This is a genomic window from bacterium (assembly GCA_026708015.1).
Classification (GTDB): Bacteria; Actinomycetota; Acidimicrobiia; order Acidimicrobiales; family Bin134; genus Poriferisocius.
This window is the reverse complement of sequence record JAPOVT010000029.1, coordinates 1-57,671: the sequence shown is the minus strand read 5'-3', so window position 1 is coordinate 57,671 and position 57,671 is coordinate 1. Positions and strand designations below refer to the sequence as shown.

Annotated in this window: 57 protein-coding genes (1 of these 57 running past the window's edge); 33 read left to right on the top strand and 24 right to left on the bottom strand. The window is 61.6% G+C overall.

The features are described 5' to 3' along the window. Positions 1-369: the end of a molybdopterin-dependent oxidoreductase gene (locus OXG30_06465; protein ID MCY4134542.1), read on the top strand. It extends 1,620 nt beyond the left edge of the window; only the last 369 of its 1,989 coding nucleotides appear in the window; the start codon falls outside the window, past its left edge; the stop codon is at positions 367-369. 4 nt (positions 370-373) lie between these two features. Next, positions 374-718: an AbrB/MazE/SpoVT family DNA-binding domain-containing protein gene (locus tag OXG30_06460; protein MCY4134541.1), complete on the top strand. Its 345-nt coding sequence runs from the start codon at positions 374-376 to the stop codon at positions 716-718. Positions 719-790: 72 nt separating this feature from the next. Here OXG30_06460 and OXG30_06455 read toward each other — a convergent pair whose 3' ends face one another. From OXG30_06455 to OXG30_06435, 5 genes are read right to left on the bottom strand one after another with little or no spacing between them, the layout of a single operon-like run. Continuing rightward, positions 791-1,990, bottom strand: a complete 1,200-nt coding sequence (locus OXG30_06455) for an MFS transporter (GenBank protein MCY4134540.1) — start codon at positions 1,988-1,990, stop codon at positions 791-793. Positions 1,991-2,024: 34 nt separating this feature from the next. Beyond that, positions 2,025-2,981: an ABC transporter permease gene (locus OXG30_06450; protein ID MCY4134539.1), complete on the bottom strand. Its 957-nt coding sequence runs from the start codon at positions 2,979-2,981 to the stop codon at positions 2,025-2,027. After that, on the bottom strand, positions 2,981-4,105 hold the full coding sequence (locus OXG30_06445) for an ABC transporter permease (protein MCY4134538.1): 1,125 nt from the start codon (positions 4,103-4,105) through the stop codon (positions 2,981-2,983). The genes OXG30_06450 and OXG30_06445 overlap by 1 nt, the downstream gene beginning before the upstream one ends. Further along, entirely contained in the window at positions 4,102-5,619 is a 1,518-nt protein-coding gene (locus OXG30_06440) for an ABC transporter ATP-binding protein (protein MCY4134537.1), read from the bottom strand. Before OXG30_06440 ends, OXG30_06445 begins: the two co-directional genes overlap by 4 nt. A gap of 29 nt (positions 5,620-5,648) precedes the next feature. After that, positions 5,649-6,857: a BMP family ABC transporter substrate-binding protein gene (locus tag OXG30_06435; protein ID MCY4134536.1), complete on the bottom strand. Its 1,209-nt coding sequence runs from the start codon at positions 6,855-6,857 to the stop codon at positions 5,649-5,651. A gap of 118 nt (positions 6,858-6,975) precedes the next feature. Between OXG30_06435 and OXG30_06430 the strand changes: the two genes are divergently transcribed. From OXG30_06430 to OXG30_06420, 3 genes are read left to right on the top strand one after another with little or no spacing between them, the layout of a single operon-like run. Continuing rightward, positions 6,976-8,469, top strand: a complete 1,494-nt coding sequence (locus OXG30_06430) for a pyridoxal-phosphate dependent enzyme (protein ID MCY4134535.1) — start codon at positions 6,976-6,978, stop codon at positions 8,467-8,469. A gap of 55 nt (positions 8,470-8,524) precedes the next feature. Further along, positions 8,525-9,730, top strand: coding sequence for a PLP-dependent lyase/thiolase (locus OXG30_06425; GenBank protein MCY4134534.1), 1,206 nt, complete (start codon positions 8,525-8,527; stop codon positions 9,728-9,730). Further along, on the top strand, positions 9,727-11,025 hold the full coding sequence (locus tag OXG30_06420; GenBank protein MCY4134533.1) for an 8-oxoguanine deaminase: 1,299 nt from the start codon (positions 9,727-9,729) through the stop codon (positions 11,023-11,025). Before OXG30_06425 ends, OXG30_06420 begins: the two co-directional genes overlap by 4 nt. Before the next feature lie 94 nt (positions 11,026-11,119). Here the strand turns inward: OXG30_06420 and OXG30_06415 are convergent, their stop codons facing one another. The 8 genes from OXG30_06415 to OXG30_06380 form a co-directional block, all read right to left on the bottom strand. Next, positions 11,120-12,418, bottom strand: coding sequence for a hypothetical protein (locus OXG30_06415; protein ID MCY4134532.1), 1,299 nt, complete (start codon positions 12,416-12,418; stop codon positions 11,120-11,122). Between the two features lie 138 nt (positions 12,419-12,556). Next, entirely contained in the window at positions 12,557-14,017 is a 1,461-nt protein-coding gene (locus OXG30_06410) for an acetyl-CoA carboxylase carboxyltransferase subunit (protein ID MCY4134531.1), read from the bottom strand. A gap of 56 nt (positions 14,018-14,073) precedes the next feature. Next, complete coding sequence (locus tag OXG30_06405; protein MCY4134530.1) at positions 14,074-15,075, bottom strand: LLM class flavin-dependent oxidoreductase; 1,002 nt, start codon at positions 15,073-15,075, stop codon at positions 14,074-14,076. Further along, positions 15,072-16,124 carry an amidohydrolase family protein gene (locus OXG30_06400; GenBank protein MCY4134529.1) on the bottom strand — a complete coding sequence of 351 codons (1,053 nt, stop codon included), beginning with the start codon at positions 16,122-16,124 and terminating at the stop codon, positions 15,072-15,074. Before OXG30_06400 ends, OXG30_06405 begins: the two co-directional genes overlap by 4 nt. Positions 16,125-16,166: 42 nt before the next feature. After that, positions 16,167-18,722 carry a molybdopterin-dependent oxidoreductase gene (locus OXG30_06395; protein MCY4134528.1) on the bottom strand — a complete coding sequence of 852 codons (2,556 nt, stop codon included), beginning with the start codon at positions 18,720-18,722 and terminating at the stop codon, positions 16,167-16,169. A gap of 27 nt (positions 18,723-18,749) precedes the next feature. Continuing rightward, positions 18,750-19,796 carry an N-carbamoyl-D-amino-acid hydrolase gene (locus OXG30_06390; GenBank protein ID MCY4134527.1) on the bottom strand — a complete coding sequence of 349 codons (1,047 nt, stop codon included), beginning with the start codon at positions 19,794-19,796 and terminating at the stop codon, positions 18,750-18,752. Continuing rightward, positions 19,793-21,070: a Zn-dependent hydrolase gene (locus OXG30_06385; protein MCY4134526.1), complete on the bottom strand. Its 1,278-nt coding sequence runs from the start codon at positions 21,068-21,070 to the stop codon at positions 19,793-19,795. The genes OXG30_06390 and OXG30_06385 overlap by 4 nt, the downstream gene beginning before the upstream one ends. A 104-nt stretch (positions 21,071-21,174) precedes the next feature. Continuing rightward, positions 21,175-21,807, bottom strand: a complete 633-nt coding sequence (locus tag OXG30_06380; protein MCY4134525.1) for an NYN domain-containing protein — start codon at positions 21,805-21,807, stop codon at positions 21,175-21,177. Between the two features lie 534 nt (positions 21,808-22,341). On the opposite strand from OXG30_06380, the gene OXG30_06375 reads away from it, so the two are divergent. The 8 genes from OXG30_06375 to OXG30_06340 all read left to right on the top strand — a co-directional run bounded on the left by OXG30_06375 (position 22,342) and on the right by OXG30_06340 (position 33,481). Then, complete coding sequence (locus tag OXG30_06375; GenBank protein ID MCY4134524.1) at positions 22,342-22,662, top strand: putative addiction module antidote protein; 321 nt, start codon at positions 22,342-22,344, stop codon at positions 22,660-22,662. After that, positions 22,659-23,525 carry an FAD binding domain-containing protein gene (locus OXG30_06370; protein MCY4134523.1) on the top strand — a complete coding sequence of 289 codons (867 nt, stop codon included), beginning with the start codon at positions 22,659-22,661 and terminating at the stop codon, positions 23,523-23,525. Before OXG30_06375 ends, OXG30_06370 begins: the two co-directional genes overlap by 4 nt. Further along, positions 23,518-24,000: a (2Fe-2S)-binding protein gene (locus OXG30_06365; GenBank protein ID MCY4134522.1), complete on the top strand. Its 483-nt coding sequence runs from the start codon at positions 23,518-23,520 to the stop codon at positions 23,998-24,000. Before OXG30_06370 ends, OXG30_06365 begins: the two co-directional genes overlap by 8 nt. Then, a complete protein-coding gene (gene pucD, locus OXG30_06360; protein MCY4134521.1) occupies positions 23,997-26,333 on the top strand; it encodes a xanthine dehydrogenase subunit D in 2,337 nt (778 codons plus the stop codon). The genes OXG30_06365 and pucD overlap by 4 nt, the downstream gene beginning before the upstream one ends. 252 nt (positions 26,334-26,585) lie before the next feature. Continuing rightward, positions 26,586-28,493 carry a hypothetical protein gene (locus OXG30_06355; GenBank protein MCY4134520.1) on the top strand — a complete coding sequence of 636 codons (1,908 nt, stop codon included), beginning with the start codon at positions 26,586-26,588 and terminating at the stop codon, positions 28,491-28,493. A gap of 281 nt (positions 28,494-28,774) precedes the next feature. Then, on the top strand, positions 28,775-30,643 hold the full coding sequence (locus OXG30_06350) for a DEAD/DEAH box helicase family protein (GenBank protein ID MCY4134519.1): 1,869 nt from the start codon (positions 28,775-28,777) through the stop codon (positions 30,641-30,643). A 205-nt stretch (positions 30,644-30,848) separates the two neighbouring features. Continuing rightward, positions 30,849-32,993, top strand: a complete 2,145-nt coding sequence (locus OXG30_06345; GenBank protein ID MCY4134518.1) for an AAA family ATPase — start codon at positions 30,849-30,851, stop codon at positions 32,991-32,993. Between the two features lie 65 nt (positions 32,994-33,058). Beyond that, positions 33,059-33,481: a hypothetical protein gene (locus tag OXG30_06340; protein ID MCY4134517.1), complete on the top strand. Its 423-nt coding sequence runs from the start codon at positions 33,059-33,061 to the stop codon at positions 33,479-33,481. On the opposite strand, the gene OXG30_06335 is transcribed toward OXG30_06340, so the two are convergent. Continuing rightward, positions 33,447-34,928 carry a DNA phosphorothioation-associated putative methyltransferase gene (locus OXG30_06335; protein MCY4134516.1) on the bottom strand — a complete coding sequence of 494 codons (1,482 nt, stop codon included), beginning with the start codon at positions 34,926-34,928 and terminating at the stop codon, positions 33,447-33,449. The genes OXG30_06340 and OXG30_06335 overlap by 35 nt on opposite strands. Continuing rightward, entirely contained in the window at positions 34,925-36,058 is a 1,134-nt protein-coding gene (locus tag OXG30_06330; GenBank protein ID MCY4134515.1) for an aminotransferase class V-fold PLP-dependent enzyme, read from the bottom strand. The genes OXG30_06335 and OXG30_06330 overlap by 4 nt, the downstream gene beginning before the upstream one ends. Positions 36,059-36,175: 117 nt before the next feature. Here OXG30_06330 and dndC point away from each other — a divergent pair, with 117 nt between their 5' ends. The 5 genes from dndC (at position 36,176) to OXG30_06305 (ending at position 42,884) form a co-directional block, all read left to right on the top strand. Beyond that, positions 36,176-37,729, top strand: coding sequence for a DNA phosphorothioation system sulfurtransferase DndC (gene dndC, locus OXG30_06325; GenBank protein MCY4134514.1), 1,554 nt, complete (start codon positions 36,176-36,178; stop codon positions 37,727-37,729). Continuing rightward, the gene (dndD, locus tag OXG30_06320; GenBank protein MCY4134513.1) at positions 37,729-39,702 is read left to right on the top strand and encodes a DNA sulfur modification protein DndD; all 1,974 of its coding nucleotides are present in this window, start codon (positions 37,729-37,731) and stop codon (positions 39,700-39,702) included. The genes dndC and dndD overlap by 1 nt, the downstream gene beginning before the upstream one ends. Continuing rightward, positions 39,695-40,087, top strand: a complete 393-nt coding sequence (gene dndE / locus OXG30_06315; GenBank protein ID MCY4134512.1) for a DNA sulfur modification protein DndE — start codon at positions 39,695-39,697, stop codon at positions 40,085-40,087. The genes dndD and dndE overlap by 8 nt, the downstream gene beginning before the upstream one ends. A 250-nt stretch (positions 40,088-40,337) precedes the next feature. Next, entirely contained in the window at positions 40,338-40,988 is a 651-nt protein-coding gene (locus OXG30_06310; GenBank protein MCY4134511.1) for a hypothetical protein, read from the top strand. Between the two features lie 180 nt (positions 40,989-41,168). After that, positions 41,169-42,884 (top strand): ATP-binding protein, encoded by a 1,716-nt coding sequence (locus tag OXG30_06305; protein ID MCY4134510.1) that lies wholly within the window; start codon positions 41,169-41,171, stop codon positions 42,882-42,884. A gap of 62 nt (positions 42,885-42,946) precedes the next feature. Here OXG30_06305 and OXG30_06300 read toward each other — a convergent pair whose 3' ends face one another. From OXG30_06300 to OXG30_06290, 3 genes are all read right to left on the bottom strand, one after another. After that, a complete protein-coding gene (locus tag OXG30_06300; protein ID MCY4134509.1) occupies positions 42,947-44,068 on the bottom strand; it encodes a hypothetical protein in 1,122 nt (373 codons plus the stop codon). Between the two features lie 123 nt (positions 44,069-44,191). Further along, positions 44,192-44,983 (bottom strand): maleylpyruvate isomerase family mycothiol-dependent enzyme, encoded by a 792-nt coding sequence (locus OXG30_06295; GenBank protein ID MCY4134508.1) that lies wholly within the window; start codon positions 44,981-44,983, stop codon positions 44,192-44,194. A 2-nt stretch (positions 44,984-44,985) separates the two neighbouring features. Continuing rightward, positions 44,986-45,129 carry a hypothetical protein gene (locus OXG30_06290; protein ID MCY4134507.1) on the bottom strand — a complete coding sequence of 48 codons (144 nt, stop codon included), beginning with the start codon at positions 45,127-45,129 and terminating at the stop codon, positions 44,986-44,988. A gap of 346 nt (positions 45,130-45,475) precedes the next feature. Between OXG30_06290 and OXG30_06285 the strand changes: the two genes are divergently transcribed. From OXG30_06285 to OXG30_06270, 4 genes are all read left to right on the top strand, one after another. After that, complete coding sequence (locus OXG30_06285) at positions 45,476-46,297, top strand: DUF3800 domain-containing protein (protein MCY4134506.1); 822 nt, start codon at positions 45,476-45,478, stop codon at positions 46,295-46,297. A gap of 738 nt (positions 46,298-47,035) precedes the next feature. Then, positions 47,036-47,689, top strand: coding sequence for a DUF4065 domain-containing protein (locus OXG30_06280; GenBank protein MCY4134505.1), 654 nt, complete (start codon positions 47,036-47,038; stop codon positions 47,687-47,689). 26 nt (positions 47,690-47,715) lie between these two features. After that, a complete protein-coding gene (locus tag OXG30_06275; GenBank protein MCY4134504.1) occupies positions 47,716-48,078 on the top strand; it encodes a type II toxin-antitoxin system PemK/MazF family toxin in 363 nt (120 codons plus the stop codon). Positions 48,079-48,124: 46 nt separating this feature from the next. Continuing rightward, complete coding sequence (locus OXG30_06270; GenBank protein ID MCY4134503.1) at positions 48,125-48,721, top strand: hypothetical protein; 597 nt, start codon at positions 48,125-48,127, stop codon at positions 48,719-48,721. Between the two features lie 15 nt (positions 48,722-48,736). Here OXG30_06270 and OXG30_06265 read toward each other — a convergent pair whose 3' ends face one another. Beyond that, positions 48,737-48,904 carry a hypothetical protein gene (locus OXG30_06265; GenBank protein ID MCY4134502.1) on the bottom strand — a complete coding sequence of 56 codons (168 nt, stop codon included), beginning with the start codon at positions 48,902-48,904 and terminating at the stop codon, positions 48,737-48,739. 162 nt (positions 48,905-49,066) lie between these two features. Between OXG30_06265 and OXG30_06260 the strand changes: the two genes are divergently transcribed. The 3 genes from OXG30_06260 (at position 49,067) to OXG30_06250 (ending at position 49,955) form a co-directional block, all read left to right on the top strand. Then, positions 49,067-49,279 (top strand): MbcA/ParS/Xre antitoxin family protein, encoded by a 213-nt coding sequence (locus OXG30_06260; protein ID MCY4134501.1) that lies wholly within the window; start codon positions 49,067-49,069, stop codon positions 49,277-49,279. A 29-nt stretch (positions 49,280-49,308) separates the two neighbouring features. Then, a complete protein-coding gene (locus OXG30_06255) occupies positions 49,309-49,551 on the top strand; it encodes a hypothetical protein (GenBank protein MCY4134500.1) in 243 nt (80 codons plus the stop codon). 104 nt (positions 49,552-49,655) lie between these two features. After that, positions 49,656-49,955: a DUF2442 domain-containing protein gene (locus tag OXG30_06250; GenBank protein ID MCY4134499.1), complete on the top strand. Its 300-nt coding sequence runs from the start codon at positions 49,656-49,658 to the stop codon at positions 49,953-49,955. A gap of 16 nt (positions 49,956-49,971) precedes the next feature. Here OXG30_06250 and OXG30_06245 read toward each other — a convergent pair whose 3' ends face one another. Further along, a complete protein-coding gene (locus OXG30_06245; protein ID MCY4134498.1) occupies positions 49,972-50,298 on the bottom strand; it encodes a HigA family addiction module antitoxin in 327 nt (108 codons plus the stop codon). Positions 50,299-50,485: 187 nt separating this feature from the next. Then, entirely contained in the window at positions 50,486-51,067 is a 582-nt protein-coding gene (locus OXG30_06240; protein ID MCY4134497.1) for a type IV toxin-antitoxin system AbiEi family antitoxin domain-containing protein, read from the bottom strand. A 227-nt stretch (positions 51,068-51,294) separates the two neighbouring features. Between OXG30_06240 and OXG30_06235 the strand changes: the two genes are divergently transcribed. From OXG30_06235 to OXG30_06220, 4 genes are all read left to right on the top strand, one after another. Then, entirely contained in the window at positions 51,295-51,504 is a 210-nt protein-coding gene (locus OXG30_06235; protein ID MCY4134496.1) for a hypothetical protein, read from the top strand. A gap of 68 nt (positions 51,505-51,572) precedes the next feature. Beyond that, a complete protein-coding gene (locus tag OXG30_06230) occupies positions 51,573-51,809 on the top strand; it encodes a type II toxin-antitoxin system Phd/YefM family antitoxin (GenBank protein MCY4134495.1) in 237 nt (78 codons plus the stop codon). A gap of 6 nt (positions 51,810-51,815) precedes the next feature. After that, positions 51,816-52,058: a type II toxin-antitoxin system RelE/ParE family toxin gene (locus tag OXG30_06225; GenBank protein ID MCY4134494.1), complete on the top strand. Its 243-nt coding sequence runs from the start codon at positions 51,816-51,818 to the stop codon at positions 52,056-52,058. Between the two features lie 21 nt (positions 52,059-52,079). Further along, positions 52,080-52,235 (top strand): hypothetical protein, encoded by a 156-nt coding sequence (locus OXG30_06220; protein MCY4134493.1) that lies wholly within the window; start codon positions 52,080-52,082, stop codon positions 52,233-52,235. Positions 52,236-52,257: 22 nt separating this feature from the next. Here OXG30_06220 and OXG30_06215 read toward each other — a convergent pair whose 3' ends face one another. After that, positions 52,258-52,956: an NYN domain-containing protein gene (locus tag OXG30_06215; GenBank protein MCY4134492.1), complete on the bottom strand. Its 699-nt coding sequence runs from the start codon at positions 52,954-52,956 to the stop codon at positions 52,258-52,260. A gap of 182 nt (positions 52,957-53,138) precedes the next feature. On the opposite strand from OXG30_06215, the gene OXG30_06210 reads away from it, so the two are divergent. From OXG30_06210 to OXG30_06200, 3 genes are all read left to right on the top strand, one after another. Then, positions 53,139-53,936 (top strand): LLM class flavin-dependent oxidoreductase, encoded by a 798-nt coding sequence (locus OXG30_06210; GenBank protein ID MCY4134491.1) that lies wholly within the window; start codon positions 53,139-53,141, stop codon positions 53,934-53,936. A 398-nt stretch (positions 53,937-54,334) separates the two neighbouring features. Further along, complete coding sequence (locus OXG30_06205; protein MCY4134490.1) at positions 54,335-54,862, top strand: AAA family ATPase; 528 nt, start codon at positions 54,335-54,337, stop codon at positions 54,860-54,862. Continuing rightward, on the top strand, positions 54,855-55,097 hold the full coding sequence (locus OXG30_06200; protein ID MCY4134489.1) for a hypothetical protein: 243 nt from the start codon (positions 54,855-54,857) through the stop codon (positions 55,095-55,097). The genes OXG30_06205 and OXG30_06200 overlap by 8 nt, the downstream gene beginning before the upstream one ends. 69 nt (positions 55,098-55,166) lie before the next feature. Here the strand turns inward: OXG30_06200 and OXG30_06195 are convergent, their stop codons facing one another. Together OXG30_06195 and OXG30_06190 are read right to left on the bottom strand one after the other, a co-directional pair. Continuing rightward, positions 55,167-55,595: a type II toxin-antitoxin system VapC family toxin gene (locus OXG30_06195; protein ID MCY4134488.1), complete on the bottom strand. Its 429-nt coding sequence runs from the start codon at positions 55,593-55,595 to the stop codon at positions 55,167-55,169. Beyond that, positions 55,592-55,906, bottom strand: coding sequence for a type II toxin-antitoxin system prevent-host-death family antitoxin (locus tag OXG30_06190; protein MCY4134487.1), 315 nt, complete (start codon positions 55,904-55,906; stop codon positions 55,592-55,594). The genes OXG30_06195 and OXG30_06190 overlap by 4 nt, the downstream gene beginning before the upstream one ends. Positions 55,907-56,413: 507 nt before the next feature. On the opposite strand from OXG30_06190, the gene OXG30_06185 reads away from it, so the two are divergent. Beyond that, positions 56,414-57,610 (top strand): DUF4143 domain-containing protein, encoded by a 1,197-nt coding sequence (locus tag OXG30_06185; GenBank protein ID MCY4134486.1) that lies wholly within the window; start codon positions 56,414-56,416, stop codon positions 57,608-57,610. Positions 57,611-57,671: the final 61 nt, after the last annotated feature.

The window sequence follows — 57,671 nt, the reverse complement described above, 5'->3', positions numbered from 1 at the left end:
TTGGCCCCCGAGCCACTGGTGGAGCAATTGGCCGACCTTAAAGACCCGGCGCCGGTGGTGCTGCTGCCCCGCCGCCAGATGCGGACCATGAACGGGCAGCTCCGCGACCTGGGCGACGTGGGCCCCGAGGTGTTGATCCATCCCGACCACGGCATCGCCGACGGCCAGCCGGTACGGGTGCAAAGCGCCCACGGCGATCTGGTGGGCACCGCCCGCACCAGCGAAGAGATCGCACCCGGGGCAGTGTCCATCCCCCACGGCTGGGCCGACCCCAACGTCTGCACCCTCACCACCGCCGAGGTAGACGTCGACCCACTCACCGGCATGGTCTGGCAGTCGGGCTTGCCGGTGCAGCTCAGCCCGGCGTGATCCCTTGAAAGCGCCCAGTATCTTACTTGGCGTGCAGACTGTGGTTTCGTCAAAGGGCCAGATCGTCTTGCCAGCTGAATTGCGCCAGCAAGACGGCATACAGCCTGGTCAGACCTTCAAGGTTGAGAGGGTTGCACAGGGCGAATACCGCTTGGTGGCCGCTGATCCGCCAAGAAATCAAGGTCTGGTGGACAAGTTGCTGGACTGCCCAGCCCAGGGCTGGTTTATGCCCAACAAAGACAGCTTCATTGCCGCAACTGCCCTCGCTCATGCAATTCCCCTCGCCACCCTCAACCGCCGCGACTTTGAGCCCTGCGGGATCGACTTGATCGATCCACGCCTCGACTGACCTCGCCACACAGATGCCAACCGGCACCCGGCTCGCGACGACCCCCGGGAACCCTGAAGGGGAAGCTACCCGCTATTGGTCGGTTGCCGCAGACACCTGGGGATCGAGCCTCGGCGACCCCATAAGTTCGCCTCCCAGCGCAACCGCCCCAGCCATTGCCACCACCATGATGATCGACGAGCCAGTGAATAACGCCTCAGGACCCAAAACGTCATAAGCCCATCCGGCGGCAAACGCGGCCGACCCCGAGACAACTAAGCCGATAGCTCCATACACCCCCTGGGCCGCGGCAGCATGCTCGGTGGGCGCCGACATGGCCACCGCTAGTTGCCCTGCGGGCATGGTGAAGGCATCGAACATGGCGTGAGCCGCTGACACCGCGATAAGCACCCACACGAACTCCACATAGCCGTAGACCATCATGCAGGCAACCGCCCCCATGATGGTGAATGCCATAACCCGAATGGGACCCCGCCGCTGGGCATACTTGCCGCCAAAGGGCGCCAACGGGATCATCGGCAGGGCGAACAAGCTGATCGATAGAGCAATGAGAATCGTGCTGGCACCCAAGTCGTCGAGCAGCACCGCCCATGAGGCTTCAAACACGCCGATGGTGGTGTAGAAGGCGATGCCGGCCAGGATCCCGGCCCAAACCGATTGGCTGGTCAGTATTCGCCACATTGGAATCTGAACCCGGTTCTCGTCTCCTGCCGACAAATCCAGGCCCAAGGTCCACACGTAGACCACCACAAAAAGAGCCGCTAGGAATAGGAAGGGGGCTCGCAGGTTTATGAGCTCCGCAAACGCCGCCGCTGCCACCGGACCGAGCACAAAGCCGCTGACATCAAATGCCCCCATAGCACCGAGGTTGCCGCCCATATTGGACGGATCACGGGTGATAAGAATGCGGCGAATGGCAGGAGCTACCGCTCCAGTTCCGGCACCAAGGAAGAACCGGGCCGCCATGAACTGCCAGGCCTGATCGGCCGCGGCCATGCTCAGCATGGAAATGATGGCCACGACCATCCCGATGTGAATCAGAGATCGGACGTGACCCCGATCGGCTAGCCAGGCCAGCCCGACTTGAGCCATGAACCCGGCAAAGAACCCCACCCCGGCAATGAACCCCAACTCGGTCTCACTGAACCCGAATTTCTCCCGGAACTCGGCCAACAGGGTGAACACCGAGCCGTAGCCCATGGACAGCGCGCCGGTGACCACGAAATACGGCATGAACTGGCGCGCCGCGCCCAGGGTGGTGCTCACAGCCATCGGGGAACCCTACTCCCCGCCGGAGGCGATTGACTCAGCGCTCTTCTCGGCGATAGGCGATGCCCAAGGCTGCGGGCGCCACCGAGGGGCGGTGGCGAGCGCGCCAGCTGATGATGATCAATACCACCACGGTGAGCACGAAGGGAAGAATGCCCAGCAGCGCCGGCGAAATGCTGTTCAGCTCCACTCCCAGTATTTCGATGTCGAAAGTCTGCAACCGGGGTTGCAAGGCCAGCGTGAACCCGAACAGCAGTGCCCCCAGAGCCAGCCGCCCCGGCCGCCACGCCCCGAAGATCACCAAGGCCACCGCGATCCATCCCCGACCGGCCACCATGCCCTCGGTCCAACCCGGGGCCATATAGAGCGACAGGAACGATCCGGCCGCCCCCGCGAACGCTCCGCCGACCATGACCGCCCCCGACCGCAGCGCCATCACCGAATGGCCCACCGCATCGGTAGTGGGCGCCGACTCACCCACCGCCCGCAGGGCAAGCCCGAGCCGGGTGCGGGCCAGCACGAACCAAACCGCCAACCCCAGCAACACGGCCAGATATACCACGGGGGGCTGGTTGAAGAAGATGTCGCCGAACCAGCGGATGTCGGCCAGCCCGGCAATGCCCAGATCGGTGAACAACGTCTCGGGACGCTCTCCCACTACGTTTCGACCCACATACGCGGCCAAGCCCAAACCACCGATGGTGAGAGCCAAACCCGATACCACTTGATCGGCGCCCAGCACCACGCTCACCAGGGCGTGGAATCCGCCCACCAGAGCGCCGACTGCGGCGGCGACAAAGAACGCCGCCCACGGGCTGCCGGTTTCCAAACCGACCATGAACCCGCTCACCGCGCCCATAGCCATCATGCCCTCGACCCCGAGGTTGAGCACGCCGGCCCGCTCCGCGATCAACTCGCCCAGCGCCGCCAAGAACACCAGCGTGGCGAACTGCACAGTGGCCACAAACAACCCGACCAGGGCCGCCTCAGACATCAGGCGCCGTCCGTGGCCAAGGCGTCGCCGCCAGCCTCGGCCTTGTCATCGTCTGATGATGCCTGTCCCGTCGGCCCTGTCCAGCGGATTCGATAGTTGAAGAAGACTGCGGCCACCAGTGCCCCGAACAGGATCATGGCCTGCAAGATGTCGGAGATGGCCGAGCTCACTCCTAGGGTCTGGATGCTCTGCCCGCCCACTTGCACGGCTCCGAACACAAATGCCACCACCGCCACCCCCGAGGGGCGCATGAGGGCCAGTGCGGCCACGATGATTCCGGCGAAGCCGTAGCCGTTGGACAACCCTGATTCCAGCCGGGTGGCCGAGCCGGTGAGCTGCACCGCCCCGGCCAATCCAGCGATGCCGCCCGACAGCAGCAGCGCAGTCAGCACCTTGCGGCGCAAGGAGATCCCGGCATAGCGGGCCGTGTTGGGCGAAGATCCGGCCAAGCGCAGCTCATAGCCCCACGCGGTGCGGGAAACCGCCAGCGAGAACACCAGCAGCAATCCCAATGCGATGAGCGTTCCGATATGGGCCCGGCCGAACAACCCCGGAAGCGACGCCTGCTCTGGCACCGGCTCGATCACTGCGAACCCGGAGGCCTCGGGATCTTTCCACGGACCGGTTTCCAGCCACTCCACCACCCGGATGGCCACATAAACCAGCATCAGCGTGGTGATTATCTCGCTCACCCCCAAATGCGAGCGGGCCAACGCCGGACCGAGCATCAGCACCATGCCTCCGGCAACGCCGCACACCACCATCAACCCGATCAGTAATGGGCCGGGCAGTCCGTCAGCCCCCATGGCCACGCCCGCGGCGATGGTGGCACCGGCCATCATCTGGCCTTCGGCTCCGATATTCCACAGGCCCATCGAACCGGCCATCGCTACTGCCAGACCGGTCAGGGCCAGTGGCGTAGCCCTCTCCAAGGTCCGCGCCAGCGAATCGGTGCCCATGAACGCGGCGTCAAACATGCGCTCGTACACCTCGGCCGGATTGTGGCCAGATGTCCACAGCAGAATCAGTCCCAGCAACAATGCCGCGGCAATGCCGACCACAAAGGCCACTGCCTGGGTTGCAGGCACCACCCGGTCGCGTCGAACCAAGACCGGTCGCATCATGTCGGCGGATTCCCAGCCATAGCCGAACCCAAGATCGTCCGCGGAGTGACGTCTGGGGGGTATTCGCCCACCACTCGGCCCTCGTACATCACCAACAGAACGTCGGACAGAGCCTGCAACTCGTCGAGGTCCTCTGAGATCAACAACACTCCCACCCCGTTCGCCCGCTGCTCCACCAAGTGGCTCTGGATGGCGGCCACCCCCTGCACATCCAAACCGCGAGTGGGCTGGGCCGCAATCAGGACCGCGGGCTGCTCGGCAAGCTCGCGGCCGAGCAGCAGCCGCTGGAGATTCCCGCCCGAGAGTCCGGCTATCGGATCATTCAGCCGGCCTACCCGCACTCCGAACCGCTCCACCAAGGCTTGACAGAACTTCACGCATCGGTCCATTACCAGCATGAGTCCCCGCCGCTGGGACTTGTACGACCGAACCACCGAGTTGTCCACCACCGACATCTTGGGCGCCAACCCCACTCCGAGACGGTCTTCGGGCACATAGGCCAGCCCCAAGCGATAGCGGTCTCCGGGCGACGCCCGGGTGACGTCTTGCTCATTGAGCGCAACCCGGCCCTCCGTGGGCCGACGCAATCCGGTGATGACCTCGGCCAGCTCCTTCTGGCCATTGCCCGACACCCCGACGATGCCCACAATCTCACCAGAGTGAACGGTCATGTTGATGTCGGCCAGCGCTGGCAGCCCGCGGTCGTTGAGGGCGCTGACGTTCTGCAAGGACAGAACCTCGGGGCCTCTGTCCCGGGGGGGAGGGCGATCCACATATCCGCCCCCAGATGTGCCCACCATCATCTCGGCCAATTCGGTCAAGTCGACATCTTGCAGGTTGTCGACGGTGGCCGCGGTCGTGCCCTGGCGCAATACGGTGGCCTCATCGCAGAAGGCCACCACCTGATCGAGCTTGTGGCTGATGTAGATGACCGAGCGGCCCTCCTCGGCCATGGCCCGAAGGGTGGCCCCCAGCTCAGCCGCCTCGCCAGGGGTCAACACCGCGGTGGGCTCGTCCATCACCAGCACCGAGGCGTTCCGCCATAACGACTTGAGGATCTCCACCCGCTGGCGCTCTCCCATGGAGAGCTGCCACACCGGTCGGGTGGGATCGGCAGCCATGCCGTAGGCCGACGACAGCTCGGACACCCGATCCTCGATCTCATTGGTCCGAAGCAGGCCTGGGGCAGAGCCAAGCACGATGTTCTCAGCCACGGTCAGGTTGGGGACGAGCCGGAACTCTTGGTAGACCATGCCCACCCCGGCAGCAATGGCATCGGCCGGCGATTGGAAGAAGCGCTGCTGTCCGTTCACCCACACCTCGCCGGCGTCAGGCCGGTACACCCCGGCCAGCACGTTGACCATGGTGGTCTTGCCCGCGCCGTTCTCACCCAATAGAGCGTGAATGGTGCCGGGGCGAACCCGCAGGTCGGCCCCGGCACAGGCGATCACTCCGGGGAATTGCTTCTCAATTCCCCGGAGCCAGACCGCGTGGTCGGCACCAGAAGATGCCACAGTTGAAACCGGGTTGCGCCCGGCTTAGATCACGGTGAGGCGTTGCCGACGACACCTTCGACGAAGTAGCCCATGCCCAGCATGGCGCCATCGTCGAGCGTCTCGCCCGCGGCCACCACCACGTTGCCGTCCTGGTCCCGGATCTCCCCGGTGAACACGTCCCAGTCACCTGATTCAATTTGCTGCCATACACCGATGATTTCGTCTATCACCTCGACAGGGACGTCGGGGGCTGGATCGGCCAGAGTGACTATCCCGTCGCCCATGCCACCCCAGTAGGCGCCAGGGGTGTAGGTGCCCGTAGCTACCGCTTCGATGATCCGGGCGTAGTAAGGGCCCCAGTCCCATATCGGCGCAGTGATAAACGCATCGGGAGCGAAGGCGCTCATATCGGAGTTGTAGGACACCCAGCGGGCCCCGGCCTCCTGAGCGGCGATACCGGGTGCGGTGGAGTCCTGGTGCATGGCGATCACGTCGGCCCCGGCCTCCAACAGCGCGGTGGCGGCATCGCCCTCAATGGCCGGATCGAACCAGGTAAAGGTCCAGTTGACGTGAACCTCCACATCGGGGTTGGTGCGCTGCGCCCCCAGGGTGAAGGCGTTGATGCCGCGCAGCACCTCGGGAATCGGGAAGGCGGCCACATAGCCGATCTGGTCTGTCTCGGTCATCGCCCCCGCGGCCATGCCCGACAGATAGCGGGGCTGGTACATGCGCCCGAAGTAGTTGCCGAAATTGGTGTCGTTCATCTTGTACCCGCTGGCGTGCTCGAACACCACGTTGGGGTATTCGCCCGCCAACTCCTCCATCGGGTCCATGTAGCCGAAGGAGGTGGCGAAGATGACGTCGGCCCCCTCGTTCTCGATGAAGTCCACCACCACGGCGCGGAAGTCCTCAGGAACCTCTGGGATGTTCTCCACGAACAGGGTGGTGGCCCCGGTTTGCGCCTCGGCGTAGCGACGACCCTGATCGTGGGCCCATGTCCAGCCTGCGTCTCCCACAGGCCCCACAAAGACGAAGGCAGCGACAACCTCGTCGTCCATGGGCTCGTCGTCCATCGGCTCTTCCGCCATGGGCTCGTCGTCCATCGGCTCATCGTCCATGGGCTCTTCCGCCGACGCGGGCGCCTGCGTGGGAGCTGGCTGTGGTGCCGCATCATCGTCGTCGTTGCCGCACCCCACAGCAACCAACGTGATCGTCGCCACCACTACCAGCAGCTTCAGCAAAAACTTCTTGGCCATGTTTCCCTCCTTGGAACGGCTCTACTAGCCAACCCAAAGAGAGTAGCCTGTAACGCTCAGGCGGTCGCGAGAAACTTGACTGCCGCTTTGTGACGATTTCGAATCAGCAGGTTTGCCGGTGACCACATTCGACAGCATCCCCGAGGGCTTCGGCCTCGAAACCGAGGTAATCAACACCACTGCACGCGACCGTGCGGTAGAGCGATGCCGCGAGGTGGGCATTCGCTTGCCGACCTTCGCCGAGCTGGCCGATCCGCCCGCGGGCGATGCTGCCTGGGCGGGAGTTGACCCCGATGCCGCCGATGCCGCCAATTTGTGGCGGGTGAACTGGTTCAACGACGCCTCCCGGGCAGGCCGGGCCGCGGTGCCCGAGCACGTGGTGATCCCGCCTGCGCTGTCGGGGGTGGAGTCGCCCATCGTCATGCTGCTGGGCAACCGGTTTCCCATGATCGGCGCCCACAAGGTGCTGGCCGCCTATAGCTGTCTGGCCCCAAGGCTGGTGACCGGGCAGTTCGACCCCGCCGAGAACCGGGCGGTGTGGCCGTCCACCGGCAACTACGCCCGAGGGGGCATTGCCATCTCCAAGATCATGGGCTGTCGAGGGGTGGCTGTGCTGCCCGAGGGCATGTCGGCTGAGCGCTTCGAGTGGCTGGACCGGTGGACCTCCGACCCCTCCGATGTGATCCGCACTCCGGGCTCGGAGAGCAACGTGAAGGAGATCTACGACGCCTGTGCCGCCCTGGCCCAAGACGAGGCCAACGTGATCCTCAACCAATTCTGCGAGTACGGCAACCACCTGGGCCACGTGACCGCCACCGCCGCGGCGGTGGAGCGGGTGTTCGAGCACTACACCGCGGGGCACTCCTCGGCCCGGCTGGCCGGGTTCGTGGCCGCCTCGGGCTCGGCTGGAACGCTGGGAGCGGGCGATCCCCTCAAGGAACGCCACGGATCGGCCACCGCGGTGGTGGAGGCGCTGGAGTGCCCCACGCTGCTGTACAACGGCTACGGCGAGCACAACATCCAGGGCATCGGCGACAAGCACGTCCCGCTGATCCACAACGTGACCAACACCGATGTGGTGGTGGCGGTGTCGGATCAGGCCACCGACGAGCTGGGGGTGCTGTTCTCGTCGCCTGAGGGTCGGGCGCTGCTGGCCCAGCGGGGGGTGGGCGACGACGTGATCGCCCATCTGGACAACCTGGGGCTTTCGTCCATCTGCAACATGCTGGCCTCGGCCAAGATGGCCGCTGCTTTGGACTGCGGCCCCGACGATGTGATCGTGACCGTGGCCACCGACGGGGCGGCTCTCTATGGCTCGGAGCGGGCCAAGACCATCGAGACTGCCTTCAAGGGCAGCTTCGGAGCGGCAGAGGCCGACGTGGTGGCCGGTCGATGGCTCAATGGCGTGGACACCGACCATCTGCTGAAGCTCAGCGACCGAGATCGTGATCGGGTCTTCAACCTTGGGTACTTCACCTGGGTGGAGCAGCAGGGCGTCGACCTCGCCCACTTCGACGCCCGTCGGGATCAGTCGTTCTGGGTGGCGTTGCGGGATTTGGTGCCAGTTTGGGACGAGCTGATCGCCGACTTCAACGCCCGTACTGGAGTTTGATGCTCTCTCCCCCTTCCGGTCGGGCCGTGGCAGGGTCCGGGCTGGGGGGACTCCGATGACCCCACCGCCGCTGATCTGCTCTTGCGGTGCTGTCGCCACGGGCGGCTCGTGGGCGTGTGAAAGGAGGGGGGGTGACGACCAGGACCACGTACTGGCGCTGCCGGTGCCGGAGTGGTCGGTAGACCCCTCGAGCCAGCAACCGTTCGTGCGCTACCGGCGGATGCTGCGGTCGTGGGCTGAGGCCGAGGACGATACCTGGTTTGTGGATCGGGTGGGCCAGCTTGATGCCGCGGTGGAGGGGGTAGATGGCCACGGGTTCGAGGTCACTCCGTGCTCAAGCGCTCTCATCAGCGACAGGAGCGTGACCATAAAAGACGAGACCGACAATGTGTCGGGGTCGCACAAGGCCCGTCATACCTTCGGATTGATGCTGCATTTGCTGGTGCGGGAGCGTCGGGGCGGGGGTGCTGCTGAACGGCCTCCGCTGGCAATTGCCTCTTGCGGCAATGCCGCGGTGGCGGCTGCGGTGGTGGCCGCTGCCGAGCAGTGGCCGATCACCGTGTATGTGCCCGTTGTTGCGGAAGAAGCGGTGGTTGACCGTTTGCGGGAATTGGGCGCGACGGTGGAGTTCTGTCCTCGGGTTGACGGTGAAGAGGGCGATCCCTCCTATCACCGTTTTCGGGAGGCGGTCGGTGCTGGTGCGGTTCCCTTCGGCTGTCAGGGACCGGACAACGGTTACACCATCGACGGGGGCCGCACCCTAGGGTACGAGTTGGCCGAACAGGCCCCGGACATCGACCGGGTGTACGTCCAAGTAGGCGGGGGGGCGCTGGCCGCGTCGGTGGCCCAAGGGTTGGCCATCGGTGGATCGTCAGCGGCGCTGATTGCGGTGCAGACCGAGGGGTGCGCTCCGCTGGCCCGGGCGTGGGAGAGAACGACCGAACTAGGTGGGCTGGATGAGGCTCGTCGCCAGCGCGCCGCCGTCATGTGGCCGTGGACGCCGACCCCGGCCTCGGCCGCCACCGGCATCCTCGACGACGAGACCTACGACTGGGCCGCGGTCACCGAAGCCATGGTGGCCACCGGCGGCCACCCGGCGGTGGTGCCCGAGCCGGTGGTGACCGAAGCCTGCGAGGTCGGCCGCTCGGCCACCGGCATCAATGTGAGTCCCACTGGTTCGGCTGGCTTGGCTGGGCTGCTGTGCGATGACCCACCCACTAACTCTTCCCCGGCGGTGCTCTTCACCGGGGCGCAGCGATGACCTCCCGCACGGTGCTTCGGGGCGCCCGCTGGCCCGGCGACATCGCCATCGCCGACGGGGTCATCGCCAAAGTGGGCGTTGTCGAGCCCCAGACCGACGACGTGGTGGTGGATGTGGACGGCGACATCGTCACCGCCGGGCTGGCCAACACCCACCATCACCTATATCAGTGGATGACCCGGGGTCGGGCGGTGGGCTGCGACCTGTTCGGCTGGCTGGTGGAGCTGTATCCGGTGTGGGGGCGACTGTCGGTGGACGACGTGGCCGCCGCGGCGCTGGTCGGTTTGGGCGAGCTGGCCGCCACCGGATGCACCTCGGCGTCCGACCACCACTACCTGGTTCCCCACGGCGACGACGCCGTGTTCGACGCCATCGTCGAGGCCGCCGCCGCGGTGGGCATCCGCCTCCATCTCAGCCGGGGGTCGATGGACTTGGGCGAGTCTCAGGGCGGGCTTCCTCCCGACCATGTGGTGGAAGACCTCGACTCCATCATGGCCTCCACCGAGCGGATCATCGCCCAACACCACGACGGCGACATGGTCCATGTGGTGGTGGCGCCATGCAGCCCGTTCTCAGTCAGCTCTGATCTGATGGAGGCGTCAGCCGCTGTGGCCCGACAGCACGGCCTGCGGCTCCACACCCACCTGTGCGAGACCATCGACGAGCAGGAGCACTGCCTGGAGCGGTTCGGCCGCCGGCCGGTAGAGCAGCTCGACGACTGGGGCTGGGTGGGCGACGACGTGTGGCTGGCCCACGGCATCTGGATCAACGACGAGGAGATCGTGAGGCTGGGCTCAGCCGGAGTGGGGGTGGCCCACTGTCCGTCGTCAAACGCCCGGCTGGCCGCGGGCACCTGCCGGGTAACCGACCTGGAAGCCGCCGGCGTCCCGGTGGGCCTCGGCGTGGACGGGGTGGCATCCAACGAGGTGGGCGGCCTGTTTCCCGAACTGCGCCAATCGCTGTACGCCGCTCGGCTGCGGGCCATGGACGCCGGTGCCTTCATGCCCGCCGACGCCCTCCGGCTGGGCACCACCGGCGGGGCCAAGTGTCTCGGCGTGGCCGACCGGTTGGGAAGCCTCGAGATGGGAATGGCCGCCGATCTAGCCGTGTGGCCCGGCGACGACATCGCCGACGTGGTCGATCCCCTGGCTGGGCTGGTGCTCGGCCCCGACCGCCGAGTCCGCCACCTCTACGTCGGTGGCAACCCCGTGGTACAAGACGGCGAGCTCCTGGGCTGCGACCTCACCGCCGCCCATGCCGACCTCGCCCACCGAGCCCGACGCCTCTGGGACTAGCCGAATCCATATTCTCTCCGCTAGAGAACATTTTGCAGTATGGATTGAGTGTTTTTTGCTGTATGGGTGGGGCATACTCCTCGGCCCGTAGCGGTTACTCCAATATTGCCTCGACTGCGTCGAGCACCCGCTGCCAGCGTTCCTGTGGCGTCCCGGTGAGGCGGTTCACTCGAGCTTTGAGCCTGGAGATAGTGAACCCACCGGGTTCGCCATTCAGGGTCCGCAGCGCCTTCTGCCAGTTCCTCAAGGCACGCTCGTTGCCAGTCACATCGCGGTGGCGCACGATCATGTCCTCAACCAGCTTCACCACCGCCGGGTCGGCCACCGCCGGGTCGGCCACCGCCGGGTCGGCCTCCGCCGCCGCCGATGATCCTGCGGATTGTCCGGCCCTCGGCGGATCACCGTCGTCGTCCGCTGCGGATTGTCCGGCCCTCGGCTCCCCACTGCTTCCACTATCCCCACTGCTTCCACTATCCCCACTGCTTCCACTATCCCCACTGCTTCCGCTATCCACGATGGTGAAGGCCGCTGTGCCCGAGGATTCAGCACCGCCGCCGAGACCCGTCGTCATGAGGGCGCCAAAGCCCACCGTCACCGTTTCGCCCGCGCCCTCGTTTACCGAATCCACGGTGGCAGCAAGATTTACTGTCGCCGATGGCGCCGACGGACCGGTGAAGGTAACGGTTGGAACGCCGGGACCCGCGAGATTGGTGTAACTCACCCCCTGCGGGGACAGGCTCGGGGCCGAGAGCGTGTAGTCACCCCCAAAGGCTGCCGCGCCGCCGAAAGCAAGCGGTATCTCCAGCACCTCGCCAGCGACCAGCGCGCGGCCGAGCGTTACTGTCAGGGCTCTGTCGCCCGAGCCCTCGGCTAGGTCGCCCGCCGGTGCCGAGAGCGTCACCGCGGTGGGATCGTCGTCGATGAACTCCCAAGTGGCGCTGGTACTTGGACCTGTGGTGTAGCCATCTCCCGCCTGGAGGGTCACCGTCAGTGAGCCGTTGGGCTCGTCGATCTTGTCATTCACCGTTGCAAAAACCGAAAGAAAACTCCTGACCCCCTTGAAATCCCGTTCCAAGATACCGCTGTTGGTCGCCTCGAAGGACGTGCGGAAGCTCTCAGGGAAACGGGGATCCAAGTACAGGAACTCGCCCGTCTGCGTCACCTGATACGTGAACGGCAGGGCTGTCCCTACGAGTTCTGAGATATTCGCCCCAAAATGAAAGCTCTCGCCCTCCGATATCCTGCCGCTTTTCATGGGCGGGTGTGCAGATATATTGGGCAGCGTCTGCGCCTGAACCCCGACGGCAAGTCCCGCGACCAGTGACAGGCAAAGCAGCAGCGCTAGCAGGGCGCGTAGCTTGCCGTTCTCTCCAATTATGATTTTGTCGTCCATGTTCGGAAGCATATACCCACGAGTGAGCTCACCCCGACTGCGCAATAAAGACGCAGTTTGGGTCGGCTACAGGCAGACCATCCCAAGAAAAGCCCAGAATGAGGACGAACTGCTCGGCATCCGCTGGCGATTGCTCGACTAGCGATTCTCGGCCAGGGTGAGAGCGCCGAGGATGGCGTTGCGCATGTCTCGGGGGTCGATCACGTCGTCGCTGCCGAGGCGATTGGCTAGGCGGTAGGGGCCGGAGCGCTGGTCGTGCTCCACTTGGGCCTGGGTCTCGGGGTCGAGCTTGGCTGAGCGGCCGCCGGGCTCGGCGGGCATGGCGGCCATGTTCACGCTGGGCAAGGAGAACGACTGGGTCTGATTGTCGAACGGGTTCTGGGCCATCACCACTGAGCCGAAGCCGAATGCCTTGCGCATGGTGATCTCGATCTTGGGGTTGGCGAGGCGGCGCTCGGCTCTGTACATCTTGCCGCCCCACTTCAAGATGCCCTCCTGCTCGGCCTTGGTGCCAGCCATCACCCCGGGGTTGTCGGCCAAAAACACCACCGGGTGGTCGTAGTTGCCGATCACCTCCAAGAAGTCGGTGGCCTTGATGGCGGCGGCGGCGTCCACCGAGCCGGCCAGATAGGCGGGGTTGTTGGCCACGATGGCGCTGGGCCGGCCTCCGAAGCGGGCCAAACCGACGACGATGGCCGGGCCGTAGGCGGGCTGGATCTCGAAGAAGCTGCCGTCGTCCACGATCAGATCGATCACCTGGTGCATGTTGTAAGGCCGGCGGTCGTTGGGGGGGATCACGTCCAGCAGCTCATCCACCGTTCGAGGCTCGGTGTCGGGCCCGCTGCTGAGAGGCGAGGGCTGGCCGGCCCGTGACGGGAAGTACGACAGGTAGAGCCGGGCCATGTCGATGGCCGCCTCATCGTCGGGGGCCTCGTTGTGGGCCGAACCGGCGATGCGGATGCACACGTCGGCGCCGCCCAGCTCCTCTTTGGTCACGTCCTCGCCGGTGGCCGCCTTCACCAGCGGCGGCCCCCCGGTGAACATGGAGGCGTACGACGTCATGATCACGAAGTCGCTCAGGGGGGCGGCCAGCGCGCCGTGGCCGGCCGAGGCCCCCATCACCAAGCACACCATGGGAACCTGCCCGTTCAGATCGGCGTAGGCCTGGAGGTCGCCGGGTGCCCGGCTGCCCCCGGTGTCGGTGAGTCGGTGGCCGGCCCCCTCCAGCATGGTGACCAGCGGCAGGCCCTCTTGGGCGGCCAGCTCGGCCACCCGGTAGCGCTTGGCGGTGTTGCCCGGGCCGATCGATCCGCCCAGCACGGTGAAGTCCTCGGCGCCGGCCAGCACCGTTCGGGCGTCGATCCGGCCGTAGCCTGCCACAAACCCGTCGGAGGGGATGTCCTCCATGGTGCCCACCAGCGAGCCGATCTCCCGGAATGTTCCGGGATCGAACAGCCGGTTTATGCGCTGGCGCACGTCCAGCTTGCCCCGGGAGTGCATGTACTTCTCCACCCGCTCGGGGCCGCCCATGGCGGCGCCCTCAGTGCGCCGACGGTCCAGCTCCTCCAACCACGGCTTCCACTCCTCGCGGTTACTCACGCACCAACTCTTTCACCCGAGGTAGCTGGCACTGTGATCGCGCTCGAAGCGGTTCCTCATGCCGGGCCGAAGACGTCGATCATGGCCCGCACGTCGGGACCCAGGGGGTAGAGGATGGGGCAGGTGGCCCCGTTGGCCACGTACTCGTCCACCTTGGCCCGGCACTCCTCGGCGGTGCCGGCCGCGCACAGCATCTGCACGATCTCGTCGGGAACCAGCTTGGAGGCCGCCTCCACCTGCTCCAGGGTGGCGGGCCAGGTGAGCACGGCGTTGACCTGATCCAGCAGCGAGTCGGGCACGCCGGAGGCGGCCATGATGTGGGGCTGCTGGCCCAGGTACTGGGTCACCAGCAGACGGGCGGCGTCCAGCGCCTCGGCCCGGTCTTCGGCCAGCGAGCACACCACGAGTTGCGGGCGGTCGAGGTCGTCCACCGTTCGCCCCGCCCGGGCCGCGCCCTCGGCTAGGGCGTCCATGGCCCGGCGGTTGTAGTCGGGCGACACCAGGTAGTTGAGCACCACGCCATCGGCGATCTCGCCAGTCAAAGCCATCATCTTCATGCCGGTGGCCCCGATGTAGATGGGCACGTCCTTGGGACGGCGAGGCTGATGCACGTAGTCGAGCTCCACGTCTTCGAGATGCACGTAGTCGCCGTCGAAGGTCACGTTCTCGTCGGCCAACAGCGCCCGCACCACGGTGACCACCTCGCGCATGGCCCCCAGCGGGCGGCGGCGGTCCACCCCCACCTTGCTGGCCAGCGGGTCCCACCACGCCCCAAGCCCGCACAGGATGCGGCCCGGGGCCAGGTCATCGAGGGTGGAGAACGTGGCGGCCAGCCGGGCCGGGTTGCGGGTCCACATGTCGAGCACCCCGCTGCCCACCTTGATGGTGTCGGTGGAGGCGGCGAAGGCGGCCATGGGCACCGTGGCCTCCCGCACCAGCCGGGAGTCGGCTTGCCAGACAGCGTCAAAGCCTTTCTGCTCGGCGTAGCGCACGTACTCGATGGCCTCGGCCACCGAGTGGGCGTCTTGCAGGTAGAGGGCTACCGGGTATGAGGTCATGGGTCGATCTCCTCCAATTGGGCGAACAGTCGGTTGGCGGCTTCGGCGGCTTTGGCCCGGATCTCGTCGGGGTCCACCCGGGTGGCCACCCCGTCGGCCAGCAGCGTCTCCCCGTCGACCATCACGTCGACGGCCCGCACGCCGGGGGTGAAGGCCAGCCGCCACGGGTCGATCGGGTCATACGACCAGCGGACGATATCGGAGCGGGCCTCGGGGAACAGTTCCCAGCCTTGGGCCAGCCATTCCCAGGCCGAGTCGGGGGTGGCGGTCACGTCGTCCTCCCGGTGGCGGACGTAGGCCACCCGGAACTCCTCGAGCATGTCGGCCCCGATGCCGTCGGTGCCCAGCGCCACCGGGTTGGCGAACCGGGTGGGGCGGGCGTAGCCCACCGCGTTGTTCATGTTGGACCGGGGGTTGTGTACCAGGGTGCCGGCCAGCTTGTGGTCGTCGGGCAGATGCACCCCGTGGATCAGCAGCCACTCGTCGGTGCTCCACCGTTCCAGCCGCTCGGCAGCGGGGGCGTCCACCGGGCCTTCGGCCACATGGATGTGGACCCCGGTGCCCAAGTCGGCGGCCAAACCGGCGGCCGCTTCCAGCGTGTCGTCGGAGCAGGTGAAGGCGGCGTGGACCCCGACCATGCCTCGGCCCCCAGCCCGCAGGAACCGCTCGTTCTCGGCCAATCCCCGTTGAGCGCCCTCGGTGCCGTGGCGGTCGGTCACCCCGTAGGCGCAGCTGATCCGCACCCCCACCTCGGCGCAGGCATCGGCGATCACCTGAAGCGAGCCCTCGATGGCGTTGGGCGACTCGTGGTGGTCGACGATGGCGGTGCAGCCCGCCTCCAAGGCCTCAAGCGCCCCTAGCTTGGCCGACCACTCGATGGTGTCGAGGTCGAGCGCCCGGTCGAGGCGCCACCAGATCAGCTTGAGGATGTCGGTGAACCCGGTGGGAACCCCGGGTGGGGCGGGCATCCCCCGGGCCAGGGCGGAATACAGGTGATGGTGGGCGCAGACCAGCCCGGGGGTGGTGCTGGAGTGGTGGCCAGTGTCCATATTAAGAGTGAAGAATAAGCCGCTCGGCCCCGACGGTCTCGCTCACTCCCCCATGGGAAGGCTGCTGTGCCATGTTCCGCTGTGGGCCCGCAGCGCGGCGGCCACCGCTCCGGCGGTGGGCACCAGGCCGATCTCCCCCACGCCCTTGATGCCGTAGGGGGCACCGGGCTGGGGCGACTCCACCAGGATCACGTCCACCGGGGGCATGTCCTTGGGCCGCAGGATTCCCAGCGACTTGAGGGTCATGTTGGTGGGCCAGCCGTTCTCGTCGGCGGGGAAGTCCTCGGTGAGGGCGTAGCCCAGGCCCATGTGGACCGCCCCCTCGATCTGGCCCTCGCACAGCAGCGGGTTGACCGCCTTGCCCACGTCGTGGGCGGCCACCACCTTCTCCACGGCGCCCTCGTCGTTTAGCACCACCATCTGGGCGGCGTAGCCGAAGGTGGAGTGGATGATGGGGTTCTCCACGCCATCCGACAGCTTGTTGGTCCAGTCCACCCGGTACTCGCCGAAGTAGTCCACGCCGGGCTGGCACCCGTCGGCCAGGGCGGCCTGGCAGGCATCGGCCACCGACCCGGCGCCCATCAGGGTGCCTCGGCTGCCGGTGGTCTGGCCCGCGCCCAGCTCATACGTGGTGTCCACCACCACCCGCACCCGATCGGCGCTCACTCCCAGCTCGGTCACCGCCACCTGCTGGGCCACGGTGTGGATCCCCTGGCCCATCTCGGTCCAGCAGTGGCGCACCTCCACGCCGCCGCCCTCGTGGTAGTCGTCGTCGAAGCGCACCACAGCCTTGGCGATCTCCTTGAAGCCGTTGCCCAGACCGGAGTTCTTGAGGCCGAGCCCTAAGCCGACCGACTTGCCGGCCGCCCGAGCCTCGTCCCAGGCCGGTTTGACCGCCTCCAGGCAGGCCCGGGCCCCCAGCGAGCCGTCGTCCATGATCTGTCCCGGTCCCCAGATGGCGCCGGGGGCCACCGCGTTGCGCGACCGCATCTCCCAGCCGTCGATGCCCACCGCCTCGGCCAGGCGGTCCATGACACCCTCCATGGCGAACTGGGCCTGGTTGGCCCCAAAGCCCCTAAAGGCCCCGCACACCGGGTTGTTGGTGCGGGCGGCCACCGCCTCCACGTCGATGTTGGGCAGCGTATAGGGGCCGCTGGCGTGGCCCGCGGCCCGCTCCAGCACCTTCATGCCCACCGAGGCATAGGGGCCGGAGTCGCCCACCATCCGGGCCCGCAGCGCGGTGAGGTGGCCCTCGGCGTCGCAGCCGGCCCACATCTCGATGCGGATGGGATGGCGCTTGGGATGCATCCGCAGCGACTCCTCGCGCGAAACCGTGCACAGCACCGGGCGGCCCAGCAGCCAGGCGGCCAGCGCGGTCTGGGCCTGGTTGGCCATGTCCTCTTTGCCGCCGAAGGCCCCGCCGTTGCTCACCAGTTCCACGGTGATCTGCTGGGGATCGATGGCCAGCACCGAGGCCATCTGGTCGCGGTCGTCCCACACCCCCTGGCCGCCGGAGTAAACGTGCATGGTGCCGTCGCCGTGGGGCACCGCCAGGGTGGACTCCGGCTCCAAGAAGGCGTGCTCGATGCGCTGGGTTTGGAACACCTCGTGGACGGTGTGGGCGCTGGCCGCCAAAGCGGCGTCCACGTCGCCCCGGGCGTACACCGAGCGAGACAGCACGTTGCCGTCGAGCTCCCACACCGCGTCCTCACAGCCGTTGGTCACTGCGGCCACCGGGTCGGTGATCGGGGGGTGAACCTCATAGGTCACCGCCACGGCCTCGGCGGCCTGTCGGGCGGTGGCCCGGGTGTCGGCTACCACGATGGCCAGCACGTCGCCCACATAGGAGGTGCGGCCCCCCTCGGGGATGAACACCGGCCAGTCGGTGTGGATGATCCCCACCCGCAGCTCGCCGGGCACATCCGCAGCGGTGAACACCGCCTCCACGCCATCCATGGCCTCAGCCGCGGAGGTGTCGATGCGCACGATGTCGGCCCGGGCGTGCTCCGACAGGTGAAGCGCCGCGTGCAAAAGCCCCTCGGGGCGCAGGTCGTCGATGTAGTCGCGGTCGCCCAGGGCCAGCTCCCGGGCCTCGTACTTGATGCCCCGGCTGCCCACGCCTCCGGGAACCTCGGCTTCGGGCATCTCGCCTTGGGCCAGCGCCTCCACCGCATCGAGGATCTTGGTGTAGCCGGTGCAGCGGCACAGGTGGCCGCCCAGGTGCCGGGAGGCCTCCTCGCGGGTCAGCTCCGAGCCCTTGCGGTCGACCAGCGACTTGGTGCGGATCAAGATGCCCGGGGTGCAGAACCCGCACTGGAGGGCGCCGCAGGCTGCGAACACGTCGGCCATGCGGTTGCGCTCCTCGTCCGACACCCCTTCCAGGGTCAGCACCTCGCAGCCGGCCGAGCGCTCCAGCGAGGTTTGGCACGCCACCCGGGCGCGCCCGTCCACCAGCACCGCGCAGCAGCCGCACTGGCCGCTGGGCGAGCACCCGTCCTTGGGCGACATGATGCCCAGCTCGTCGCGCAGGGCGGCCAGCAGGTGCTCGTGGTCGCCCTGAATGGTCACCTCTTGACCGTTGATTGTCAGCGTCGTCATGGCTTTCCCCCCTGGATTCCCCTGGGATTAGGGCGCTTCCCCAATGATAGGCGCACCCTCTACGTACGGCTTCTCAAAGACGAGCGGCATCTCCTCGGCGATCGACTTGTACATCTCCGGGCGGCGATAGCGGCTGAAGTCGTACAGCGTGTTCTTGTAGGCCGCGCACCAGTTGAGGTTGCAGGCGGCCACCACCAGCTCGTCGCCGTCGGTGGCCGCCTGGGCCAGCACCTCGCCGGATGGGCCGATGATGCAGCTCTCGGCCAGGCTCTCCACCCCCTCCTCTTCGCCCCCTTTGGCCACACCGACCACGAACGTGCCGTTCTGGTAGGCCCCGGCCTGCATGACCAGGCGGCTGTGGAATCCGGCCAAAAAGTCCTGGGACGGATCGGGGTAGTAGTGGATTGGGGTGTTGTAGCCGATCAGGATCATCTCCACGTCGGCCAGGCCCATCACCCGGTAGGTCTCGGGCCAGCGCCGGTCGTTGCACAGGGCCAGGCCGATCTCGCCCCGAAAGGCGGTCCAGGTGCGGAACGTTTCGGAGGCGGGCTCGAAGTAGGCCCGCTCCAGGTGCTGGAACGGGCGCTGGGGCTCGTAGGTCTCGTGGCCGGGGATGTGGACCTTGCGGAACTTGGCCACCTCGTTGCCCTCGCCGTCCACCAGCAGATAGGTGTTGTAGCGGTGGCCGTCGGGGGTCAGCTCGGCGTAGCCCAGACAGAAGCCGATCCCCAGGCGGGCCGCCTCGTCGAACAGCGGCTTGACCTCGGGCGAGGGCATCTCGGTCTCATAGAAGCTGTTGAGCTCGTCGACGTCGTCGATCCACCACCGGGGGAAGAACGTGGTCAGGGCCAGCTCGGGGTACACCACCAGCTCGCAGCCCTGCTTGTGGCCCTCGTGGAGAAGCGCCAGCAGCCGCTCCACCACCTCAGCCCGGGTTTCCTCGCGGGCGATGGGACCGAGCTGGGCGGCGCCCACGGTGATCTCGCGCAGGTTGCTGGAGAGACGCGACACCCGCTCGTCGGTCACTTCGCTCTCCAGGTGGGTGGTGAGCGTGCTGTCGTTGTCGGCGCTCATGCGGTTGCCCCCGCCTTCTCATCTGCTTCCGAGACCTCGGCGATCTCGGCCAGCTCCAGCATGACCTGCAGCATCACGTTGGCCCCCGCTTCGAGGTGCTCGGGCTCGGTGTGCTCGAACGGGTTGTGGCTGATGCCCTCCCAGGAGGGCACGAACACCATCGAGGTGGGGCACACCGGGGCGAACATCTGGGCGTCGTGGCCCGCGCCCGAGCACAGCCGCCGGTGGCTGAACCCCAGCTCGGCGGCGGCTTGCTCCACCCGGTCGATCATCTCGGGGTCGAACTCCACCGGGGCGAACCGGGCCAGGCGCCGAGAGGTGATCCCCGTGCCCGACTCGGCGGCCAGCTCCTCCAAGAAGGCGGCCAGGCGGTCCTCGGCCTCGGTGAGCAGGTGATCGTCGGTGTTGCGCATGTCCACGGTCAGCACCGCATCAGAGGCCACCACATTCACGAGATTGGGGTGCAGCTCCACCCGCCCCACGGTGCATACCTGCGGGGGGCCGAACTCCTCGGCCAAGTCGTGGACGAACACCGCGATGCGGGTGGCGGCCCATCCAGCGTCGTGGCGCATGTCCATCGGGGTGGTGCCGGCGTGGTTCGACTGCCCGGCCACGGTGATCTCGGTCCAGCTGATGCCCTGCACCCCGGTGACCGCGCCGATCACGATGTCCTCGGTGTCGAGGATCGGGCCCTGCTCAATGTGCAGTTCGATGAAGGCGTGGGGCGGGGGCGACGGACACGGGGCCGGGCCCCGATAGCCGATCCGGTCGAGCTCGGTGCCCACCACCGCGCCGTCGGTGCCCACGATGTCGAGCGCCTCCTCCAGGGGGAGCTCGCCGGTGTAGACGAGGCTTCCCAGCATGTCGGGCGGGAACCGGGAGCCCTCCTCGTCGGTGAAGAACCCCACCGCCAGCGGCCGCCGGGTGGTGATGCCCGCCCGCTGCACCGCCTCGATCACCTGCAAGCCGGCCAAAACGCCCAGGTTGCCGTCGTAGCGCCCGCCGGTGCGCACGGTGTCGATGTGGCTGCCGCACATGACCGGCGGCCCCGGCTCGGCCCCGGCCAGCGTGCCGGTCACGTTGCCGATGCCGTCGATGCTGATCTCCAAGCCCAGATCCCGCATCCACGTCACCACCAGGTCGCGGCCGTCGCGATCCTCGTCGGTCAACGCCAAACGACAGGCACCGTCGGTGCCCTCGATTTCGCCAATTGAAGCCAGAGCAGCCAAACGGTCGCTTAGGCCCTGACCATCGACGCTGATCTCAGTAGCCACAGAAGACATAGTTTGCCAGAGATTTTGCCAGTTAGGTATCGCAGAATCGCCATGGCCTCCACCAAATCCTTTGACCTCCCACGCCGGGAGCAGGAGTGCAACCACTATGACGACTCGGCAGAGTAGTCGGTGTCGTCGCGCACGAGATCGAACTGGCTCTTGTCGAGGCAATGGTTCCAGATATTGCGACCGGGGAGCCTCAGCTGGCCGCGGGGAGACTTGGGTATCCACCAAGTAGCAGTTTCAACGCGCTTGCCGACATGCACCGCGTCCTCCAATGCAGGAACGAAGTCGGAGTCAGAAGAAGCGATGATCGCGACGTCATAGACGTCGTTTCGGGCCCCTATGGAGATGTCCAGGGCCATCATCACATCCACTCCCTTTTCCTCTGCTGTCCATTTGGGCTTTTGTCCCGGATTCGAGGTCCGGTGATACGTCAGAGGCCGGGTGCGAACCGTGACGCCGGGCATCTGCTTCCAGGCTTCCACCTGCCGGTCAAATGACCGGCTGAGTTTCATCCCGCTTCGGCTATCGGGCTGGCCGCGGTATACCCGAACTCCCGCCAGCACCCGACGAGGGTCTTTGACCTTGCCGAGATCGCAGAGCAACACACCGAAGCGGAGGGGATCAATGCTGCCTAGCGGCGATGGAATCCTTCCCGAAGAGAAAAACAGGTCGCGGGCACCGTGGTACACGTTCTGGTAGTCGATGAAGACGGCAACTCGGGTGTTAGGCATCGCAACATAAGCCTTAAAAGATAAACCCCCGTCATGCCCTGCAAAGCAGGCCAGACGGGGAAGATTGAGATCACCCTATCCGCAGGTGGGGCTGCTTCCAACATCATTGGGGAATTTGTGCCCCTGCATCCTGTTGCTCAGCCCTCTGTCACACATCGGACGGCAAGGATTACCTACCGCACCAAGTCGGATACCCTGTGGCGGTATCGCATGCGCGGCAGCGAGGGGACCCCCATCCGCCATGTGCTCTGACAACACGGGAGAAGACCCAATGGGACAGAAGCGCATGATCTTCGGACAGCGCCAAGTCAAGAAGCCCAGAGGACGTGACGAGCCACGACCCGTCTACCCTCAGATTCCGACGCCGGTTTCAAGAGACGACAAGTCGGAGCAGCGCCGGGCGCGACGATAAATCCCACCCTTTTCACACGCTGTCCGGTACATCGTACACTGGACTCATGCCCACGATCCTGCGCAGCGCGACATTCGACCGCTGGCTGCGCAGGCTGCGGGACCGCCAAGCGGTGAAATGCAGTGACTGAGGAATACCAAAGGTTTGACTCGGCGGCCTACGTGAAGCCCGAAGGAGATGTCCGAGGACTTCTCCGGGCGGCCGCGGAAGAGGACCAGGGAGACGGGGCAGTCATTCGTGCTGTCTTGAAGCACATCGCCCAGACGCAGAACATGAGCGCCCTCGCCCGCGACACCGGACTGAACCGCGGCAACCTGTATGAGGCACTGTCTGAAGATGGAAACCCCACTTTGTCAACGCTGCTGAAGCTTGCCAGCGCGTTGGGGCTGAGGCTGCGCCTTGAGTCCGTGGAGGAACGGGCATCGACAGGGACGCTGCGATGAGCGATGTGGTGGTGGCCCGGAGCCTGAACGAGGCCCTGGGTGCGCTGGCCGAGCACCCCGACGCCACCGTGCTGGCCGGGGGCACCGATCTCATGGTGGAGATCAACCGGGGCCTGCGCCGTCCCAGCCAGGTGGTGGCCGTGGCCCAGGTGCCCGAATTGCGCCAGTGGAGCGTGGCCGACAACCGGGTGGTGGTGGGCGGCGGGGTCACCTACACCGAGATGATGACCACGGCATTGGCTGATGCCGCCCCCGCCCTGGCCCAGGCCGCCCGCACGGTGGGCTCCCCGCCCATTCGCAACGCCGGAACCCTGGGGGGCAACTTGGGCACCGCCTCGCCGGCGGGAGACACCCTGCCGGTGCTGGCCGCGCTCAACGCTGAGATTGTGTTGGCCGGCCCCGACGGGGAGCGCCGTATGGGCTTGGACCAGTTCGTGGTGGGGGTGAAGCGGACGTCGCTGCAACCGGGCGAGCTGATCGTGCGGGCCGAGATGGACCGGCCCCGGGGCCGCCAGGAGTTCTTGAAGATCGGCCCCCGCAACGCCATGGTGATCTCCATGGCCGGCCTCGCCCTGGTGGTGGACCGCGATGCCCGGGCCGTGCGCTGCGCCCTGGGCGCGGTGGCCGCCGGCATCCCCCGGGCCACAGAGGCCGAGGCCTGGGTGGCCGAGCGCATCCACTGGGACAACGGCGCCGATGTTGACGACGCCGTGGCCGACGAGTTCGGTTCGCGGGTGGCCGCAGCCTCCTCGCCCATCGACGACCATCGCTCCACCGCCGCCTACCGGCGCCACGCGGTGGCGGTACTGGCCACCCGAGCCCTGAAGCGGGCGTTCGCAGAAGGAGGCACCGGCGATGCCTGATCCCTACACCCTGCGGGTGAACGGCGCCGACTGCGAGGTGGCCGACGCCGATCTCACCGAGAGCCTGCTGTTCGTGCTGCGGGAGCGCCTCGGGCTCACCGGCACCAAGAATGCCTGCACCGAGGGCGAGTGCAGTTCGTGCGCGGTGCTGGTGGACGGGGTGCTCACATGTTCGTGTTTGGTGCTGGCGGCGGCCGCGGCGGGCCAGGAGATCACCACCGTGGAGGGACTGGGCGACGGCCGCGACGGCCTGTCGGTGGTGCAAGAGGCGTTCGTGGACGAGGGCGCGGTGCAGTGCGGCTTCTGCACCCCGGGACTGATCGTGGCCGTTCACGACCTGTTGGAAGCCGACCCCGATCCCAGCGACGGCGATGTGCGCGAAGCCCTGTCGGGAAATCTGTGCCGCTGCACCGGCTACGGGCGGATACTGGCCGCCGTCCATTCGGTGGCGGCCACCAAGCGGAGCCAGCCATGACCGCTGAGCCGTTCGGTTCCACCGGCGCAGCCGACTCCATGGCCGAGGGCGCCACCGACACTATTGTCGATACTGGCACCATCGTTGACACCGGCACCCGGGGGGTGGGCGCCGACGTGGGGCGCCCCGACGGCGTGCCCAAGGTGCAGGGCCGGTTCGCCTTCTCCTCCGACCTGTGGGCCGACGACTTTCTGTGGGGCCACACCCTGCGCTCGCCCCACGCCTCGGCCAATATCCGCAGCATCGACATCGGCCCGGCGCTGGCCACTGCCGGGGTCCACGCCGTGCTGTTGGCCGACGACGTGCCCGGTCGGCTCACCTACGGGCTCGAGCACCCCGACCAGCCGGTGCTGGCCGACGGGCAGGTCCGCTATGTGGGCGAGCCGGTGGCGGTGGTGGCCGCCGACCACCCCGACATCGCCCGCCGGGCCGCCGAGGCCATCGTGGTGGACTACGAAGTCACCGAGCCGCTGACCGATCCCGAGGCCGCGCCCACCGCGGCCCCCATCCACCCCAACGGCAACGTCTTTCGGGAACTGAACATCCGCCACGGCGACCAGGACGCAACCGGCGAGGTGGTGGTGGAGGGCACCTACGAGGTGGGCATGCAGGATCAGGCCTTCATGGGCCCCGAGTCGGGCCTGGCCCTGCCCGACGACGACGGCGGCGTGGAGCTGTTCATATCCACCCAATGGCTGCACGTCGACCGAGAGCAGATCGCCGCGTGCCTGGGGATCGACGAGGAGCAGGTGCGCCTCACCCTGGCTGGGGTGGGCGGGGCGTTCGGCGCCCGCGAGGACCTGTCGTTGCAGATCCACCTGTGCCTTTTGGCCCTGCACACCGGCAAGCCGGTGAAGATGGTCTACAGCCGAGACGAGTCGTTCTTCGGCCATGTACACCGCCACCCGGCCAAAATGTGGTACCGCCACCACGCCGATCGCGACGGGCGGCTGGTGAAGGTGGAGGCCCGGATCGTGCTCGACGGCGGGGCCTACGCCTCCACCTCATCGGCGGTCATCGCCAACGCCTCCTGCTTCGCCGCCGGCCCCTACAAGGTGCCCTCCGCCCACATCGTGGGGCTGGCGGCCCGCACCAACAACCCGCCGTGCGGGGCCATGCGGGGCTTCGGCGCGGTGCAGACCTGCTTCGGCCACGAGTCGCAGATGGACAAGCTGGCCGCCGCGCTCGACATGGACCCGATTGAGCTGCGGCTGATCAACGCGCTTGACTCCGGCGACCGGCTCATCACCGGCCAGGTCATCACCGGCACCTTCCCGGTTGCCGAGGTGATCCGCCAGTGCGCCGGGGCCCCCGAACCAAACATCCCCCGAAGCGACGACCGCCGCGACCTGCCCGGAGGCTCGGGCCGCACCACCGACGCCGCCGACACCGTGCGGGGAACGGGCTTCGCCGTGGGGTTCAAGAACCTCATGTTCTCCGAGGGCTACGACGACTACTCATCGGCCGCCTGCCGGGTGGCTCACGGGGTGGCCACCATCACCTGCGCCTGCGCCGAGGTGGGCCAGGGGTTCGTGACCCTGGCCCAGCAGATCGCCCGCACCGAGCTGGGCGTGGACGAGGTGATCTTGGCCCCCGCCCAAACAGCCACCGTCGGCTCGGCCGGCTCATCCTCGGCCAGCCGCCAAACCTGGATGTCAGGCGGCGCCGTGCAAGCCGCCTGCCGGGCGGTTCGCGACCAGATCCTGGCCGACGTAGCCGAGGCGTGGGAGGTGGCCCCCGACGGCCTAGTGCTGCGCGACGGCTTGGTGGTGTCGCTGGACGGCCAGCAAGAAGCACTGCTGGCTCAGGTGACCGCCGGCGCTGGCTACGAGGCCGACGTGGAGTACCACCATGCCCCCACCGAGACGCTCGACGAGAACGGCCAGGGCAACGCCCACGTCTCCTTCGCCTGCGCCGCCCACCGGGTGATCGCCGACGTAGACCCCGATCTAGGCCTGGTCCGAGTGAGAGACATCACCACCGCCCAAGACGTGGGCCGCATCCTCAACCCCACCCAGGCCGTGGGCCAGATCGAAGGCGGCACCGCCCAAGGAGTAGGCCTAGCCCTAATGGAAGAAATAGTGCTCGACAACGGCCTGGTAAGAAACGCCTCCTTCACCGACTACGTAATCCCCACCACCCTCGACATGCCGGATGTGACCATCGCCGCCTGGGTAGAACAACCCGAACCCGGCGCCCCCTACGGCGCCAAAGGCATCGGCGAACCCCCCACCATCTCCTCATCCGCCGCCGTAGCCGCCGCCGTCAGAGACGCCACCGGCCTACCCCTCCCCCGCATCCCCATCCGCCCCGCCGACATCGCCCTGGGGTGATGCCTATGGTGCGGAGGGCCCTCGGCACTTCCCACCTCAAAATTCCTGATCCAGAATCCTCAGCAAATAGTGGCCATGCATGAAGGGCCAAGGTACGCAGAGTTGCACCCAGTCAGGTGTTCTGCATAACCTCTTCCGCCAAAGTAAAGGGCTTTTGCGACATCGGGTCGTACAGATTGAATACAACTGTGTACGTATGAGCACTCCGTAAGGCGATCTCACCAACAAGACACAAGAGAGACAACAGGACAGATGCAACAGTCGCCCGACGAGAATTCTCCTGCTTTAGACCCCTACGACAACAATCGCCATGCAGTCACAGGGATCGAACAACTGGAGTCAGTTCCCATTACAGATGAATCCGAAACACAATTTCACGACAAGTACACTTGGATGGCTTACATTGCCGATAAGCCGATTGAGTACGACATCTTCGATACTAGAGCCCAGAATGCCCTGAAGCGCAACAAATATTCAACCTGGGGGCACCTAGGTACGTTAACTGATGAGTCCTTATACAAGATGCCGTATGTTGGAGTTCATACTGTCGACCGAATCAACAAAGCACTCAAAAGGTATCAACCAACCACTATTGAACATTCTCTGACAAACAGTGATTTCTCGCAACAAGAAACCGATTCCAAGAAATCTCTCCCTGATCCAAGAACTTATATTGCACTTGAATGGGCAAGAGCCTTTACGGATGATGACACTTTAGGTGGTCTACTCGAAGCGCATCGAAATAGCATTGACGTTCCTTCTGAAGTTGCCAAGGCTATTGATATTGTACTAGCTACTTCAATTTCAGAACTATCAGGACACCATGTTCCCGTGCTCGGCGATCTGATTGATAAACTGATTGCCGAAGCAAGCGACCCTGAACTATTTGTCGCCAGGGAGTGTTCAAGGCATAAGTCAACTCTAGAGGAACTAGGAGACAGTCGAAACTTAACTCGTGAACGCATTAGACAAATTGTCGCAAGAGATGCCAACAATATTCATGAAGCTTTAGGTGCTGAAGAATATCAGTGTATACGATGGGCTATTGATCAACTGAGAGTCGAATTCGGAATTCTCATTCCGGCAGACCATGACAACGTCAGACGATGGAAGACCAGACTTGGAAAGAGGAGGTTTGAAATCCTTAGATGGGTCGCCGGGTATGTTTATAACGATGATGTGCTTCTCCAAGGTAAACAGGCACGGTCAGAACTCAAACAAGCTCTTGATCAAGAGATCGGAGAACAATGGCTCATTGAGGCCAAAGATCTGACTGATAGCTTAGACATATTTGTGAGACCCGAGATCGCGCTTAGTATTCTCATTGAATCTGGCCAGTGGCGAGACATTGGAGACGGCTGGTTAGTTCGCTGGGATGGCGCCATCCAAGACAAGGCAGAAAGAGTCCTCAAGTTGATTTGTCGACCAATGACTCCTGGGGAACTAATCGAAGCTATTGGTCACGGCTCTATCAGTTCCCTCAAGAATCGAAAGGGCTCAAACCTGATGCGTGTAGACAAGGCGTTCCGGCTAGCCCTACGAGACTGGGGCATGGAGGAATATGAGGGCATCATTACCGAGATCACGCAGAGAATCGAACGCGGAGGAGGTGTTGCCAGCAAGTCAGCTATAATCGACGAATTTACTAACGATTTCGGCGTTAGCGTCACATCTATCAATATGAACCTTGGACTCTCAATCTTCAATGTTGTCGGCGACTCGGTCAGGTTCGCAGATTCATTCAACTTCGACCCAATGCCACCCTCAACGATGGCAAATGTTGTTCAAACTACAGAGGGGTGGGGGGAACGGCACACCGTTACTGAAGAACATATGCGAGGCTATTCATTCGGTATCAACCCGCATATTGCCTGGGCAAACGGGGTGCGGCCGTCAGATAGTTTGGTTGTCCGCGTGAATGGGTCTTCGAGGCATGAAGCCAGCGTCATATGGAGGATCACGAACCTCAACGGAAGGGTGGACGTCGGGTGCCTTCGCACATGGCTGGAAGAGCAGGCAGTAGGCCCTGGGGCCAGCCTGCTCCTTTGTCCCACTCCCACGGGGGTCAATGTCTACGTCGGCGAGGACGACATACAAGCCGCCCGCCCCGAGGCTCCGCCGATTGCACCGGACATTGCGGCAATGATGGAAGATCTGTGACCGCTGTAAGGCTGAGACCTCTAGTCCCGCCGGCCAGGCTGACCGATTACTCCAGTTTCAAACGAAGGTACAGCAGCGATGCCGACGATCTGATTCAAGACTTCTTCGTCCCCGCGCTAAGCCGGGCAATCAGGTACGACCGGGCTGTCGGTTATTTCACTGCTGGAGCCCTTGCCCGGCTTGCTCCGGCATTGGAGGCATTCTTGGATAGGGCCGATGAGTACAGTGCTCCGATCAGAATAGTCGCCTCCCCAAACCTGCCTGAGGTTGACCTGCGCCATATGGACCTCGGATACCAGAGACGCACCATCGAAGAGGAATGCGCCCACCACCGGCCCGAATTTGACGATGCGCTCAGAGCCATAACCTGGATGATCGAACATGGGCTCATGGAGTTCTGGCTCATCTCTGGCTACGCCGATGGCACTGAATGCCTCTACCACGAGAAAATCGGGGTGATCGAGGACGAGGAAGGTAACTATCTCACCTTCGAGGGCTCTCCCAACGAGACCTTTTCCGGACTGGGATCAAACATTGAGTCCTTCCCCGTGCACCGTTCTTGGGTGGAGGCCGAGGCCCCTCACGCTGCTGATGCCAAGTCAGCCGTCGATGATCTGTTCGATCCCGCGGGATCGCGCTCGCTGAGGGTCGAACCCTTTCCCAAGGCGCTGGAGGAGGGGCTGGTGAAGACGTACTTGCCTCGCCGGCCTCGGACCCGAACTTCAAAGGGTTCCCAAAAGATGGCAAACCACACCCAAAGGACGGATGATGCTTCTGTGCTGAACCTCCCCGAGGTACCCGACGGAATCGAGTTCCGCCCGTACCAGAGCACTGCAATTCGGGCGTGGTTCAATGCAGAGGGACGCGGGCTGCTCGCCATGGCGACCGGGACGGGCAAGACCATCACAGCGCTCGGCATGATTGAACGCCTTGCGCGCGTTTATGAAGAGCCTCCAGGATTATCCGTCTTGGTCGTGGTACCAGACAACAGCCTGGTGGACATGTGGGAGGGTGAACTCCGCAAATGGGCAATGGCCCCTGTCTGTTCAACTCATCCCAGTGCCCTCACCCGACTTGAGAATGCCTTGAGAACCCAACGAGTTAGAGGGGGCACGTCAGTCGCGGTTTGGACAGCCCAGTCTGCTGCCAACCCCAAATTCCAGTCGATGCTTAGCGATTTCTCAAGCCCTCGACTCTTGGTCGCAGACGAGTGCCATGCCCTCGGTTCAACCGGCAATCAACAGCTGTTGACCGACCAATTCCACTACAGACTCGGACTCTCGGCCACTATCGAGCGACACCTTGACCCGGACGGTACGAGCATCCTCAAGAACTACTTCGGTGAAGTGCTGCTGGATGTCGGAATAGGAGAAGCAGTCCGCCTCGGGGCGCTGTGTCACTACATCTATACCCCGGTGCTCGTCCCACTCGACAGTGAGGAGATGGACGAGTACGCCAGGCTAAGCCACGAGATCGGTAAGCGAATCGGCCAATCCAGCGGGTTGAGCATTCAGGGCTTCGATGACTCGGCAAAAATGTTCATGCTCCAAAGAGCCCGCCTTCTCTGGCACGCTGAAGGCAAAGTAGGCGCATTTCGCGAAGCAGTGGAATCACTACCCGAAAGCCAGCGAAACTACTCACTCGTGTACACCGCTGAAGGAGAATCCCCCCTCACTGGAGAACGCCAGGGGCCCTTGGTCCACGAGGTCGCAACCAGCCTCGGCCTAGACTTCCACGACTTCATGGGCGACACTCCCTTGGACGTTCGCTCTCGCCTGTTGAAAGATCTGGGGTCAGGAGCCATCGACGGACTTGTAGCGATGAAGTGCCTCGACCAAGGCATTGACGTCCCGACCGCTCGAACCGCTCACTTCCTCGCTTCCACCAAGAATCCTCGCCAGTACATCCAGCGCCGCGGGCGGATTCTTCGGCAGCCTCAAGATGGTTCCACCAAGGTCGCAAGCGTCTTCGACTACATCGCCTACCCCGAGTTCGCCGAGAACTTCAATATGGAACGCAAACTGGTGGCTCAGGAGATACTACGGGCCAAAGAGATGGCCGAAGCAGCCGACAACAAGAATCAAGCTGTCGCCATGCTCCGCCCTCTGCTGGACCGCTACAACCTATGGGACACACTAGGAGAAGGATGAAAGTGCCCGACCAAGAAGTATCTGTCGCGGAATTCTACGAGCCCGTAATGTCACACAGGCGTCCTGAAGTCCAAAGACTCGTAATTCAATTGCTCCAGGAAGAATTCAAACAGGCTAGGGAATTGGAAGCCAATATTCTTGTAGTGGCAGCAACTTTACGGGCAGAGACGATTGTAGACGCTGATACGGACGAAGGAGGACTCTCGTGAAGTTCTTGCGTCTTGAAGTGGACAATTGGCGCCCCTTCAGGGGACTGTCCTCCATGGACATATCTACTTCCGATGACCAACCGATAACCTTGATCTTCGGCAAGAACGGTGGTGGTAAGACATCTCTGTTGAACGCTATCTATTGGTGTTTATACGACAAGATGGACCTTGAGGAGGGAAAGGGTAAACAAAACTACGTCAATGACTACGCCGTCCAAGAAGGCAACGCTACAAAAGCAAACCCAGTTAGGGCCACCGTCACGCTCTATGCGTCACAGACGAGGAGCGGCAGTACATTGCTCTATCGGATTCGGCGCAAACAGCGGGCTTACAATCTCAACGGAACCCGCTACGAGAATTCAGACGGCGTGACAGTAGACAGAATCTCGCCCTACAGCGGTTACACATCCGCCGATGACATCATAGCTGCCTTTGACCATCCCGATTCACATTGTGAAGCCTTTGAGAAACAACAAGCAAAAGATGTCATCGAGAGACTCCTTCCACAAGAACTCGCAAGATTCTTCTTTTACCCTGGAGAAACGCTCTCATTTCCTTTCAAGGATGACACGAGGAGCAGAGGCCGCCTTCAGGGGTTTCTCCGGGAGATCTCTGGAGGCAACAAGTTTGGCCCCTTTGACAAGTTGGTGACCCAGGCCAGCAAGAACCTGCACACCAAGTCTGACGCACATGCGACCGCGGACAAAGAGACTCAGAAACTCCAAGAGGAAATCAACAAACTAAGAAATGAACTGAAAGAGAAAAACGATCTGCTTCCAGGATTGACTTCTGAACTTGAAGCGGCAGTTGCCAACTACCACGGAGTCAACGCCCAATTGCAAGAATTTGAGGAACTCAGAGAGGTTCTTGCGGACGCTGAGTCTGCCCTCAAGAACGAACAGAGCGCCGAATCCGCAGTCAACCACGCCGACCAGGCATTAGCAGATGCTTTGGGCGGCGCATATTTGCACGTAGCTACGCCTGTTTTTGACGCCGTACGGGCAGTCTTCGACAAGCGTCGCTATCCCAGCGACATTTCAATCACCCTAGTAGAGCAACTCCGCGACAGTATGCAGTGCATTTGCGGGCGACCGTTGACAGACCACATGCTCGAGACTCTTGAGCCGTTGTCACCAACAGACGATTCCGTCGTCAATCGCATGATTACTCTGACGAGTCATGCCACAAGTCTCCGAACTAGCAGCGACGCGACGAATGCTGTCGATATGGCCAGGGTAGGACTTGACGAAGCGATCGCCTCGCGCCAAGACGCGATTGAAGCTCGGGCTGCAGCTGAATCACGACTCGAAGAAGCCGGTGCCGATCGATTCAAAGATGTAGACAGAAACAGCCTGGTCAACCAGCGATCAGCCGCATTGAGTGAAAAAAGCCGTCTTGAAACTGAGATCGCTACAAAGAAGGGTGGTATAGGGAGAATCGAGGAAGACATTGCAAGGAAAGAGGAGGAGAAACGGGACGCCGCTCCCAAAGATCACCAAGATGTTCACGAAGCTGCTCTCATAGCTGATGAGATGTCGGGGCTTCTGGACGACATAAAGGAGAAGCAGGCCGACGTGGCTCGCGGGCAACTGGAGACTCTGATCAACCAGAATTACGTGCTCTACAAAGAGAACATTCAGATTGAAATCGACTCGGGCTACATAGTCAGGGTCTTTGACCAGACAGGCGAGGAGACTCTTGAGAAACCCATAGGCGACTTGTCGGGATCAGAAACCGCACTTCTGACGTATGCTTTTGCGGCAGCGGCTGCCAAATTGCTTCCCCAGTATCAGACTCTCGACAAACTCCTTACCACGATCCCTACATTTGACGAAGTTGAGAACATCCCCCTAGTCGTCGACGCACCATTCACAAACCTGGGCAGCGAGTACCAGCAGCGAGTGATGGAGCTTATGACCCAGAGATTCAGCCAAGTATTGGCATTCTCAGAAGCCGCTAAATCGGAAGTAGACGTACTTGGGGAAGCGGTTGACAAAATCGGCGCAGAATACTTGGTGCATTTCGAAGGCCACCTGGCCGACGACGCTGTCCGCACCTTCGAGTGGAGGGGCAACAGCCACACTTATGCCTCCTTGAACAGCGAAGTCGTCAGATCATCTCTCAAACGAATCGAGGACTGAACATGCCCCAAGACGCAGACCCAGCTCGCCCTGCCGTCTTCATACCTTCGCGCTTCAGCTCACTGATGCCGCTGGTATCAAGGACAGGCAAGTCCACCCAAGCGGTGTTCCCGGCAGCGTTTGATTTGCTGTGCTTCAGCGCTTCAGTCGGCTACGCCCGCGGGCTGACGGGACCCATCTCAACGGGGAGCTCGGACAAGACCGATGGTGGCGAGGTAGTAATGAACATTCCCGACAGGAAGGACAGGGTTCTTTGCGACATGGTCGCGGTCGCCCATACAGGATCCGACGAAATCCTTGAGACCGGCAAACTGCAAGACCGGCTTGACATCTTTATGGAATTTGCCTGTGGCGGCTTGGACTACATCATGTCGCTTGCGGAGACTAGATCAGCACGCGCAGCGGTTGAGGCCATAGTCCGTGGCACGGACCGCGACGACTCTGTTCAGGCGCTCAGCGACCTTGTAGACCTGAGTAACCACTCTTGATTCGAACCACACGATGCCCCCGCAGCGTCACGCCACGCTCATCGAGGCGCTGTTGCCAACCAAGCAGGTTGCCGATTTGCTTGACATCGTCCAATAGCCCGAAACGTTCTTCTTGTTTGGTAAGTCGGTCGAATTTCTCACGCCACATGTAGTCGTCCCCGACGAACAGTTCCTTGCGGTGTAGGACAGGCGGGTTCTCCGAGGCTGAGTAGTCCCGCTCGTCAATGTCCAGTGCACCAATCCGGACGAAGGTTGTCCGATGCAGGGTTGGATGTGGATCCTTGTCGAATGCGGGGTATTCCAGGTAGGACACCTTTGGTCTGTCAGTGGCCAGCTTGATGATGTTGGCCCCGTCGACTTCCCCGACTAGCCATCTTGCGCAACCCTCATAGACCCGGAGCACATGGGGGAGGTCGGGAATTGCTGATTCATGCACGTATAGGGAAGTGGGTAGGCGCTTCCCTACTGGAGAATTGTCAGCAGCGCTGGCGACGATCTGCGAGTCACCAGCGCTGAAGAGGAGTTGGTCGGCTTCGGCGGTTGCTTGCTTGTATGACCCAATGAGCCCTCGAACGTCGTAACGGGTGGTTTCTGGCAGCGCGGTGAAGGTCGGGCGTCGGTTGAGCTTGAGGAGTGCCAGGTCGACAAGAAGGTCGAGTCGCCGCTCAGCCGAGACGGTGTCCCAGTCAGTCTCTGGCGTCACTGTGACTGCGACCCGCCAGGCTCGGCGCAGCGACCCGGCAGCTTCCTTCAGCCTTTCATGCAAGTCGAGTCGTTCGGTCTGGGCTGGCAAGCGTCCACGCTCGCTGAAGAACTCCATTAAGGCGTCGATCGACTCCCTGTGTTCGTCGTAGATGCGATCGCTTCTTGATACCTTGGCGGCGTGGCGCCTGCGGCGTCGCGTCCGCATCAGGAATTCATTGGCGTCCGCTTCGGCCTTGAAAGCCACGAAGATCCCGGGGGCGATGGCGACAGTCTCCGATTCGAGAATCGTGTCGAGCCACGACCGCAGCTCTCCTTGGCTGTAGAACTTCTGAAATGTCCCGTGTCCGGTGATGAATCCATCACCGTGTGGCTGACCTCTCGAGATAGTGCGTAGTTCACTATTGAGCCTCGCTGATACGACCAGCGCCCTTTCGGTGAGTTCCCAGGCATCGAGGACTGCGTCTCTCCTCTCCGAAGGGTCAGGGATGACATTGATCACATACCCAAGGTTGACGACTTCGGCGCTTGTCTTGTTGACATCGGGACTGAAGTGGGGGTCCCAGCCGTTCGCCATGACCCCGGCGCGGACGAGTCCGGCTACGTCATCGCCGCGTCCACAGCCGTAGTCGAAGAACGTGCCGCCGGTCGTCACCAGTCCAAGATCAGCGGCGAGCCGCACTGGGCGCGACAAAACCCCTCGGACCATTGCCGTGCGATGCCGATTTTCGGCTTGTGTGTTCACCGCAACGCGTTTGCGAGGCGCTCTGCCACATCCATCCAGTCGACCAGCACGGTGTCGTGGGACCACGAAACTCGAAGGGCGCCTGAGGCACGCTCCGAAGCAAGGCCCATCGCGGAGAGGACGTGCGAGGGCTCGTAGGAGCTTGAGGTGCATGCCGAACCGTTGGAGATAGCTACAAGGTCTCTGAGGATCATCATTGCTGCTTCCGCATCGAGCCCTGGGATGGAGAGATTCAAGACGTGTGGAAGCACTTGGTCTTGATCCCCGTTGTAGATGGGCTCTAGGGGCTCTAGCGCCGCAGTCGCCCTTGAACGCTCAGCAGCACAAGCTGATGACCTCTTATCCTGCTCCGCCAGCGCGAGGCGGCAGGCTTCGCCGAGTCCGGCTACAAGAGGAACTGGCACAGTACCCGGTCGCAGGCCCCGCTCCTGCCCTCCTCCAAACATCAGTGGCGTGAGCGGAGGACGTTCGTATCCACGCCGGCGAGCAACGAGCGCTCCAACGCCCATGGGACCATACAGCTTGTGGCCGGATACCGAGATCAGATCTATGCGTTTATCGGCCAATCCTTCGATCTTGCAGAAGGTCTGTGCGGCATCAACATGCCAGTAGGCGGGATGGCCCCGGAGGACCTCGGCAATGTCTTTGAGGGGCTGGACAACCCCTGTTTCGTTGTTGGCATGCATTGTGCTGACTACGAACGTGTCGGGACGTAACCGGTCGGCTATCTCGTCGGGGTCGACCCAACCGCACTCGCCCACGGGGACCAGCTCGAGCTCTACTTCTTTCGTCATTGCAAGAGCTCCGAGTGGTTCAAGCACAGCTTTGTGCTCGATGGCCAACGCAAGCGCATGGCGACTTCCAGTCCCCCCTGCATGTTCCCCCAGGCCCAGTAATGCGAGATTGTTGGCCTCTGTTGCGCCCGAGGTGAACAAGACCTCGTCTGACTTGGCGCCGCACCCTTCAGCTACGTGTGACCGGGCTTCCTCAACAGCCCGACTAGCCTTTATCCCATACTCATGGGTCCTGGAGCCTGCGTTGCCGAACTCGGTCTCCATGTAGTGCTGGACCACAGCCGAAACGCGGCTATCGACTGGAGTTGTCGAGCAGAAATCCAGGTAGGCGGGCATTTTCTCCCCTTGGGTCAGCCCCTTTCGTTGGCGGCAAGTCTACAATCCGTTGAACGGGTGACTCGTCGACTGACCGTTCCCCGCGTCAAGCAAGAATTAAGCAAGACGAAGGGATGTATGGCCGACTCAACAGTCAAAGTGGAGATTGGATCGGAACCATCCAACGGTTCGGCTTTCACCGAGCATGGACTGTTCACCGAGACCGAGAGTCTCATGGTCCAAGTACAGGATCTGTACCGCGCCGATGGGATTCCTTGGGTCGTTGGCTACTCGGGCGGAAAGGACTCCACGGCCACCCTCCAACTGGTTTGGACGGCACTGGGTTCACTGCCTCCTGAGGAACGCCAAAAGCACGTGTATGTCATTACTAACGACACGCTGGTAGAGAATCCTGCGGTGGCTGCGTGGGTGCACCGGTCTCACCAGGCGATGGAACAGGCAGCAGCCGACCAAGGCCTTCCAATTTCTACCCATATGCTCTCGCCGGAGGTGAGCGAGAGGTTCTGGGTGAATCTGATTGGCCGCGGCTACCCCGCTCCGAATAGGCGGTTCCGCTGGTGTACTGAGCGGATGAAGATCAACCCCACCACTCGTTTCATCCGCTCCGTGGTCAAGGAAAACGGCGAGGCGATCATTGTCCTCGGAGCAAGGCGCGCCGAGTCGGCCGCTCGGGCAGCGCGGATCGACCGGTTGGATCGGAAGGCCGTGAGAGACCACCTCAGCCCTCACAGCGATCTTGCCTCTGCTCTCGTATACAAGCCCATTGTCGATTGGACCAACGATGATGTCTGGCTTTACCTGATGCAGACCCCTAACCCGTGGACTTTCGACAACAAACAGCTGCTCACGATGTACCGCACAGCATCGCCTGATGCCGAGTGCCCGGTCGTCGTGGACACCTCTACCCCGTCATGCGGCAATTCCCGGTTCGGCTGTTGGACCTGCACTGTGGTGGACAAGGACAAGTCGATGACTGCGATGATCCATAACGACTCTGAGAAGGAGTGGATGCAGCCGTTGCTGGATGTCCGTGACCAGATCGCTGACGCGACCGAAAGCCGGAAATACCGCGACTTCCGCCGATTGAACGGGCGAGTGTCGCTCTACAACGACCAGCATGTCCCGGGGCCGTACACACAGGAAGGCCGAGCTCACTGGCTCCAGCAGGTTCTGGAAGCCCAGACCTGGGTTCGTAGCCATGGCCCGGAAGACGTGAGAGATATCGAACTGATCACAATGGATGAGTTGCACGAGATCCGCAGGATATGGGTGGCCGACAAGCACGAGCATGAAGATCTGCTGCCCTCCATCTACGAAGAGGCCACTGGCCAGCCATTCCCCGGCCAGACCCGGTTTGACGATCAGTTCCCCTTCCAGGCAGAAGATCTGGGCGAGCTTCAGGAACTCTGCCGGTCGGACCTCCAGTACGAACTCATCCGCGAATTGATCTCTGTTGAGCACTGCCATCGAATGGCCGCTCGCCGAAGCGGGCTGTGGAATGACATCGAGACTGCATTCGACCGATCAGGGTACGAGTCGCCCGAAGAAGCCATCGACCTTGTACGTGCCCTGTCTCGAAGCCGTGAATCAGTCGTGGCCGGCACTCCAATCGACTTCGACGCTTCCTGGCATGAAGTTTCTCAAGGTCACATGGGCACCGAGTCAGCCTGATGCTCCTACGCTCTCTGACGCTCGACAATTTCGGGGTGTACCGAGGCCCACAAACAGTCCGCTTCTCAACGACAAAAAAGAGCCCGGTCACGCTGATCGGGGGGAAAAACGGCACCGGCAAGACATCGATGCTGGATTCAATCCCCCTATGCCTATACGGCAGCCGAGCCCGTCGAATCCTCAACGGTTCTTCCTACCCCGAGTACCTACACAGCATGGTGCATCACGGAGAGAGCGCTGCTTCGATCTCTCTGGAATTTGACCGCATCGAAGAGGGGAGGAATGTTTGCTATGTCGTTGAGCGAACCTGGAATCGCACTACTCGGGGAAAATCGACCGATCGACTCAGCGTGTGGACAAATGAACAGGCGAGGCCAGACCTCGTCGCTGTGTGGCCTGAGTTCGTCGAGGGGGTAATGCCCATGGCGGTGTCTGACCTCACGATCTTTGACGGTGAGAAGATCGAATCTCTCGCTGACCCGACCTCATCGGCCGAGATTCTTCGCACAAGCCTCTATGGGCTTCTAGGGCTAGACATGGTTGACCGCCTCCGGTCTGATTTGCATGACTTTCGCCGGCGAACTGCGAAGGCTCAGGATGCCCAACTGGCACCACAGCTCTCAGAGAAGCTGGCCAGAGCCGAAGAACAGCTTGCCCAAGCACAAAAGGAGTCGGGAATGGCCAGCCAAGCACTGGCCGATGCGGAAGGCGCGAGATCGGATCTCCAGGCCCAACTCCAAAGGGCAACCGACAAACTCGCCATAGCAGGAGGCGACCTGCTGGCCCAGCGCGACGACCTCCATCGCCGCCTTGCCGAGGCCAATGCAAGCGCCATCGCCGTAGAACGAGAGCTGGTCCAGCTTGCAGCCGGTGACTTGCCCCTTACCCTTGTTCCGAATTTGCTCAAGCAGGTTGCTTCTGCTGGGGAGCAGCGCGAAGCGTCTCACTTGGCTCGACAGATGCGCTCAGCAATGGCTCTGCGGGACGACCGGGTCACAGGGCTGCTTGCCGCTGCCCTCGGATTCGGCCAACAGGAAGCGGAATTGGCGCGCGATGTGCTTCGAACCGATTTGGAGTCGATAGAGCAACCTACCAAACCCACCTTTTCGCCGTCGCTTGAGTGCGCTGACGCAGCACGCAGCCTGCTGAATCTTCGCTCGGGGGAGTTGCAAATGAGCGCGAAGCGTCTAACGAAGCAGCTCGAAAACCTTAATTCTGAAGTCGAACACTTAGAAGGCGTCCTGGCGGCAGTACCTGACACCGTCAGCGTTGCCCCAAGCGTCCGGCAGGTGGCCACCGCCGAAGCCGACCTACGTGCTGCCGAAAAGTCAGTACAAAGAGCGCAAGTCGATTTCGATGATGCCGAGCGGCGCGCCGAGCAAGCTCAGCGGGAATTCGACGCCGTTGCGCACGAGATGCTTGATGCAGGCGTCAACGACAAGAATGCAGCGCGAGTCGCCCGCGAGGTCGCGGCGGCCAACGAAGTGCTTGCAGAGTTCGCCAAGCACATGATCCAAAAGCACCTGGGCAGGATCACCAACGAAATCAATTCCGCGCTGGCAGCGCTTCTCCGCAAGCAGAAACTCGTGTCTCGGGTGGACATCAACCCCGATGACCTGACAGTCACCCTGCGCAACCCTCAGCAGGAACCAGTTGATTCCCAAAGACTGAGCGCCGGAGAGCGTCAAATGATGGCAACCGCTGTTCTGTGGGGATTGTCACGAAGTACTGGCATGGCGCTGCCGACAGTTATCGACACTCCAGTGGGCAGGCTGGACCGGTCGCACCGAAAGAACCTGATTCGACGTTACTTTCCCAATGCCTCGCGACAAGTGGTCTTGCTTTCCACCGACGAGGAGATCGTCGGCGACCACCTCCAACTCCTTCGACCGCACATCGGTGTCGAGCAATGCCTGGACTTCGATGAGGCCGAGGCCTGCACCTCCGTAATGATGGGCTATTTCGATGAGTAGACATTCAATCGTTGACGCGGTCCGAGTTGACGAACGAGCCAAGACCCAGCTCATGACTCTGAAACGGCGAACCGGGATCAAGAACTGGAACGTGCTTTGCCGCTGGGCGCTGTGTGCATCCTTGGCCGAGCCCTCCATACCTGCCGACCAAGAGGTCGGCACGCTGTCTAACGTTGAAATGTCCTGGTCGACCTTCGGCGGGCAAGCCGCCGACATCTATACCGCCATCATCCAGGCCCGGTGCGAGGTCGACGGCATCCCCCAGACCCCTGACGCCCTAGCCAAGCAATTCCGGCTCCACCTCCACCGCGGCATCACCTATCTAGTCGGGACAGAAGACACCAAGACGCTGAACGGTCTGATCAGCCTCGCCATCAAACCATAGTCGCCGGCGATTTCCCCCTGAGCCCATCGAACTCCGAATTCTGCACAACCGCTCTGGAAGTCTCAGGACCCGCTAGAGAGTCTCCCGCTCTATCTCCGAGCGATGGATGTGGCGCACCAACATGATTTGGTGTGCCGTATACTGTGCGGGGTGATGGCGACTTCGTTCGACATCACCTCCACAAAGTTAGATTCCCTTGTCAGATTGCTGGTTTGCCACCGAATGGGGCGAACGAGCCAAAGGAGACGATATGCAGCAGAACCAGCCATCCCTAGACAACATCCGTATCGATGTCATCCAGGCTCTCCAGGATCAGATAGTCGAGAGCTCTAAGGATGGGCCACTCGAACGGGCTCCTGGGAGTCGAGAATCCGTCAAGCTAGAGCAAGCGATAGACTACGCCACTAGCTCTAAACGCAAGAGAACCAGTCCCACGTTCCTTGAATTTGACGTTCTCCGCAACGCCGAGTTCGCTACCAATCGATGGGCAAAGTCCCATGCTCGCCTTCTCAGAGCTATAGCAGCCCACTGCGCACCAAGGCACCAAGCCTTCAATGGACACCTTCAGACAGGCCTCCATCTAGTCGCTGCAGAACGACTAGAACGACCCGGCACCTACACTTCAGGACCTGGTGGGCAGGTTGCTGGCACGGCAATCGTGGTTCAGACAACTCCCGAGGACGAGGCAGTTGCACGCGACCTCGAAGAATGTATCCGAACGAAGGTGGCCACAACTCTCGATCAGCTGGCAAGCGATGTCCTCGATGACATGTTGCTCGAGAAATCAGTATCAGAGACAGCAGAACGGCTAGGGATCTCCAACCGAACCGTTAACCGAACACGACAAAAGATCCGCAACCTGGCGGAGCCCATATTGAGGTCTGAATCGATGGCAGCATGAACATGGGATCTCAACTACCGATGTCCCTGGTGAGCCGTCGCAACTTCAGCGAGGCACGCCACTTCGAGTCTTGATCATTCACTCTTGAATACGGACTTCCAACTGAACAGCGCTCCAACGCGACGGAATAACAACCCTCTTTGAACACTCGGCAAACACAACACTTGAAAGGTTCCCAACATGACAGATCGAATACCCGTAATTCTCACCGGACAAGCCCTGCGGTCTTTGCGCGACTCAGGCTACAGCCTTAGTGCAGCCATTGCGGAAGTTGTGGACAACTCACTCGAAGCTCAGGCGAACACTGTAAAAATCCGGCTTGACCAAAGCAAGAACCGAAAGGGCAAGCAGCACATTCACCGGATTTCGATTAGCGATGACGGCACTGGGATGGATTTGGAGACCCTGCACCATTACCCCCAGATAGGATTCTCGACCCGTTATATGTCGACCACGACTATCGGAAAATTTGGAGTGGGTGCGAAGCTTGCTGCGCTCAATTACAGCGAACGACTTGACGTATGGAGTCGGACGGCAAGCGACATTCCATGGAAGCATGTCTATTTCGACCTTGAAGAAGCTGAAGCTGCTGCCACCGAGGGCGAAGACACTGGCATAGCACCTCCCATCGAAACACCCATCCCGCCAGATCTCAACGATCTCCTTCCTGAAGGTGCTGGAACATTGGTTGTCTGGTCCAAGGTTGATCGCCTTGAAGAAGGCAGGCATGCACAAGATGCAGATTCACTTAGAGTCGAGGTGGAAAAGGAGCTGTCGCGAATTTTCAGATATTTTCTAGACGGTGGAATCGACATCTACGTAAACGAGACTCGGCTTTTGCCTCACGACCCCTTGTTCTTGATGGAAGGCACTTGGGGAGATAAGGCTCTATCCAAGTACTACCAACGTAAGAATGTGGAACCTAAATTCGAGGTAGAGAATCACTATGAGCCAAGCAAAGTAGTTACGGACGAGAGTCTCAATTTCGGCGGAAACCAATTTCTTCTACGTGTTACGGTGCATCCACCTCAAGTTGTTCGTAGTAGAGGAATGGGTGGAGACGAACTGGCAAGGCAGCTACGCGTTCCCGAAAACGAGGGCTCTCTCTCTTTTGTCCGACTAGAACGGGAAATAAATTACACGAATGTTCCGAGAATTCTTCCTTCAGGTGTTGAAAATGCTGATAGATTCATTGGCATAGAAATCCAGTTTACCCCTGAACTGGACGAGTACATGGGTGTTCGCAACGTAAAGCGGGGAGTCGAACCTCACGGCGAACTTCGAACCCTGATTCGGCGCCAACTCAAGAAATGGATTCCCCAGGCGCGGAAAGAGATACAAAACCTGTGGGGCGAAGCATCCCGGCAATCCAGGGAAGCAGATGGAGAGCATTCGGAAATATTGGAAGCCGTCAAAAAGGCAGATCTGACGCTTCCAAAGCATAAAGGGCCTCGACCCAGTCCCGATACAGACAAGGAACAGTTGGACAAGCTTGCTAAGGACATGGGGCATGCAAACTCTGGCGATAAAGACAAATACCTGGAACGTATCTCTGATCTTCCATTTGTTGTAGAGACCGTGGATTTCCCCGGCATGAACTTCATAGACATCCAACACCTCAGCTACCAAACTATCGTTCGGCTAAATCTACGCCATCCCTTTTATCAGGAGCTATGGAAACCTATTCGAGCTATCGCTGACGCACCCCCAAGTAGTGTCAGCGGGGATGAAGCTGCGCAAACGGCACGCCGCACTATGGAAGCGCTAACACTCTTGATCATTGCCTACGCCAAAGCTGAGTCGATGGATGCCGACCCCACCCGTTTCACGGAATTGAGAGATGACTGGGGAAAGTTCCTTCGCACTCTGATGGGCAAAGTCAAGGATGTCCTGTAGATTGCTAAGCGGCTGAACAGGTAACAGGAAGGCTGTGTGAGCTCCCACTTGACCAATCCCGATCAACCCAGCAATTGTTCAATGCTCTCTATGCCGTCAGCCCCGATTGGCAAGATCCCTTCTCCTTCTCCTTGCCATACACCTGAAGTGGGATCAAGAGCTTTGTAGATGTTGTATGAGGTCCGGCAAACACGTGCCAGATCTGATGGCCAACTATATTTTTCAGCAATTTGGCTCATTTGTGAAGAGCGGCTGTTCAGATGTTCCAACCACCTATCCAAGAGTTCTGGACCCAGCAGAGAATCGCTCTTGCTGCTATTCGCACTCGTAGTCGTCATGACAAAATTTTCAATCTGGGAGAGTTTCGTAAGTGACCAAGGCATAACATGATCCAGTGACCTTCGACCAGCATCTAAGGGCACGTCCGAATAGACACATCTATTGTCCTGCACCTCGACGAGATCATCGCGCATTGACCTAGACGGCATGCTCCTGCCGCTACCGAACAGATGTTCATGAATTTGGTATTCTGCGAGGTGTCCTAATTTGTCTTTATTGACTTTTGCCACTACTTCAGCAAATCTGAATTCCACAAGCGGTCTGAGAACTCCAGCGAATTTGGTCAACGCCTTGGCGACACCAGGAATGAACTTAACTTCTTGTCCAAGTGATTCATATAGAAAAGGCTTGGGTTGTCCAGGAATGTTCTGCAATTTATCGATTGGATTCTTCCAAAGACTCCTCTTGGTGTTGACAATTGCTCTGTCCCAATTCTGATCCCACCAGTCCGTCCCACCCACCCGACTCTGCACTACATCAAGGTTCTGGCCTCGAAGATTGCCGCGTCCTTGTTCTTGAAGCTGCCTTCGAAGTAAATGAATCTGTTGCATTACCACGGTGTCATTAGCTACGGACATATCATTTCGTACTTTGTTGGGTGAACTATGGCGTAGTTCGATTTCCCCATAGGGGCGTGCGTGTTCCCAATGAATACCAAGATACCGCTCAGCCAACTCATCCCTGGCAATCGGCCTATTGTCGTCAATCCTCTCTGGAGCCAAATCGAGCAAAGCCAGGAGAAGCCCGAGTTTGTTCGTGCCAGTCATGGAAGCCCTTTCCATGATCTCCAATATCCCTTGAATTGGGTCAAGCCGGGAAGGGTCACCGTGACCAGGATCACTCACAAGAAGGATCCTAGTGATGCAGATTCATCTGACTTGCAGAATCACCGGGCACCGCGGGGCGGCTCTCGTTGTAGAACCCATGGGGGTTGTGACCGCGTGAGGCGGGTGTCAGCTGTCAAATGGTCACGGCGGAAGAAACGTGGTGGCGAATCGGTGTGCGGTGGTTTCGTCTCCAGCGATGGTCAGGTCTGCGACATCCACGCGGCCCAACAGCAGCCCTAGCAGATCGGCTTTCGGCCCCGAGATGGTTGCGTCGGCTTGGTCGGCCTTGCCGGGAGAAGCCGATACCACGCCTTGGGACACTGCCACGTTGAACGATGGGCCGTCGGTGGCCACGAGGTTCCATGAGCCCGATGAGGCTTGGCTGGGAGTGTGGCGTCGTGGGAGCCAGGCGATCCTCATGGGGAGTGCGGCGTCGATGAACGGATCGCTCCAGTCGGAGAGGCCAAGGTCGAGGTCGGTTCCATGCACTTCGACCTCGGTCAACCTCAAGATCGCCAGCTGCAAAAGGGTGATCGGCCCGATGTCGGGATTGTCCTCGGGTTCGTGGACGATTGTGCCATCCCACGCCTCAGGGGGGATCTGGGCCCACAACCCGTCGAGAGCCGCGCTGGCCTCGATAAGCGACTGCACCACATCGGCTGGGCTCTCTTGAGGGCCAGGATGAAGCGTGGACGGCCTCTGCGCCGATCTCCCGCCCGGATAGAAGGCGGTCGGTTGTCCAGCCAGGGCGTCGCTGGTCATCCGATGGCTGGCCTGAGCCCCATACCGGAGATGACAGACGATGTTGAGCCGGCTCCATCCCGGCAGTTGGGAGCCAGCCGAGACGATGTTGGGCTGAACTGCCTCAAGCACCCCGGCCAACTCACGGTGCCTCGACGCAACCGCCTCGACAACGCCAACGCTGCCGGTCACTGCTACAGCTTGACCGCCGCATCGTCCAGTCGCTGATGCACCATGGACATTGCGGTTAGGGCATCGACGAGTTCGATGTCGGTGACATCACGATGCAGTTTGGGATCATGGGCAGTGGGGTTGCGGTAGTCGTTCTTCTTCAGCAATTCGAGCGCATATGCTATCGCCAGGTCTACGAAGGGGGAATCGTCCCATCAGGGGCGGTTCCCCCTGGTTCATTTGTCGGCCATATTTCTATTTCATGTCACAAAGTCTGGATGTAGGCTGATTCCGGCGGAAAGGACCGCATCTATTCGGTTCCGTGAGCTTGCTCTTCTGCCGATTGGCAGAACGTGCCCCGCCTCGGCGGGGCACAGACGCGTCTGGCAGCGTTGGTGTGCGCGCTCACGCTGCTGGCGTTATGATGGAGTTGTACCTATCAAAGGCGCTTAGGCTACAAACCGAACGCCGACTCCTACGGCCGCCTTCGGGCGGTCGTAGCTGTTTTGGAGCATGCACTTCTGCTACATCGACGAGTCTGGCGGTTTCGAAGCGCCGAATCTGAGTCCGGCTGCGACGCCGCTGGTCGCATTCGCCGGAGTCATCTTCCCGGCTTCTGCTATCGCGCCGCTGACTCTTGATCTTCTCGATGTGAAACGGAGATTTAAAGCCCAGCCCCAAAGGCACCACCTCAATTTTCTTCTTGAAGAGATCAAGGGCTCAGCCCTTCGCAGAGGCGTGCGATCAACAAGCCGCCGGGAGAGGCGAGGAAAGCTAGGGGTGCTCCATGAGACTGTCCGTCTGCTCGAAGAACACGACGCTCGCATAGTCGGGCGGATCTTGATCAAGAAGCCCACCGAGGGACTCGATCCCGACAAGGCGTACACACTGTCGGTACAGATCATCGCTCGGCACTTCAACCGATTCCTCGAAGAAAACAACTCTCACGGCCTCATCATGTGCGACAACAGGGCCCATGACGATGACGTACGTGTCTCCCACTCCTTGCTTACCCGGAAGCTCAAGGCCACCGGTGACGAGCTCCCCCGAATCATGGAATCGGTCGTGTTCGCCAGGAGCAGCAACCACGCGGGGCTTCAGATTGCGGACATTGTTGCCTCCGGGCTGCTGTTTCCCATCGCCGCTCGGGCGTACTGCGCTGATTGGACTGGCAGCACCCACGCACACCCCAGATTTGACGAACTCCAGTCCAGGTTCTCTGCCCGGCTGAAGAGGCTTCGGTACCTATATCAAGACGACGAAGGATTGACACGTGGCGGGATAGCTGTCAGCGACAAGTACCGGAACCAGCGTTCCAGACTGCTATTTGGATGATGGGACAAACGCGCTCGCAATTTGCTGTCGCATGAAGGACGCTGTGATGCCTTCGGCTTGGAAGGCGTTACCCGGAGAAGCCGATACCACGCCTTGGGACATTGCCACGTTGAACGATGGGCCGTCGGTGGCCACGAGGTTCCATGAGCCCGATGGGGCTTGGCTGGGGGTGTGCCGTCGTGGGAGCCAGGCGATCCTCATGGGGAGTGCGGCGTCGATGAACGGATCGCTCCAGGGGGGATCTGGGCCCACAACTCGTCGAGAGCCGCGCTGGCCTCGATAAGCGACTGCACCACATCGGCTGGGCTCTCTTGAGGGCCAGGATGAAGCGTGGACGGCCTCTGCGCCGATCTCCCGCCCGGGTAGAAGCAAGCAGACCACCATCAGCGCAACAGAGTCAGTTCAAGTTGGCGTTGTCGGGTACTGTCACTGCCTGCCTGTAGGGTGCCGACCTGCAATCCGATCGCGGGCACCAGCTGACAGGGAGGCGAATGTGAGCCTGACCGAACCCCCAAGAACGAAGGGAAAGGCAGCGGGAAGGATGGGCGGCCGCGCCGGAAGACTTGGCCAAGGCGCCCGTTACGCCCGATCCGGCAGAAATCGCCATTTCGGATTGCGGGTAAAATATAGTGTGAGCATTCTTGGACGACAGGGACGAATGGACCGCCTCTGGCCAAGGTCGGTGTCAGCCACTAGCTTGCCCCACTTGCACCAACGAGTTGTATTGAGCGGGAATGTATGAGTCTGGTAGCTACCAATAGAGAGCGCGCAGCAAAGTGCATTGAGGCCCTCTTGGTTCTGGCTTCAAGGAAGAACTTACAGATCAATCGCACCAAGGTCGCCAAGTTGCTCTATCTGGCTGACCTCCGCTCCGTAGACCAAAGTGGCGCCACAGGGTCAGGGATAGCGTGGCGATGGCTGAATCATGGACCATTCGACAACGTGCTCTCCTCTATAGAAGACGGCCTTGTTCAGAAAGGAATCGTTGAGAGGGAAACAACACGGTGGGGACGGTGGAACGAAAACAGGGAGCACGACCTCAAGGCCGCCCATATATCGTCATCTCTAATTGACGGGTCGGATGCTTTTGTCGCACATATCGATGCCGTCTTGGACGACATGGGGAGCTGGACAGCGAACAGGTTGAAAAAGCACGCCTATCAGACGCCGCCGCTGGTAGAGGCCAAGGAGAACGATGATCGAGGAGGCCTCCTCGATTTGGATGAGAATGAGCAGATTCCCAACATAGGACCGGCTTTGGCCCGATATCAGAGGATTTTGGACGATCAGCCGCCAGATGACACTCCGACAAGCGAAGATTATTCCTTCTTGGTGGAAGAGCTAGAGGCCCTGGCCGATGCACGCGCAAGGGCCACCCGCAGGATTCTGTAGATTCTGTGAGAATCCTGACTGGAGGCGTGTATCTAGTCGCGGACGACGCGATTTCGCTCCCGCCCGACTCAGCGCGGGAATATCATGATGAGCGCCGTCCATTTGTGATTGTCAGCGGCCAAGAATCCAATGACAACCCCGCTTGGCCGCTCGTCTTGGGCTGTCCGATGTCCAGCTCGACAACACACAAGACCCAATTCTGCGTCAAGCTCGCCGCCGGAGAGGCCAATTGCCCTAAGAAGACTTGGATTCGGGTTCCCGCCATCCAGCCACTGGAGAAGAAGGCGCTGGGCGACCACACAGGGCCGTTGCCAGACGAGAAGCTGGAATTGCTCAGGGCAAGGGTGCTGCAATACATGGGACTTGCAGACGGAACCAGCCCGTTCTGAGCGTTACCAACAGAAGCCACGGGTGTTTCGGGCGGGGGCACGGTCGGTGAGCGCATTTTCGCCCTATGTGAGCGAGCAGCTCAAGGCGTACGTCTATCTGTTGATCGATCCGCGCGACGGCGAGATCTTCTATGTGGGCAAGGGAAACGGGAGCCGGGTGTTCGCCCACGCCCAAGATGCCCTTGGCGACGAGGAGGCGGCCAGCGACAAGCTGGATCGGATCAGGGAGATCCATGGCGCAGGCCAACAAGTCGAACATCAGCTGCTGCGTTTCGGGCTCACCGACCGAACGGCATTCGAGGTCGAAGCAGCGGCGATTCAGCTGCTGGGCACAGACGAGCTCACCAACAAGGTCGAGGGACATCACGTTTGGCGGCGGGGCCGAATGACCACTGATGTCGCAATATCGCTCTTTGATGCTCCCCAAGCGCCTGAGATCAAAGAGCGGGTGATCCTGTTTCGGATTCCCCGGCTCTGGTCACCGGAGATGTCCGCCCAGGAACTGTACGAGACAACGCAAGGCTGGTGGACGCTTGGGCCCCGCCGCAATGGCGCCGACTACGCCTTTGCCGTCAACCGGGGAGTCATCCGCGAGGTGTATCGGATTGGCGAGTCCTCACCCTTCAAGTACGTGAACTGCTGAGTTCGAGCTTCGCCTTTAGTTGGGCGAGGCGGGTCGCCGATCTTCAGTTTTCCTTTTGCGCAATCTGCCCAAAATGCCCCACGAGTCGGGAATGAGGCCCCGGTTCACGGTGATTGACGGCAGCACCTTGGGCATGCGGACTTCGTTCTCATTGTGGTCGCTGCCCTGGGGTTCGGTGCTCATGTGATCAGGCTATCTGCAAGAGCCAGTATGAGAAGGTGCCTGTGTCAGACAAGGCTCCGAGAAAATAAACCCCCGCCATGCCCTGCTGAACAGGGCAGGCGGGGGAGATTGAGGTCACCCTAGCCGAGCGCATGGGCAATCACAATGAAATACTGAAGGCCTATGGAGAGCTGGAGCGACACAGACCCGCTCCTAGATTCGAATGCCGCCGTCGACCTTGCCCGCACGGTGATGAGCGATGACGCAGCAAGATTCTGGTTGCGCTCACCAAACCCAAATCTTGGCTACGAGAGGCCGCTAGACCTGGTTGCAGCAGGCAACAACCAACGAGTGACCGATCTGCTGCTCGCCTTGGCCGAGGGCGTCACCGCCTAGGTGCAGAACGAAGAAGGAGGAGGGTGCCCATGACTGAGCCGAGCGATATCGACCAGAAGGGCTCTGGCGACCATCCCCCTATCCTGCGCGGCGAGGAGTTGACCGAATCCATCCTGCGGTCGCTGAAGCTTGCCGCCAAGCAAGCCCATCTCGTGGCATATCAAACCGGCACGGGGGTGGTGACGCGGCGCAACGGCAAAATGGCAGTTGTTCCTCCCGACCCGGCCATGTACGAAGACCTCATTCCGCCTCCCTTCCAACCCAGCGAGTAGGGGCATCCGAAAAGGTTGGAGGGCGTATTCGCCTGTCAATCGAATTGGCGTGACAGGGGGAAGTCATTCGTGGTTGACGGGCAACTGAAAATATCGTTTACCTCATGCTGTCGCCCCACGTAGTCGAACTCGAGGTTCTAGAGCCGTACAAGCTCTGGCTGCGGTTCGACGACGGCACCAGCGGCATTGTCGACATGTCGGATAGCACAGCCCTTGGCGGCGTCTTCGCGGCATGGACTGACCAGGACTTCTGGCGCTCTGCACATTTAGTGGCCGATTCCGGTGCAGTGGCGTGGGACGATGGCACTGAAGTCGATGTCTGCCCGCTAAGCCTCTATCTCGACGTCACCGGCCAATCTTTCGACGAACTGTCCTCCGAGAACTTCTCAGCCATCTCTGACTAACCGGCAGTGCCCGATCTCAGCCGCCTTTTCGGCTCCGTGATCTCGATGTGCGCCCGTAATCACAGTCCCCCGTGGGCAGTGCCTCCACTGCTTCGCCGTGTTTCTGGACCGCCATCGCCAAATCGTGTTGGGTTTGCAGGTTCATCCAAAACTGAGGCTCAGCGCCGAACCAGTGGCCGAGCCGAAGCGCCGTATCACCGGTGATCGACCGCTTGCCGGCAATGATCTGAGATACCCGATTGGGCGGCACGGCAATCTGGCGAGCTAGCTCGGTCGGCGTGATCCCGAACTCCTCCAACTCGCCCTTGAGCACCTCCCCCGGATGAACAGTTCTTTGCAACATTCCTGCCTCCCGGTCCTATAGCCAAAGAAAGACCCGGCCCTCATGGAGCCGGGTGGGTGTGTCAAATGTACCGCGTCAACCAGCCAACCTCGACCTCAATTTGGGTCACGTAGATCTCCTCGCGCTCCCGCTCGATTGCATCGACAGATGCACTTTCGAATGGCAGCGTGAGGAGCGGGCCCAGCGGTCACACCAGTATCTCGAGGGTCAATCGAATTGCCGGAGCGGACTTGGGGAAGCGACCGGCCACGTCCAGGAGCGCAGCCGGCTGGTTTCCCCTGATTCGCAGCCAGCGTTTGAGGGCTTCCAGGGCCTGGTCGGTTCCGTAGAGGTGCCGCAGGCGGTACGCATCGACGATGGTTCGGGTCGGACTGTAGATGCCTATGGGAAGTTGGTCGGTAACTGGAGTCGTCGTGCGGCCGATGTCGAAGGTGTCGGAGTCGAATCGGTGCCAGGTGACCGGTGCCTCCGTCTTGGGCGGCCGTTGCGACCGAGGCAATGCGGCGTTGATGGCCAGCGGGATGTCGTCAGTTAGGTCGTGGTATGCCAGCGCCGATGTCAGGCACAGCGTTGCCTTCGGCGCGCGGATGGCGACTTCGACCAGATCAGGGTCAGCCTCGAATCCTGGATGGGCGTAGATGCCTCGGGCAATGCGGTCAATATCGCCGCAATCTCGCATCCGATACAGGTCGCGATCAGAGATGCCAGCGTTTCGCGCGTCGGCATGAGTAAAGACCTCCGGCAAACCGGTGGTCGCCTTCGCAGACATGTATGAAAGTGTAGCCTGACTATCACTGTCTAGCTACATATTCATACGACAGGCTTGAGCCTCGTCCTACCCTCTCTCCTCCGAAATCAAAACCGACCCCACCTGACGAGGCAGGGGTGCTGTCACACCTGCCCGGTATCCTCCTGGACCCATGAAGCCTGGGAGCCCCAAATGAACAACGACAATCTCTGGGAGACCAATGCCCTATAGCGCTGGATTTTGAGCCGATGACCCTGCAACTAGCGCTGATAGACGCGGAAACACCCACTGCGCCCATGGGGCTTGAGTACCACTCTGATTTCTTGGCTGCCTCCGACGAGGAACGCCTGCTCGCTCACGCTCCTATCGACAGCCCTGAGTGGCTTACTGACCTGTCCCGGCGTGTAATGCACTTCGGCTACAAGTACGACTACACCAGTCGGAGAAGCAAAATCTGAAGTTGCGTTCTGTATAGAATTCTGTACAATCCTCCTACAGCCAAACCCGACGCCTGCAGGAGACTCCCATGACCCCACTTACCGAGGCCCGCAGCCGCCTCAGCGAAATTGTGGATGATGTTGCTTCGACCGGATCGACGATCGAGATCTCTCGTCACGGACGGCCTGTAGCTGTGGTCATGAGCTACGAGGAGTACGAGTCGCTACTGGAAACGCTGAACATCCTCGCCGATGACGCGACCATGGATGCCATCGCTGAAGCCGAGCGAGAAATCGCTTCAGGCGATCTAGTCGAACTCGACTGAGGCCTCGTGGCAAAGTTGGCGCGCCGCGCCGAGAAGGATCTCAACGCCCTGCCCGAGCCGCTGGCGGTCAAAGCAAGGGAGATAATCCGGCGTCTCGATCAAGAGCCTCATCTAGGCAAGAAACTGTCTGGACCCCTTCAAGGCAAGCGTTCTACCCGCCTGGGGCGGTCGCATCGAATCATCTACACCGCAAGCGAAGGCCAGGTCATCGTGCTGACGATTTCACACAGAAGGGATGCCTACCGCTGATGCTGGAAGTGGTCACCGGAGATGTCCGCCGAGGAACTGTACGAGACAACGCAAGGCTGGTGGACGCTTGGGCCCCGCCGCAATGGCGCCGACTACGCCTTTGCCGTCAACCGGGGAGTCAACCGCGAGGTGTATCGGATTGGCGAGTCCTCGCCCTTCAAGTACGTGAACTGCTGAGTTCGAGTTTCCCTTGGCTGGGCTATGAGGCTGCCAGGTAGTCCGTGTCGTCTCGGACGAGGTTGAACTTGTTCTCGTCGAGGTTGTGGTTCCAGATGTTGCGGTCCGGAACTGTCAGCTGGCCACGGGGCGACTTCGGCTTCCACCAAGAAACAGTCTCCACGCGCTTGCCAGTCGCTAGTGCATGCTCAACTGCTGGGAGGAGATCAGCGTCAGCGGTGGCGACGATTGCTACGTCGTAGCTGTCCTTTGTAGCACCAATGGCGATATCGAGTGCCATCATGACGTCCACACCTTTTTCGATGCCGCGAAAGTACTTCGACCCGTCCCTGGCAATTGTTGGGTAGTACTTCAACGGACGTGTGAATAGCTCCACTTCCGGAAACCCCCGCCATCGAGCCCTTTGACGGTCGAATGACTGGCAGACTCTCTCGTGGCCAATCCCAGTCACCGGCTGCCCTCGGTAGACCCTGACTCCGGTCAAGACCCGGTCGGGGTCAACTGGCAGTCCGAGGTCCCGTAGCAATTGTCCATACCGGTGGGGATAAATGTTGCCGACCGGCGGTGGGACCTTGCCGGTCCCGCCGAACAATTCGCGAGCGCTGAAGTAAACGTTCTGGTAGTCGATGAAAACGACGACTCTTGTGCCAGACATGGCTCCGAAAAAAATAAACCCCCGCCTGCCCTGCAACGCAGGCCAAGCGGGGAAGAATGAGGCCACCCTATCCGGTCTCCTACTCGTTGACAACGAATAAAGGTGATGCGGGCGGGTTGGCGAAAAAAATAGCCCCGCCATGCCCTGCGGAGCAGGCCAGGCGGGGAATACTGAGAACAGAGTACCCGTGAATGTGGTTAGTCGCAACGGAATTGTCTTCGGCCACATTCAAACTAGGGTCGGGTGGCGTGCGACATGGGTTGACGATGCCGTTGTTCGGGGCGTTGGCCGACCTTGTGGCGTTTGGGGACATCGCTGAGGCTGCTGATGAGGCCGGTCTTGACGGGGTGTTCGTTTGGGACCATGTCCTCAGCCCGGTTGAGGGCCAGTGGGCGATTGCTGATCCATGGGTTGCCCTGGCCTCCGCGGCAACCCGCAGCCAGCGAATCAAGATCGGGCCGATGGTCACCCCGCTGCCTCGTCGCCGGCTCATCAATGTCTCGCAGGCAACGCAGTCGCTCGACCAGCTCAGCGGGGGACGGGTGATTCTCGGACTCGGTCTCGGCAGCGACTGGGCTCGGGAGCTCTCAGCCTTCGGCGAGCCCGATGACCAAGCTGAGCGGGCGGCGAAGCTGACCGAAGGGGCTGAGCTGTTGTGTCGCCTGTGGTCTGAAGAGCAAGTACAGCACCGCAGCGACGCCTGGGTGATCGATGATGTGCAGGTCCATCGCCTGGACGGCCAGCGCCGCCGCATCCCCATCTGGTTTGGCTGCGCCCACGGGTCGCTGGCGCCGGCTCGGCGAGCAGCCCACTACGACGGCATCTACCCCATCGACACCGACGTGGAGGGCTTCAAGCGCATCGTCGATGCCGTGTTCGAACAGCGAGGCACCCTCGACGGGTTCGACTTCGCCTGCTCGGCCCACCCCAGCATCGACACCGCGCCATTCATCGACGCCGGAGCAACCTGGCTGCTCCACGCCTTCTGGCCCGGCAACACCCCCGACCAAGTACTCCGCTTTATCACCCGGTTTGCCCAGGAATAGGCCGGCTTCCCTCCGTTGATAGCAGGCATCGAGCTTAGACGGATGAATTCAGCAATCTGGGCGCTCTGTCGCCTGTAAGCTGTAGCCGGCGGAGAGGACCGCACTTATTCGGTTCCGTGAGCTTGCTCCTCTGCCAACGAGCAGAACGTGCCCCGCTTCGGCGGGGCACGGACGCGTTTGAAATCCCTTGATGCATATACTGAGAGCGCATTCAACATCGGCGCTTAGGCCCAAAACCGAACGCCACACACTACGGTCGCCAAAGGCGGCCGTAGTTCTATTTCCGCTGGGCCTTTCTGCTACATCGATGAGTCCGGAGGATTCGAAGCACCAAACCAGAGGCAACGGGCAACACCACTTGATGGGATATCACATTGAGCCGCCTATCGTGTTCCTGCATGGCCCAAAAGCAGATCTACGTGATTGCTGGCCCTAACGGCGCGGGCAAGACCACGTTTGCGATGAGCCACTTGGCAAGCGAGGTGCCTGGTCTCCACTTTGTCAACGCCGACCTCATTGCTGCTGGATTGTCACCGCTTGATCGCGGGACAGGCGTGGAAGCCACAGCCGGCCGGCTGATGCTGGCCGAAATCAACCGTCTAGCTGCCCAGGGGCGCAGCTTTGCTTTCGAAACCACCCTGGCGGGCCGCAGCTACCTGAGGCGCATCGACCAGTGGCGACGTGACGGCTATCGAGTGGTGCTGGTGTATCTGAGTCTTGGCAGCCCCGAGGATGCTGTGCGGCGGGTAGCGGAGCGGGTGAGACAAGGAGGCCATTTGGTGCCCGAAGATGTAGTTCGAAGGCGCTTTGATGCTGGACTGCGGAATCTGCGTGAGCTCTACGTTGGTAGGGTTGACGAGTGGAGAGTGTTGGATAACACCGGACCGGTGCCGCTGCTTGTCGAACAAGGCATGAACCGTGACTGAGCCGAGCGATATCGATCAGAAGGACTCTGGCGATCATCCCCCTATCCTGCGCGGCGAGGAGTTGACCGAATCCATCCTGCGGTCGCTGAAGCTGGCCGCCAAGCAAGCCCATCTCGTGGCATACCAAACCGGCACGGGGGTGGTTACCCGGCACAATGGCAAGGTGCAGGTTGTGCCTCCCGACCCGGCCATGTACGAAGACCTCATTCCGCCTCCCTTCCAAGCGGACGATTAGGGGCCTTCGCCAGGGCTCGAGGGCGTATCGCCCGCATTCGCAGCCGTCGGCAATTCTTTGCCGGTCTGTTCAGTCCTTGTGGACGTCGAATAGTTCCAAGCGGCCGGTTTGGTTGGCCCAGGTGATGATTTGGGAATCGGCGGTGGCCAGCTGGAAGCCGCCTTGGAGTGCGGTGGCGACGATCATGCGGTCCATCGGATCCTTGTGGAATCCCTCGTCTTCTAGCTGGACGGCGCGCACCATGAGGTCTCCTGAGGGAGCGATCTCCCGGAGGCCGTCAGACAGCAGGCGCAACCGCAGATTGGCCGTGGGCGGCAGTCGCAGCGATCTGTTGGCGGGCCTGCGTCGCAACAGCTCCAACTCCCAGAACGTCGCCGCCGACACCGCGGCCTGGCTCTCGATGATTGCGGCGTCGATCTGATCCATGCGCCCGCCGGTCATCTTGGTGGTGTCGCCGGTGGCACACCAGACCAGGACGTGGGTGTCCAGCAGTATCACGAAGCGGGTTCATCGGGCCGGGCCGACTCCGACCACCACTGCTGGTTGTCTTCCCACTCGGCCATGATCTCGTCCCACTCCTGTTCGGAATAGGCCCCTTCGCTGGGATCGTCAATAGCGGGCATCATTCCCCGATACCGCCCTTGAATCCCCCGGGGCTCAAACCCAGCCGGCACCAGGCGGGAGACCGGGCGGCCATGCTTAGTAATCACGATCTGCTCCCCGGACTCATTGACCTCGTCCATGAGCTTCAAGCACTTGGCCTTGAACTCCCCAGCGGAGATGGTGCGATACGGCACATCCAGCGACATCCCTCAACGATAACAGCCCCCGATATATATGACCATATAAATGGTCACATTTGTTGTCTCTCTGCCATGGCTAACTAGCCGGCAGTATCGGAGCCTTCGCTGGCGCGAAAACCGGCACCGCGTAGCGAACTGTGTGTTCTAGGCTGCATGGCGTAAGCCCTTGCTAGCCTCTCCCGTTTTCGGTGAAGCGACCTTGGGCATGGAGGCCGGGGTTTGGCGGTGACGACCGCCAAACCCAGGGCCTTGCTTCCTCCATTCACCCCGCCAAATTCGCCTGAAGATGAACCCACTTCGCAATCTGCGGGTTGAGATACTCCGAAACTGTAAGCTGAGAATGTCTGAAATTGTAGGTTGAAAACTCAAGAAACTGTAGGCTAAACTCTCTTAAAATTGTAGGACAACAGAGAGCCTGCACCCCCGACACCAACCAACATGACCGACACACTCACGCCAACTGGCTACATCTCACGAGTAAGCGACCCAACAATTGCCGAATCCCTCACGGCCATGCCTGCCATCGTCATAGAGGGGCCGAGGGGATGCGGCAAGACTTGGACCGGACGCAATTTCGCCAGAAGTGAGGTGCTGTTCGACAAAGACGTGAACGCGCGAATGTCCGTTTCAGCGACACCTGGCTACATATTGGAAGGTGACGAACCACGCTTGCTGGATGAATGGCAGCTAGCTGACGAAGTCTGGAATCAGGTTCGACATGCTTGCGATGAAGGGCACCAAACCGGCAGGTTCATCCTTACCGGCTCCGCGTTACCACCCGACGACATCACCAGGCACTCCGGCGCGGGTCGGATTGGGCGAGTGCGTATGCGGCCAATGTCATTGCTTGAGACCGGCGAATCCACCGGTGAAGCGTCGCTACGAACGCTGCTCAGCGGCGAAGAAACGGCAGTTCGGCGCCCAGATGCCTCATTTGAAGATGTTGTAGAGGCGGTGTGCCGGGGTGGATGGCCTCGGAATCTCGACAAATCCGTCCGATCAGCCCAAATTCTCCTGCGCAACTATCTCGGTGAAGTTTGTCGCACCGATATCTCCGCAGTCGACGGAGTGGTTCGCGACCCTGCTGGCGTTGAGAGGCTCTTGATGTCATTCAGTCGCAACATCGCCACTCTGGCTTCGTTTTCGAAACTGGCTAAGGAAGCGTCTGGAGAGCGGGGACTCAACCGGACTACCGCAACTGAGTACGTTCGGTCGTTGGAACGCCTGTTCATTGTGGAAGACCTGTCTCACTGGTCTACACACCTTCGATCTCGGGCAACGCTTCTCAGTTCACCCAAGCGTCATCTCGTCGACCCTTCACTAGCGGCCGCAATATTGGGAGCCACCCCTGGGCGGTTGCTCAAGGAACTCAAGGCATACGGATTCTTCTTTGAATCGCTGGTAGTACGAGATCTGCGCATCTACAGCGAAGCGTGCGACGCCAGGGTCTACCACTACCGAGATAGCGACGAACTGGAGGCGGACGCCATCGTCGAGACCCGTGATGGACGATGGATCGCTGTTGAAGTCAAGATCGGTGGCCAGGAGTTGATCGAGGAGGCCGCCCAGTCCTTGCTGCGCCTGAAGGAGAAAGTGGACACCGACCGAGTGGGCGAGCCGTCCAAGCTGCTCATCATCACCGCCACCGGCTACGGCTACGACCGACCCGACGGCACCACCGTCCTCCCCATCACCGCCCTCGGCCCTTAGTCACCCGGTGCGGACGGTCCTTGAACCGGGGGAGATGGCGAGGGAGAGGGCTACGGCGAGG

Bases quoted from the DNA above. Each gene is read 5' to 3' on its own strand.
- OXG30_06455 (MCY4134540.1), bottom strand. From the start codon at position 1,990: ATGGCTGTGAGCACCACCCTGGGCGCGGCGCGCCAGTTCATGCCGTAT.
- OXG30_06450 (MCY4134539.1), bottom strand. From the start codon at position 2,981: ATGTCTGAGGCGGCCCTGGTCGGGTTGTTTGTGGCCACTGTGCAGTTC.
- OXG30_06445 (MCY4134538.1), bottom strand. From the start codon at position 4,105: ATGATGCGACCGGTCTTGGTTCGACGCGACCGGGTGGTGCCTGCAACC.
- OXG30_06435 (MCY4134536.1), bottom strand. From the start codon at position 6,857: ATGGCCAAGAAGTTTTTGCTGAAGCTGCTGGTAGTGGTGGCGACGATC.
- OXG30_06425 (MCY4134534.1), top strand. From the start codon at position 8,525: ATGACCCCACCGCCGCTGATCTGCTCTTGCGGTGCTGTCGCCACGGGC.
- OXG30_06420 (MCY4134533.1), top strand. From the start codon at position 9,727: ATGACCTCCCGCACGGTGCTTCGGGGCGCCCGCTGGCCCGGCGACATC.
- OXG30_06415 (MCY4134532.1), bottom strand. From the start codon at position 12,418: ATGGACGACAAAATCATAATTGGAGAGAACGGCAAGCTACGCGCCCTG.
- OXG30_06405 (MCY4134530.1), bottom strand. From the start codon at position 15,075: ATGACCTCATACCCGGTAGCCCTCTACCTGCAAGACGCCCACTCGGTG.
- OXG30_06400 (MCY4134529.1), bottom strand. From the start codon at position 16,124: ATGGACACTGGCCACCACTCCAGCACCACCCCCGGGCTGGTCTGCGCC.
- OXG30_06395 (MCY4134528.1), bottom strand. From the start codon at position 18,722: ATGACGACGCTGACAATCAACGGTCAAGAGGTGACCATTCAGGGCGAC.
- OXG30_06390 (MCY4134527.1), bottom strand. From the start codon at position 19,796: ATGAGCGCCGACAACGACAGCACGCTCACCACCCACCTGGAGAGCGAA.
- OXG30_06380 (MCY4134525.1), bottom strand. From the start codon at position 21,807: ATGCCTAACACCCGAGTTGCCGTCTTCATCGACTACCAGAACGTGTAC.
- OXG30_06370 (MCY4134523.1), top strand. From the start codon at position 22,659: ATGAGCGATGTGGTGGTGGCCCGGAGCCTGAACGAGGCCCTGGGTGCG.
- OXG30_06365 (MCY4134522.1), top strand. From the start codon at position 23,518: ATGCCTGATCCCTACACCCTGCGGGTGAACGGCGCCGACTGCGAGGTG.
- pucD (MCY4134521.1), top strand. From the start codon at position 23,997: ATGACCGCTGAGCCGTTCGGTTCCACCGGCGCAGCCGACTCCATGGCC.
- OXG30_06355 (MCY4134520.1), top strand. From the start codon at position 26,586: ATGCAACAGTCGCCCGACGAGAATTCTCCTGCTTTAGACCCCTACGAC.
- OXG30_06350 (MCY4134519.1), top strand. From the start codon at position 28,775: ATGGACCTCGGATACCAGAGACGCACCATCGAAGAGGAATGCGCCCAC.
- OXG30_06340 (MCY4134517.1), top strand. From the start codon at position 33,059: ATGCCGCTGGTATCAAGGACAGGCAAGTCCACCCAAGCGGTGTTCCCG.
- OXG30_06330 (MCY4134515.1), bottom strand. From the start codon at position 36,058: ATGCCCGCCTACCTGGATTTCTGCTCGACAACTCCAGTCGATAGCCGC.
- dndC (MCY4134514.1), top strand. From the start codon at position 36,176: ATGGCCGACTCAACAGTCAAAGTGGAGATTGGATCGGAACCATCCAAC.
- dndD (MCY4134513.1), top strand. From the start codon at position 37,729: ATGCTCCTACGCTCTCTGACGCTCGACAATTTCGGGGTGTACCGAGGC.
- dndE (MCY4134512.1), top strand. From the start codon at position 39,695: ATGAGTAGACATTCAATCGTTGACGCGGTCCGAGTTGACGAACGAGCC.
- OXG30_06310 (MCY4134511.1), top strand. From the start codon at position 40,338: ATGCAGCAGAACCAGCCATCCCTAGACAACATCCGTATCGATGTCATC.
- OXG30_06305 (MCY4134510.1), top strand. From the start codon at position 41,169: ATGACAGATCGAATACCCGTAATTCTCACCGGACAAGCCCTGCGGTCT.
- OXG30_06285 (MCY4134506.1), top strand. From the start codon at position 45,476: ATGCACTTCTGCTACATCGACGAGTCTGGCGGTTTCGAAGCGCCGAAT.
- OXG30_06280 (MCY4134505.1), top strand. From the start codon at position 47,036: ATGAGTCTGGTAGCTACCAATAGAGAGCGCGCAGCAAAGTGCATTGAG.
- OXG30_06265 (MCY4134502.1), bottom strand. From the start codon at position 48,904: ATGAGCACCGAACCCCAGGGCAGCGACCACAATGAGAACGAAGTCCGC.
- OXG30_06260 (MCY4134501.1), top strand. From the start codon at position 49,067: ATGGAGAGCTGGAGCGACACAGACCCGCTCCTAGATTCGAATGCCGCC.
- OXG30_06255 (MCY4134500.1), top strand. From the start codon at position 49,309: ATGACTGAGCCGAGCGATATCGACCAGAAGGGCTCTGGCGACCATCCC.
- OXG30_06250 (MCY4134499.1), top strand. From the start codon at position 49,656: ATGCTGTCGCCCCACGTAGTCGAACTCGAGGTTCTAGAGCCGTACAAG.
- OXG30_06245 (MCY4134498.1), bottom strand. From the start codon at position 50,298: ATGTTGCAAAGAACTGTTCATCCGGGGGAGGTGCTCAAGGGCGAGTTG.
- OXG30_06240 (MCY4134497.1), bottom strand. From the start codon at position 51,067: ATGTCTGCGAAGGCGACCACCGGTTTGCCGGAGGTCTTTACTCATGCC.
- OXG30_06235 (MCY4134496.1), top strand. From the start codon at position 51,295: ATGACCCTGCAACTAGCGCTGATAGACGCGGAAACACCCACTGCGCCC.
- OXG30_06230 (MCY4134495.1), top strand. From the start codon at position 51,573: ATGACCCCACTTACCGAGGCCCGCAGCCGCCTCAGCGAAATTGTGGAT.
- OXG30_06220 (MCY4134493.1), top strand. From the start codon at position 52,080: ATGTCCGCCGAGGAACTGTACGAGACAACGCAAGGCTGGTGGACGCTT.
- OXG30_06205 (MCY4134490.1), top strand. From the start codon at position 54,335: ATGGCCCAAAAGCAGATCTACGTGATTGCTGGCCCTAACGGCGCGGGC.
- OXG30_06190 (MCY4134487.1), bottom strand. From the start codon at position 55,906: ATGTCGCTGGATGTGCCGTATCGCACCATCTCCGCTGGGGAGTTCAAG.
- OXG30_06185 (MCY4134486.1), top strand. From the start codon at position 56,414: ATGCCTGCCATCGTCATAGAGGGGCCGAGGGGATGCGGCAAGACTTGG.